Origin of the sequence: Streptomyces sp. NPDC014995 (genome assembly GCF_043080745.1) — a bacterium.
Lineage (GTDB): Bacteria > Actinomycetota > Actinomycetes > Streptomycetales > Streptomycetaceae > Streptomyces.
In genome coordinates this window covers 780,626-838,296 of sequence record NZ_JBIBVX010000001.1, presented here as the reverse complement: position 1 = coordinate 838,296, position 57,671 = coordinate 780,626, and the positions used below count along the sequence as shown (strand labels likewise).

Annotated in this window: 42 protein-coding genes (2 of these 42 running past the window's edge); 15 read left to right on the top strand and 27 right to left on the bottom strand. The window is 71.6% G+C overall.

The features are described from left to right. The 9 genes from ACF1A1_RS03740 to ACF1A1_RS03700 form a co-directional block, all read right to left on the bottom strand. On the bottom strand, positions 1-1,052 hold the 5' portion of the coding sequence (locus ACF1A1_RS03740) for a glycoside hydrolase family 5 protein (RefSeq protein WP_391645065.1). Its footprint begins 4 nt before the window's first position; the window shows 1,052 of its 1,056 coding nt (coding positions 1-1,052); its start codon is at positions 1,050-1,052; its stop codon lies off the left edge, out of view. A 209-nt stretch (positions 1,053-1,261) separates the two neighbouring features. Then, positions 1,262-2,302, bottom strand: coding sequence for a rod shape-determining protein (locus ACF1A1_RS03735; RefSeq protein ID WP_391645063.1), 1,041 nt, complete (start codon positions 2,300-2,302; stop codon positions 1,262-1,264). Between the two features lie 271 nt (positions 2,303-2,573). Continuing rightward, positions 2,574-7,034, bottom strand: coding sequence for an SAV_2336 N-terminal domain-related protein (locus ACF1A1_RS03730; RefSeq protein ID WP_391645061.1), 4,461 nt, complete (start codon positions 7,032-7,034; stop codon positions 2,574-2,576). After that, complete coding sequence (locus ACF1A1_RS03725; RefSeq protein ID WP_391645059.1) at positions 7,024-8,100, bottom strand: AAA family ATPase; 1,077 nt, start codon at positions 8,098-8,100, stop codon at positions 7,024-7,026. Before ACF1A1_RS03725 ends, ACF1A1_RS03730 begins: the two co-directional genes overlap by 11 nt. A 117-nt stretch (positions 8,101-8,217) precedes the next feature. Beyond that, complete coding sequence (locus tag ACF1A1_RS03720; protein WP_391645057.1) at positions 8,218-9,915, bottom strand: trypsin-like peptidase domain-containing protein; 1,698 nt, start codon at positions 9,913-9,915, stop codon at positions 8,218-8,220. After that, the gene (locus ACF1A1_RS03715; RefSeq protein ID WP_391645055.1) at positions 9,912-10,289 is read right to left on the bottom strand and encodes a CU044_2847 family protein; all 378 of its coding nucleotides are present in this window, start codon (positions 10,287-10,289) and stop codon (positions 9,912-9,914) included. Before ACF1A1_RS03715 ends, ACF1A1_RS03720 begins: the two co-directional genes overlap by 4 nt. A 165-nt stretch (positions 10,290-10,454) precedes the next feature. After that, positions 10,455-11,789: a carboxyl transferase domain-containing protein gene (locus ACF1A1_RS03710; RefSeq protein ID WP_391645053.1), complete on the bottom strand. Its 1,335-nt coding sequence runs from the start codon at positions 11,787-11,789 to the stop codon at positions 10,455-10,457. After that, a complete protein-coding gene (locus ACF1A1_RS03705; protein WP_391645051.1) occupies positions 11,786-13,234 on the bottom strand; it encodes an acyl-CoA synthetase in 1,449 nt (482 codons plus the stop codon). The genes ACF1A1_RS03710 and ACF1A1_RS03705 overlap by 4 nt, the downstream gene beginning before the upstream one ends. A 207-nt stretch (positions 13,235-13,441) precedes the next feature. Continuing rightward, entirely contained in the window at positions 13,442-14,503 is a 1,062-nt protein-coding gene (locus ACF1A1_RS03700) for a MerR family transcriptional regulator (protein WP_391645049.1), read from the bottom strand. 152 nt (positions 14,504-14,655) lie between these two features. Here ACF1A1_RS03700 and ACF1A1_RS03695 point away from each other — a divergent pair, with 152 nt between their 5' ends. After that, entirely contained in the window at positions 14,656-15,525 is an 870-nt protein-coding gene (locus ACF1A1_RS03695) for a RimK family alpha-L-glutamate ligase (protein ID WP_391645047.1), read from the top strand. 486 nt (positions 15,526-16,011) lie between these two features. Here the strand turns inward: ACF1A1_RS03695 and ACF1A1_RS03690 are convergent, their stop codons facing one another. Then, positions 16,012-16,623: a hypothetical protein gene (locus ACF1A1_RS03690; protein WP_391645045.1), complete on the bottom strand. Its 612-nt coding sequence runs from the start codon at positions 16,621-16,623 to the stop codon at positions 16,012-16,014. A 181-nt stretch (positions 16,624-16,804) separates the two neighbouring features. Between ACF1A1_RS03690 and ACF1A1_RS03685 the strand changes: the two genes are divergently transcribed. Both ACF1A1_RS03685 and ACF1A1_RS03680 read left to right on the top strand, forming a co-directional pair. Then, positions 16,805-17,578, top strand: coding sequence for an IclR family transcriptional regulator (locus ACF1A1_RS03685; protein WP_391645044.1), 774 nt, complete (start codon positions 16,805-16,807; stop codon positions 17,576-17,578). Next, a complete protein-coding gene (locus ACF1A1_RS03680) occupies positions 17,575-18,432 on the top strand; it encodes an SMP-30/gluconolactonase/LRE family protein (protein WP_391645042.1) in 858 nt (285 codons plus the stop codon). The genes ACF1A1_RS03685 and ACF1A1_RS03680 overlap by 4 nt, the downstream gene beginning before the upstream one ends. Positions 18,433-18,707: 275 nt before the next feature. Here the strand turns inward: ACF1A1_RS03680 and ACF1A1_RS03675 are convergent, their stop codons facing one another. The 3 genes from ACF1A1_RS03675 to ACF1A1_RS03665 form a co-directional block, all read right to left on the bottom strand. Further along, complete coding sequence (locus ACF1A1_RS03675) at positions 18,708-20,150, bottom strand: NAD(P)/FAD-dependent oxidoreductase (protein WP_391645040.1); 1,443 nt, start codon at positions 20,148-20,150, stop codon at positions 18,708-18,710. Next, positions 20,143-21,396 carry an MAB_1171c family putative transporter gene (locus ACF1A1_RS03670; RefSeq protein WP_391645332.1) on the bottom strand — a complete coding sequence of 418 codons (1,254 nt, stop codon included), beginning with the start codon at positions 21,394-21,396 and terminating at the stop codon, positions 20,143-20,145. Before ACF1A1_RS03670 ends, ACF1A1_RS03675 begins: the two co-directional genes overlap by 8 nt. 113 nt (positions 21,397-21,509) lie before the next feature. Then, positions 21,510-22,118, bottom strand: a complete 609-nt coding sequence (locus ACF1A1_RS03665; RefSeq protein ID WP_391645038.1) for a toxin-antitoxin system, toxin component family protein — start codon at positions 22,116-22,118, stop codon at positions 21,510-21,512. A 229-nt stretch (positions 22,119-22,347) separates the two neighbouring features. Here ACF1A1_RS03665 and ACF1A1_RS03660 point away from each other — a divergent pair, with 229 nt between their 5' ends. The 5 genes from ACF1A1_RS03660 (at position 22,348) to ACF1A1_RS03640 (ending at position 28,101) form a co-directional block, all read left to right on the top strand. Then, positions 22,348-23,706, top strand: a complete 1,359-nt coding sequence (locus ACF1A1_RS03660; protein ID WP_391645036.1) for an extracellular solute-binding protein — start codon at positions 22,348-22,350, stop codon at positions 23,704-23,706. Beyond that, the gene (locus ACF1A1_RS03655) at positions 23,706-24,644 is read left to right on the top strand and encodes a carbohydrate ABC transporter permease (RefSeq protein WP_391645330.1); all 939 of its coding nucleotides are present in this window, start codon (positions 23,706-23,708) and stop codon (positions 24,642-24,644) included. The genes ACF1A1_RS03660 and ACF1A1_RS03655 overlap by 1 nt, the downstream gene beginning before the upstream one ends. Beyond that, positions 24,641-25,501 carry a carbohydrate ABC transporter permease gene (locus ACF1A1_RS03650; RefSeq protein ID WP_391645034.1) on the top strand — a complete coding sequence of 287 codons (861 nt, stop codon included), beginning with the start codon at positions 24,641-24,643 and terminating at the stop codon, positions 25,499-25,501. The genes ACF1A1_RS03655 and ACF1A1_RS03650 overlap by 4 nt, the downstream gene beginning before the upstream one ends. A gap of 22 nt (positions 25,502-25,523) precedes the next feature. Then, positions 25,524-26,492: an arabinan endo-1,5-alpha-L-arabinosidase gene (locus tag ACF1A1_RS03645; RefSeq protein WP_391645032.1), complete on the top strand. Its 969-nt coding sequence runs from the start codon at positions 25,524-25,526 to the stop codon at positions 26,490-26,492. A 91-nt stretch (positions 26,493-26,583) separates the two neighbouring features. After that, positions 26,584-28,101 (top strand): alpha-N-arabinofuranosidase, encoded by a 1,518-nt coding sequence (locus tag ACF1A1_RS03640; protein WP_391645030.1) that lies wholly within the window; start codon positions 26,584-26,586, stop codon positions 28,099-28,101. A gap of 74 nt (positions 28,102-28,175) precedes the next feature. Here the strand turns inward: ACF1A1_RS03640 and ACF1A1_RS03635 are convergent, their stop codons facing one another. Beyond that, positions 28,176-28,853, bottom strand: coding sequence for a macro domain-containing protein (locus ACF1A1_RS03635; protein WP_391645028.1), 678 nt, complete (start codon positions 28,851-28,853; stop codon positions 28,176-28,178). Between the two features lie 112 nt (positions 28,854-28,965). Between ACF1A1_RS03635 and ACF1A1_RS03630 the strand changes: the two genes are divergently transcribed. Together ACF1A1_RS03630 and ACF1A1_RS03625 are read left to right on the top strand one after the other, a co-directional pair. Then, complete coding sequence (locus ACF1A1_RS03630) at positions 28,966-30,582, top strand: ADP-ribosyltransferase domain-containing protein (protein ID WP_391645027.1); 1,617 nt, start codon at positions 28,966-28,968, stop codon at positions 30,580-30,582. 180 nt (positions 30,583-30,762) lie between these two features. Beyond that, positions 30,763-31,413 carry a DUF4360 domain-containing protein gene (locus tag ACF1A1_RS03625; protein WP_391645025.1) on the top strand — a complete coding sequence of 217 codons (651 nt, stop codon included), beginning with the start codon at positions 30,763-30,765 and terminating at the stop codon, positions 31,411-31,413. A gap of 45 nt (positions 31,414-31,458) precedes the next feature. Here ACF1A1_RS03625 and ACF1A1_RS03620 read toward each other — a convergent pair whose 3' ends face one another. Both ACF1A1_RS03620 and ACF1A1_RS03615 read right to left on the bottom strand, forming a co-directional pair. Continuing rightward, entirely contained in the window at positions 31,459-31,701 is a 243-nt protein-coding gene (locus ACF1A1_RS03620) for a DUF397 domain-containing protein (RefSeq protein ID WP_391645023.1), read from the bottom strand. After that, on the bottom strand, positions 31,698-32,546 hold the full coding sequence (locus ACF1A1_RS03615; RefSeq protein WP_391645021.1) for a Scr1 family TA system antitoxin-like transcriptional regulator: 849 nt from the start codon (positions 32,544-32,546) through the stop codon (positions 31,698-31,700). The genes ACF1A1_RS03620 and ACF1A1_RS03615 overlap by 4 nt, the downstream gene beginning before the upstream one ends. Positions 32,547-32,673: 127 nt before the next feature. Between ACF1A1_RS03615 and ACF1A1_RS03610 the strand changes: the two genes are divergently transcribed. Next, positions 32,674-33,153 carry an ATP-binding protein gene (locus ACF1A1_RS03610; protein ID WP_391645019.1) on the top strand — a complete coding sequence of 160 codons (480 nt, stop codon included), beginning with the start codon at positions 32,674-32,676 and terminating at the stop codon, positions 33,151-33,153. Positions 33,154-33,286: 133 nt separating this feature from the next. Here ACF1A1_RS03610 and ACF1A1_RS03605 read toward each other — a convergent pair whose 3' ends face one another. From ACF1A1_RS03605 to ACF1A1_RS03595, 3 genes are all read right to left on the bottom strand, one after another. After that, the gene (locus tag ACF1A1_RS03605) at positions 33,287-34,051 is read right to left on the bottom strand and encodes an intradiol ring-cleavage dioxygenase (protein WP_391645018.1); all 765 of its coding nucleotides are present in this window, start codon (positions 34,049-34,051) and stop codon (positions 33,287-33,289) included. A gap of 243 nt (positions 34,052-34,294) precedes the next feature. Then, positions 34,295-34,531, bottom strand: coding sequence for a hypothetical protein (locus ACF1A1_RS03600; RefSeq protein ID WP_391645016.1), 237 nt, complete (start codon positions 34,529-34,531; stop codon positions 34,295-34,297). A 135-nt stretch (positions 34,532-34,666) separates the two neighbouring features. Further along, positions 34,667-37,840 carry an FG-GAP repeat domain-containing protein gene (locus ACF1A1_RS03595; RefSeq protein ID WP_391645014.1) on the bottom strand — a complete coding sequence of 1,058 codons (3,174 nt, stop codon included), beginning with the start codon at positions 37,838-37,840 and terminating at the stop codon, positions 34,667-34,669. 390 nt (positions 37,841-38,230) lie between these two features. Between ACF1A1_RS03595 and ACF1A1_RS03590 the strand changes: the two genes are divergently transcribed. The 4 genes from ACF1A1_RS03590 to ACF1A1_RS03575 all read left to right on the top strand — a co-directional run bounded on the left by ACF1A1_RS03590 (position 38,231) and on the right by ACF1A1_RS03575 (position 48,326). Next, positions 38,231-45,097, top strand: coding sequence for a polymorphic toxin-type HINT domain-containing protein (locus ACF1A1_RS03590; protein ID WP_391645012.1), 6,867 nt, complete (start codon positions 38,231-38,233; stop codon positions 45,095-45,097). 20 nt (positions 45,098-45,117) lie between these two features. Beyond that, the gene (locus ACF1A1_RS03585) at positions 45,118-45,522 is read left to right on the top strand and encodes a hypothetical protein (protein ID WP_391645010.1); all 405 of its coding nucleotides are present in this window, start codon (positions 45,118-45,120) and stop codon (positions 45,520-45,522) included. A 387-nt stretch (positions 45,523-45,909) separates the two neighbouring features. Next, entirely contained in the window at positions 45,910-46,908 is a 999-nt protein-coding gene (locus ACF1A1_RS03580) for an arabinan endo-1,5-alpha-L-arabinosidase (RefSeq protein ID WP_391645008.1), read from the top strand. Further along, complete coding sequence (locus ACF1A1_RS03575) at positions 46,890-48,326, top strand: family 43 glycosylhydrolase (protein ID WP_391645006.1); 1,437 nt, start codon at positions 46,890-46,892, stop codon at positions 48,324-48,326. The genes ACF1A1_RS03580 and ACF1A1_RS03575 overlap by 19 nt, the downstream gene beginning before the upstream one ends. A 13-nt stretch (positions 48,327-48,339) precedes the next feature. Here ACF1A1_RS03575 and ACF1A1_RS03570 read toward each other — a convergent pair whose 3' ends face one another. The 8 genes from ACF1A1_RS03570 to ACF1A1_RS03535 all read right to left on the bottom strand — a co-directional run. Continuing rightward, positions 48,340-50,052 (bottom strand): pyridoxal phosphate-dependent aminotransferase, encoded by a 1,713-nt coding sequence (locus ACF1A1_RS03570; protein WP_391645004.1) that lies wholly within the window; start codon positions 50,050-50,052, stop codon positions 48,340-48,342. A 163-nt stretch (positions 50,053-50,215) separates the two neighbouring features. Further along, a complete protein-coding gene (locus ACF1A1_RS03565; RefSeq protein WP_391645002.1) occupies positions 50,216-51,292 on the bottom strand; it encodes an aldose epimerase family protein in 1,077 nt (358 codons plus the stop codon). Between the two features lie 68 nt (positions 51,293-51,360). Beyond that, entirely contained in the window at positions 51,361-52,605 is a 1,245-nt protein-coding gene (gene mmsB / locus ACF1A1_RS03560) for a multiple monosaccharide ABC transporter permease (protein ID WP_391645001.1), read from the bottom strand. Continuing rightward, positions 52,602-54,152: a multiple monosaccharide ABC transporter ATP-binding protein gene (gene mmsA / locus ACF1A1_RS03555; RefSeq protein WP_391645328.1), complete on the bottom strand. Its 1,551-nt coding sequence runs from the start codon at positions 54,150-54,152 to the stop codon at positions 52,602-52,604. Before mmsA ends, mmsB begins: the two co-directional genes overlap by 4 nt. Before the next feature lie 32 nt (positions 54,153-54,184). Beyond that, positions 54,185-55,291, bottom strand: coding sequence for a multiple monosaccharide ABC transporter substrate-binding protein (gene chvE / locus ACF1A1_RS03550; RefSeq protein WP_391644999.1), 1,107 nt, complete (start codon positions 55,289-55,291; stop codon positions 54,185-54,187). A 145-nt stretch (positions 55,292-55,436) separates the two neighbouring features. Then, positions 55,437-56,408, bottom strand: a complete 972-nt coding sequence (locus ACF1A1_RS03545) for a hypothetical protein (RefSeq protein WP_391644997.1) — start codon at positions 56,406-56,408, stop codon at positions 55,437-55,439. A gap of 110 nt (positions 56,409-56,518) precedes the next feature. Further along, complete coding sequence (locus ACF1A1_RS03540) at positions 56,519-57,523, bottom strand: zinc-binding dehydrogenase (protein ID WP_391644995.1); 1,005 nt, start codon at positions 57,521-57,523, stop codon at positions 56,519-56,521. Continuing rightward, positions 57,520-57,671: the end of a mandelate racemase/muconate lactonizing enzyme family protein gene (locus ACF1A1_RS03535; RefSeq protein ID WP_391644993.1), read on the bottom strand. Its footprint extends 1,009 nt past the window's final position; 152 of the gene's 1,161 nt are visible here — the last part of the coding sequence; its start codon lies beyond the right edge, outside the window — the gene reads right to left on this strand; its stop codon occupies positions 57,520-57,522. Before ACF1A1_RS03535 ends, ACF1A1_RS03540 begins: the two co-directional genes overlap by 4 nt.

Here is a 57,671-nt window from a genome sequence, read left to right as displayed (position 1 = left end):
GGGCGGACGGCCGTGCCGCGTCCCCATGCCCAGGCGAGGCGGTCGGCGCCGGACCGGTTGGTGGTCGTCAGCCAGGGGCGGGCCGGGTCGCCGACCAGCTTCTGGAGCGAGTAGGTGTCGTCGGTGCGCAGGCCCGGCCAGTACACCGAGCCCATCTTCAGCTCGCGGAAGGTGTCGGTGACGGCCTGCATGAAGTTGATGTAGTTGTTGTCGGGCGTCGGCCTGTTGTAGTCGAGACCGGTGGTCATCGGGGCGCCGAACTCGTCCGCGACGGTCCGGTGCGCGCAGTCGCCGATGCGCACCTTGAGGTCGGCCACCCACTGGTCGTAGGTGGCGTACTCCTTCCAGAACCCGTAGTGGTGCAGGGAGAGGTAGGTGCCCTTCAGGCGCGGGTCGGCGCAGACGGTGGTGACGTGGTCGTTGTAGCCGGCGCCGCTGACGAAGACCCGGTTGCGGGGGACCGACGGGTAGGTGGCCAGCCACTTCGCCGCCATGTCGGCCCACTCGGTGTCCGTGTAGCCGTGCGGCTCGTTCATCGGCTCGAAGTAGACGTTCCGGTCGTTCTCGTAGGCCTTGACGACGGTGTCCCACATGGGCCAGTACGTCGCCTCGTCGTCGATGAAGCCGTCCTTGCGCGGGCCCGTGCCCTCCCAGTAGGAGACGATGACCTTGAAACCCTTGGCCGACGCCGCGTCGATGACCGCGCGGTACGACTTCCCGTACGAGCCGTTCACCGTGTACGGGTTGATGGGCAGGCGCACCGTGTTGGCGCCGAGGTTCGCGCGGAACGCCGATATCACCCGGCTCGCCTTGGTGTAGGTCTGGGCGTAGGTGTCGGAGAGCGACAGGCCCGACAGGACGACCGGGTCGTCGGCGAAGTTGTCCCGGGGGTCGGCCCAGTTGACGCCCTTGAACTGCGTGGTGTCCATGGTCGGCGCGGCCTGGGCGGGGCTGCCGGCGAGGGTGGTGCCCGCCCCGGCGATCAGGAGCGCCACGGCGGCGGCTCGGAGACGGGGGGTGCGGCGGCGGGTTCCGGCGGGGGTTCTGCGCATGGGCCTGGCCTTTCGGGGATCCTCATGTTTACGCGAACATCACCGACCGCTCGGCCTCATGTTTACGTAAACATCGCGGCGCCGGAATCGTGGCACCCGCCACAGTGATCGTCAAGGTTTCCCACACGTGACGTCCGTAGCCCCCGAGCCGGCGACCGCCGCCGCACGCGGCCCGGGCGGCCTCGGCCGCGGGGCGGAGGCAAGGGTCCTCAGTCGGTGGAGATCGGCTCCAGGGTCAGCGGCTCGAGCCTGCCCTCCAGCATCGCGCCCAGGCCCTGCGCCGCGCAGATGTCGGGCCGTTCGGCGATGTGCACCGGCATGCCGGTGGCCTTCCGCAGCATCTGGTCGAACCCGGGGAGCAGCGCGGAGCCGCCGACCATCATGATCCCGCGGTCGGCGAGATCGGCCACCAGGTCGGGCGGGCAGTCCCGCAGCACCCGGCCGATGCCGTCGAGCACCGCGGTCAGCGGCGTCTCGATCGCCTCCCGTACGGCCGCGGTGTCGACCTGGACGGAACGGGCGAGGCCGGTGGCGACGTCCCGGCCGTGGATCTCCGTGGAGGCCGGGCCCTGCGCGGTCAGGCCGTTGCCGGAGAGGGCGAGCTGGAGCGGACGTACGGACTGGCTCGGCAGCATCAGCTCGTGCTCGTGACGCAGGTGCTGGACGATCGCCTGGTCCACGGCCTCGCCGCCGACGGCGACGCGCTCGGCGGTCACGATCGACCCGAGGGAGAGGACGGCGACCTGGGTCGCGGCCGCCCCGCACATCATGATCATGGTGGCCTCGGGCTGTTCGACGGGCAGTCCGCAGCCGACGGCGGCCGCGATGAGCGTGTCGACGAGTTCCACCCGACGGGCGCCCAGCCCGACCAGCGTCTCGATCGCCGCGCGCTGCGCCAGCGGATCCGCGTCGTGCGGGGTGCAGGCCGCGCCGCGCAGGAACGGCTTGCGGCGCAGCTGGCGGCGGATCTTGTCGCCGAGCAGGTGCCGCAGCATGCGCTGGGCCATCTCGATGTCGACCACCGTGCCGCCGGAGACCGGGCGGGTGACGCGGATGTAGTGGGGGGTGCGGCCGGTCATCTTCTCGGCGAGTTCGCCGACCGCGATCAGCGCGCCGGTCCGGGTGTTCACGGCGGCGGCGGACGGCTGGTCGACGACGAGCCCGGCCCCCTTCACGTACACCCGTGTGCGCGCCGCACCCAGGTCGACGGCGAAGTGGCAGCGGCGCAACTGCTCCAGACTGGCGGTCATGGGGGTCCTCCCGAGAGCGCAGAGCGTGGCGACCGCCGGGCCGGCGGGCCTTCGTGCGTGGGGCCGCCGGGCGGTGGCCTCCTTCGCATCGTGCGGGGCCGGGAGGGCGGGCGCCCGTTGGAGGGGTCCGGGCGGGGAGCCGCCGAATGGGGGTTTCGTGCCGTAAGTGCCATCCAACTGACGGGCAAATCCGCCCGGAGATGCTAGAGGGAGGGCGCCGGCGGGGAGGGTCGCCGGAGGTGCCGGAGGGGAGGCGCCGACGGGTGTGGAGTCACAGGGCCCGAGCCGCCTCCAGCACGGGGGCCAGTGAGCGCACGGTCACCTCGCACCCCGCCTCCCGCAGCTCCTGCTCGACGGTCGGATTGCGGGCGAGGCCGATGAACCGCAGACCGATCCGCTGGGCGGCGGTCAGCTCCGCCACCGAGGAGCCGATCAGCACACCCGTGGCGGCCGAGGCGGCGAGGTCGCGCAGGGCCCGCAGCAGACAGTCCGGGTGCGGGGTGAGGAGCGTCAGGTCCTCGCCCCGGCCGTACGTCCCGGCCAGCGGCAGCCGGTACGGCTCCAGATACCGGTGGACGGCCTCCTCGCACACGTCCGCCACCACGGCCACCCGCCGTCCCGCCGCGTGCAGCGCGCGCACCAGGGCGACGGAGTTGTGGGTGGTCGGCGCGTCCGGCACGGCCCGCAGCTCCAGGGTGTTCAGCCGGCCCCGCAGGAACGGCCCGAGCGGGTCGCGGGCGAAGACGCGCAGGACGTCCAGCGGATGCACCACCGACTCCCGGGCCGCGGCGACCGCCAGCGGGCGGCCGGTCAGCGCGTCCTGCGGATCCCGGTGCTCGGCGGCGAGCGCCAGCAGGTCCCGGGCCGCCGCGCGCGCGGTCGTCGCCGTGAACAGGCGGGTGAGGGGCCCGTCGAAGCCGAGCAGGACGGTCTCGGCCTCGCCGAGCAGACCGGCGGGGGTCGGCGGCCGCCTTCCGGGGGAACCGTCGGTGGTGGCCGGCGCCCCCTCCGGCGTCAGCCGCACCTCGCAGGTCACCGCCAGCCCCGGCACCGGCCACCTGCCCACCTGCGTGTTGACCGCGCGCTGCGCACCGGCCGCCCGGCGCAGGGAGTGCCGGCGGGTGATGCGGGGCGCGGTCTCCAGCAGGTGGGCGAGGAGCCGGTCGGACACGCGGGCGGTGTCGGAGCGTACGAAGGCCACCGGGTCGGCGACCCGCCAGGACAGCTCGGCGACGGCCGTGAAGTCGCCCTTGCCGGAACTCGGCAGGGACAGCTGGTGGACGGCGTGGTGCGGGGCGAGGTCGACCTCGTAGTACGTCGTCAGCCGGGGCGGGCGTCCGCCGTGCGGCTGGGCGGGGTCGAGGAGGGTGAGCGGGCCGTCGGCCCGCGTGTGCACGACGGCGGTGCGGCCCGGTGCCGGGATGCCCAGCTCTCCCAGGTCCCGGGTGATGAACGGCCCCCGCACGAGGTCCCGCTCCTCGTCCTCGGCGCGGGGCCCGGCCAGCGGGCAGTACCAGGCGACCGGCGGGGCGTCCGGGGCGCCGCCGTACAGCGGGCGGAAGCGGTACGGGCCGGAGGCGGCGGAGCTGTCGGCGAAGGCCTCGTAGAGGGCGGGCGGGACGAGGACCAGGACGGGCGCGGTTCCCTCGGGGGGCTCGGGGGGCTCGGTGGCCTGCGGCCCGTCGCCGTGCTGGAACGTCACCCGCAGACGCGGCGGGTCGGCCAGGTCGGAGAGCGGCCCGGGGAGCCAGTGCAGGGCGGCGGCGAGGACGGGGAGGAGGTAGGCGCCGGGGGCGATGTCGACGCGGTAGCCGTCGGGGCGCACCCGCACCTCGTACTGCTGTGGGGTGAGGTCGCCCCGGTCGAGGACCTGGTGCACCGCGTACTCGAGGCTGATGCGGGCTTCGGGACGGCTGCCCAGGTCGGTGTCGGTGTGGAAGAGGAGGGTGGGACGGGAGGTGCCGTTCCGGTCGGGCCCGAGTGCCGCGAGCTCGCTCTCCAGGGTGCGGTGGAGGTCGCGCAGGCGGGCGCGGGTCGCCTCGGCGGCGGGGCCGGGGACGCCTTCGAGGGGTTCGCCCCGGAAGAGGGCGAGGGTGTTGTCGAGCAGGACGCGCCGCCGCTGCGGATCCCGGTCGGGGGAGTGGTGGGTGAGGACGTCCTCGCAGGCGAGGGCGTCGACGTAGGCGCCGGGCGCGTACAGGGCGTAGCCGTCCGAGGTGGTGGCCAGGGTGCCGGGGCCCAGGTGGCGGCGCAGCTCCGTGGCCAGGGCGCCGATGCGGCGGCGCGCCGGGCGCGGGCCGGGCGGCCGGTCCCACAGCCCTGCGGCCAGCTCGTCGTGGGTCATGCGCTGTCCTGGGCGCAGGACCAGCATGCACAACAGGGCCTGGGCCTCGGGGGAGGGGAGGGCCCCGGGCTCGGTGGCACGGCCGATCCGCAGCGGGCCGAGCATGCGCAGGTGCAGCGGGGCGGTGTCCCGGGCCGCCGCGAGTTCGGCCGGCGCGGAGGACGGCACCGTGCCCTGCGCGATCCGGGCGAGCAGGGACCGGAACCGGGGCGGGACCGCCGGCACCTGGGGGGCCAGTTCGCGGAGCAGCCGGTCGAAGGCCGCGGTGTCCGACGCCGCGCTGCGCCCCCGGGCCTCCTCCCCCAGGGCGAACCGGGAGATCAGGACCGTACCGTCCGGCCGCAGCAACAGGCCTTTCCCTCCCTCCTGCCCGCGCACCAGGCCCCGGCGGTGCAGGACACCGAGACCGGCCGTGACGTCGCACACGAGCCGGGCGAACACCGGGAAGGACACGCCCGGTCCGCTGCCTTCGAGCAGCTCCGTCAGCGTCACCCCCTCCACGAACTCCGCGACCAGATAAGGCGTGTCGCCCTCCACGCCGAAGTCCCGGATCCGCACCACATGCGGATCGTCGACCTCGGCCAGGGTCCGCGCCTCCCGCAGGAACCGCTCCCGCGGAGCCGGCTGCTCCGGGTACCGGTGGACGACGACCGGCTCGCCGGTCCGGGTGTCCACGGCCCGCCACATCCGCTGCCCGGGCCCACGCCTTCCCAGCAGCCGGTAACGGCCGCCGATCAGCCCCGCCCCGGCCTCGTCCGCCGGTCGCGGTACGGCCTCCCCGCCGCCGCCCAGCCGCCGGACCGTCTCCTCGCTGACCGTCGCGAACGGCCGGCCGTCGCCCGGGCCGTTCCCGTCGGCCGTCCGGGCGCGGAACTCGCCGGCCGCGAGGCCCGCGCGTTCGTCGATCAGTCCGCCCACGCGGTCGAGGAGTTCACGGGTGCGGCCCCGCGCCGTCCGGGGCAGGGTGCGCAGGAGGAGGTCCCGGACACCGGGGCGGAAGTCGTACGAGCCGGGTGGGCCGGGGACGGCGGTGAGCATGCCGCTGAGGATCACCTCGGCCAGGTGCTGGGGGCGGGGGTCGCGGTCCACGGCGCGTTGGACGAGGCGCATCACCGGGACGGAGGGCAGGGCCAGCGCCAGGTGGCCGGCGAGGCGGAAGGCCTCCGGGGAGGCGGTGGCGCGGAAGCGCAGGACCAGGTCCCGGGCGGAGAGGGACGCGGGGTCGGGGGCCGCGTCGGCCGGTGGGGGCGGGGTCGGCCGCGGCGGGAGCCAGGCCGCCGCGCCCGGGGTGCGTGCGCCGCCCGGGGCGGCCAGCAGGGTCGCCCAGTGGGCGAGCCAGGGGGCGCCCGGCTCCAGGACGGGCAGGGGGACGGCGGCGGGCGGGCGGGCGGCGTCCGGGTCGTACGGGGTGAAGGTGAGGGCGGTGGGCGGGGCCGCCGCGGACGGGGACGACAGCACGCCCGGTTCGGCGGGCAGGGCCGTGGTCGGCCACAGGTGCTCCGGGAGCGGCTGGACGACGGCCAGCGGCATCCGGGCCGCCCAGTGGCGCAGGGTGCGGTACCAGCGGTCGCCCGCCGGGCCGGGCCGCCACTGCGGGCCCATGCAGTCGCTGACGACCAGGGTGACGGTCCGGCCGTCCGCCGGGTCGGGGACGTGCCGGGCGCGGCCGTCGGGCCCCGCCGGGTGCAGGGTGACCGTGCGGAAGATGCCCGACTGGGCGAGGACGGTGTGCAGTTCGCGGACGAGGGGCCGCCAGACCGGCATGGTGGGGCCGGTGTCGTGCACGAGGTTGAGGCGCAGCCAGCGCTCGCGTGCCGGGCGCAGGACGGGCAGCCAGACGTCCGGGCGGGCGCCGGACCGGGCGATGCGGTCCGCCGTGGCCCGCTCGTCCAGGAGCCGGGCGTGCGCCGACGGCACCGTCCGCTTCAGCGGGCGCAGGGCGCGCTGGAGGGCGAGCGGGCGGGGCAGCATCGGGGGCGCGGGGGCCAGCAGGGGCGTGCCGCCGCCCGGCTGCCCCGGCCCGCCGGGGGACGGGGCCGACGACGGTGGTGCCGGTGCGGGGAGGTGGAGAGGGACGCGGTCGGCGGCCGGTGGGGCCGGCCCGGTCGCCGGCGTCAGGGCGGCGGGGTCGTCGCCGTGCCGCGTGCCGGCGCTGGGGGCCGCGGGGGGATCCGGCGCCCGGTCCCGGCCGTCCGGGCGGGCGGGCGTCGTCGTGCCGTCCGTCTCCCGGTGCTCCCCCGCCGCCTGCCGCTCCTCCAACTGGCGCGCCAGCCACAGCACTTCCGCCAGCTCCAGCGGGGTGGGCGGGGTCCGGCCGGCGGCGGTCAGGAGCGCGGCCAGCCTGCTGACGGCCGTACCGCCGCCCTTCGGGGTCCCCTCAGAAGCCATCGCCGTCCGCCGTGGCGCTCAGGTACGGCATCAGCTCGTCGGCGAGGGCGTCGCGGGACTCCGCGTCCAGGCCGGCGACGCCGGTGAGGTAGAGGGCGTTGAGGAGCTGGTCGGTGGCGAGTTCGCCGTCGGCGGCGCGGGTGAGGAAGCGGTCGATCAGGTGGTCCGCCTCGGCGGGCGGGGTGTCGAGGTGGGCGCGGACGATCTCGGTGAGCTGCTCGCGGTCGGGGCGGCGCAGCTTGAGGCGGACGCAGCGGCGCAGGAAGGCGGGCGGGAACTCGCGCTCGCCGTTGCTGGTCAGCACGACGAAGGGGAAGGCGCGGCAGCGGACCCGGCCGCGGGCGACGGCCACCGGGGTGTCCGTGCCGTCGGCGAGGACCTCGGCGGTGGCGCCGTCGGCCGAGTGGCGGGCGGCGCGCATCAGTTCGGGGATCTCGTACTGGCCCTCCTCCAGGACGTTCAGCAGGTCGTTGGGCAGGTCGAGGTCGCTCTTGTCGATCTCGTCGACCAGCAGGACGCGGGGACGCTCGTAGGGCAGCAGGGCCGTGCCGAGGGGGCCGAGCCGCAGATGGTCCTCGACGCCGCCGCCCCCGGGGACGTCGCCCCCGGGGAGCCCTTGCCCGCGAACGCCCTGTGCGGGGACGCCGTCCCCGGTCCGCCACGCCGTCTGCCGGACCGCGTACAGCCGGGACAGCGGGTCGTACTGGTAGAGGCCGTCGGCCAGGGTGGAGCGGCTGGTGATGTTCCAGCGCAGGACCGGGCCCAGCCGCAGTTCGCGCGCCACCGCGTACGCCAGCGAGGACTTGCCGGTGCCGGGCGGGCCGGTGACCAGCAGGGGGCGGCGCAGGACGAGCGCGGCGTTGACGAGCTGGACGCTCTCCGGGCTCGCCACGTAGCTGCGGGCGCGGTGCACGCGGTCGGGGGAGACGGCCGTCTCGTCGTCGCCGTCCCGGGGCGGGCGCAGGACGGGCTCGCCGTCGAACGCCCGCCAGGGCGGCGGGTCGGGCAGCCGGTCGATGCCGTCGTGCGGCTGGCTGTTCCCGGTGTAGACGGACCAGTGCGGCATGGGGGTCTCTCCGTGCGACGAACTCGGGTGCGGGCGGGCGGACTGGGGGCGGGGGCGGACCGAGGGAGCGCGGGGGCGGACCGAGGGAGCGCGGCGCGGGCCAAGGGGGCGGCCGGGTCAGGCCACCGGTGACCGGGCGTGCGCGGGGGTGCCGCCGTGCGGGTCGGTGAAGACGCGCGGGTCGTCCCACAGCAGCTGGATGTCCCGCGCCCAGTGGCCGTCCTCGGCGTCGGCCTCCTCGCGCAGGGCCAGGACCCGGCGGGGCAGTTCGGCGGGCGGTACGCCGGACACGACCGCGTCCAGCTCGTCCAGGAACGTCTTGCCCGCGCACCCGTCGCCGCCCGCGCAGGGCTCCTCCGGGCCGTTGTCACAGCCGCCGCGGGACCACACGACCACCGGGGCGGGCGCGGTGAGCGAGGTGTCGAAGTGGGCGCGGGTGTGGGCCGCGGCCGGGGCGGTGGCGAAGCCGGCGAGACAGGCGTCGGGCTTGCGCAGCCGCACCCGCAGCCGGGCGGGTTCCTCGGCGCCGCCGCACTCGACGCGGTGCACGCGTGCGCCCGGCAGCGAGTCGAGCCGGTTCCACACGCGGGTCAGCTGATGCCGGGTGCCGGCCCTGCGGCGCGCCTGGTCGGTGACGACGAGCGGGTACACACAGCCGAGCGGGGTGTCGTCGTCGGGTGCGCTGGCCCAGCGGTCGACGGGCAGGTCGATCCAGTCGCGGGGCAGCGCGAACGCGATCAACTCGTCCGATCCGGGCGTCAGATGACGGAAGGCTGCCTCGATACGGTCCTGGACGTACGCGGACAGCCGGGCCCGCGGCACGGTGTCGGAGCCGACCGGGTGCCGCCGTCCCCCGCTGTACGCGGACACCTCGACGAGGACCTGTCCGTCGCCCGCGCCGCTGTGCTGGAGGTCGACGAGGATGGGCGACCAGTCGGGCGCGGCGGACGTCTCGACGGGCGTGTGGAAGAGGGCCTCGACGTGTGCGGTGAAGCGGGCGACGGTGCCGGCCGCGTCCTCCCCGTCGATCTCGCACAGCACGAACAGGGCGGCCGAGCGCAGCGAGTCGAAGCCCTCCTCCGGCGGCTCCGGGTCGAACGGGCCGGCGGCGGCCCGGTAGAGCCGTACGGGGTCGCAGTCCAGGCCGGCGCGTACGGCCCGTTCGACCAGGTCGCGCAGCCGGGCCCGGTCGGCGGTGCGGTGGTCGGAGGTGGGGACGAGACCCGTGAGGTCGGGCCAGTAACGGGCCATGACCTCGGTGGGCATCATCCGCCCGTTGCGCACCCCCTGCGCTCCGGCCGCCGCCGTGACCATGCCGACGACCTCGCCGGTGTCGACGAGGGTGACCGCGGCACCGCTGAACCCGGGGGCGAGCGGCTGCCCGTCGGGCGCCCACGCCTCCAGCTGGATCCACTCCCGGCGCAGCAACTGCGGTGCGGTGATGCGGTATTCGGCGAGCGTGCCCTCGTCGAAGCCGACCGGGAAGCCGTACACGACGAGCTTGCGCGGCTGCCGGCCGTGCGCCGCGCCGACGGGCGCGAGCGCGGCCGGCTCGACCGGGACCTCGTGCGCCAGTTCCAGTACGGCGAGGTCGCCGAGGTCGGTGGTGCCGCCGGCCCAGCCGCCGTCGGCGACGATCCTCGCCGGGACGGGGGCGGAGCCGGGGCGCTCGGTGAAGGTCACCGTCAGCGCGTCAGCCGGACCCTCGTGCACCACGTGCGCGCAGGTCAGAACCTTGCGCGGGGTCACCAGGAAGCCCGCTCCGACGACCTGGCCGGCGCATTCGATCCGGGCGTGCCACTCGGCGCTCCTCATGAGGCGGCGGACGGCTCCGACGGGGCCGCCGACGGCTCCGGCTGGGCGGGGGAGGAGGGGGCGGGGGACCAGGTCAGTCTCACCACGAGGTGGCCCTCCGCCGAGCCCTTGGCGATGACCGCGCCCGTCTCGGCCGCCAGTTTCACGCCGAACTCGATCTCCACGCCGTCGGGCCGCAGCGCGCCGTCCCGGAACACCCGCAGCGCGGACTCCGCGGCCGCGCGCACGCCCTCCAGGGCGCCCTCGAACGTGCGGGCCGCCTGGACCGTACCGTCGCCCCGGGCCACCAGCCGCGACCCGGGCCGCTGCTCCTCGACGGCCTCGACGGCGACCACGGCTCCGTCGTCCGTCTTGAACTCCACCAGTCCTGCCACGGCGCCCCCGTCGTGCGTACTCGTAGTGTCGTGCGTGTGCGTACGCGGCGATGACCGTCGTACCGTCGCACTGCGGATCTGTGCACCGCCATTGTTACGGACGGTACTTGAGCTTGTCCTGTTTCCGACCCCGGCGACGGCCGACGGCGGCGGAAACCGGCCACCTCACGGGCCGTCCGTCCGGATCAGCCCCAGGTCCGCCAGGTCCTGAGGGCGGATGCGGAGCTGGTTCGCCGTCGACTCGGCGTCCTCCGGGGGCCGTTTGAGGATCGCGGCGGCCGACTCCGGTGCGATGACCGAGAAATAGCTGTCCGGGGTCGCCCAGGTGCGCCCCGGTGCGGCCAGCGCGAGCGCCCCGCCGGACCCGCCCTCGCCGATCACCAGCGTGGTGACCGGCGTACGCGCGGTGGCGACCGCGCCGAACAGCTCGGCGATCGCCGCGCCCACGCCCTGCCGTTCCGCCTCGGCGTCGTTGGCCGCGCCCGGCGTGTCCACCAGGGTCAGCACCGGGATGCCGAGCCGCTCCGCGAGCCGGATCAGCCGGGTGGCCGTGCGGTACCCGGCGGGCCGGGTCGCGGCTCCCGTCTGGGCGGCGTACGCGACCGTACGGCCCGCGTGCTCGCCGAAGCCGCAGAGCATGCCGTCCGGATCGGTGCCGCCGCAGCGGTCGCCGCCGATCGCGACGCGGTGGGTGAAGTAGGCGTCCAGGTAGCGGGCGGCGCGCGGGCGGTGCGGTGAGCGGGCCCGCCGGACGGCGTCCCATCCGGAGGCCGGCAGGTCTGTCGCCCCGAGGGGCCGCGGCACCGGCGCCGGCTCGTCCGACGGGGCGGTCAGCAGCCGCAGCCACCGCCCCAGCGTCTCCCGCAGCCGCTCCGGCGCCACGACCGCGTCCGCCGACCCCGCCGCGACCTGCGCCTCCGCCGTGTAGGCCGCCGGGTCGGCGTTCACCGGGCGTATCCGCGACCCCGCGAAGCCGACCTGGACGCCCGGCAGCGCGAGGACCACGTCGGCGCCCGCGCCCAGGGTGGCCCAGCCGCCGCCGGTCGTGGGGTCCCGCAACACGGCGATCTGCGGCAGCCCCGCCTCCCGGGTGAGCGCCGACTGCCGGGCCACGCGCTGGAGCTGGGTGAGGGCGAGCATGCCCTCCTGCATCCGGCTGCCGCCGGTGGCGACCAACGGGACGACCGGGAGCCGGTGTTCACGGGCGTACGTGTACGCGGCCTCCAGACGGTCGCCGGTGCGCTCGCCGAGCGAGCCGCCCAGGAAACCGAACTCGAACGCGATCAGCACGGCCCGGGTGCCCTCGACGCTCGCGGTGCCGCAGACCACGGACTCCGACTCGCCGGTGCGTCCGGCGGCACGGGCGCGGGAGTCGTCGTAGCCCGGCCAGCCGAGGGGGCCGTCGGGCGCCGTCTCCCGGTCGGCGTGGGGGAGTTCGGTGAACGCGTCGGAGACGAGGGCGATGGTCTCCCGCGCGCCGAGACGCAGGTCGCCGCTCACGAGGTCAGCGCCCGCTTCATGATCTTCCCCATGTCGTTGCGGGGCAGCGTGTCGAGGTACCGCACGACCCGGGGCCGCTTGTGCGGAGCGAGCCGCCGCGCCACATGGTCCGCCAACTCGCCCTCCGCGGGCGGAGCCTGGGGATCGACCGGCACCACCCACGCCACGATCCGCTCCCCGAGGTCCGCGTCCGGCTCCCCGGTGACGGCGGCCTCGCGCACCCCCGGATGCTCCAGCAGCGCGTTCTCGATCTCCCCGGCGCCGATCTTGTACCCGCCGCTCTTGATCAGGTCGGTGGCCTTGCGCCCCACGATCCGGACGTAACCGTCCGGCTCGCGCACCGCCATGTCCCCGGTCCGGAACCAGCCGTCGGCGGTGAAGGCGGCCGCGGTCGCGTCGGGCCGGTTGAGGTACTCGGTGAACAGGTTCGGCCCGCGCACCTGGATCTCGCCCACGGTCTCCCCGTCGTACGAGGTGATCGGCGAGCCGTCCTCCTCCACCAGCCGCAGCTCCACGCCCGGCAGGGGCACGCCCACCGTCCCCGCCCGGGGTTCCCCGTCCGCCCGCACGCTGGTGTTCATCAGCGTCTCGGTCATGCCGTACCGCTCGATCACCCGCTGCCCGGTCGCGGCCGTGATCCGCTCGTGGTCGTGGACGGGCAGCGCGGCGGAGCCGGAGACGAGCAGCCGCGCCCCGCCGAGCGCCTTGGCCAGCCCCGGGTCGTCGGGGAGGGCCTGGGCGATCCGGTGGTACATCGTCGGGACGCCGAAGAGCATGGTCGCGCCGCCGTCCAGCTCGCGCGCCACGCCGTCGGTGCCGAACCGGCCCAGATGCCGTACGGATCCGCCGCGCCGCAGCGGGCCCAGGACACCCAGCACCAGCCCGTGCACATGGAACAGCGGCAGCCCGTGCACCAGGACGTCGTCCCCGGTCCACTGCCAGGCGTCGGCGAGCGCGTCCAGGGTCGCGGCGATCGCCCGCCGGGGGATGACCGCGCCCTTGGGCGGGCCGGTGGTGCCGGAGGTGTAGACGACGAGGGCCGGAGTCTCGGCCGAGGCGTTGCCGGCCGGAGCGGGGGCGGTGCCGCGCGCGTCGACGTCGACGTCGACGCGTTCCAGGGCCGCCACCGGCGGGGGAAGGTCGGTGCCCGGTGCGGCCAGCACCAGCGCTGGCGCGCTGTCGGCCAGGATGTGCCCGAGTTCCTTCTCCCCGGACTTCGGGTTGAGCGGTACGGCGGCGACACCCGCCTCGAGCGCCGCCACGACGGCCACGGCGGTCTCCAGCTCCGGTGTCGCCCAGACGGCGACCCGGGCGTGGCCCGCGACGCGGCCCGCGAGCGGGCCGGCCGCGGCGGCGAGTTCCGCGTAGGTCAGGGACCGGTCGCCGAAACGGAGGGCGGTGCGCCCCGCCGGACCATCGGTCAGGGCCGGGAAGAGAGAGGACACGCGTCGTAACTCCTTGCCTGAGTGCCTGAGGGCCTGGGTGCCTGGGTGCTGAGTGTGTCTGAAGGGGGCCTGATGGCCGACTGGTGCTGTCTGCTGCGGCCTACCCGAACCCGGGCCCGACCATGACCGGTAGCGGCCGCGCGGGGGAAGAGGGCCGGGGTACGTTCCGGCCGGGCAGGGCGCCGTCACGGCCGGGCAGGTCCCCGTTCAGGCCGCTGCCTCCCGCACGTCGGCCACCACACAGCTGACATTGTCCGGGCCGCCCGCGGCGTTCGCTTCGGCGACCAGGGCACGGACCGTCGCGTCCGGGGCGGGGACCGTGGTGAGCAGCCGGCGCAGCCGGTCCTCCGGGACGACCGTCGACAGTCCGTCCGAGCACAGCAGGTAGCGGTCACCGGGGCGGGCGTCGTGCAGCCGCAGGTCCGGTACGGCCGGGGCGCCGCCGGTCAGGGCCTTCAGCAGCAGGGAGCGCTGCGGGTGGGACACCGCCTCCTCGGCGGTGAGCCGGCCCTCGTCGATCATCGACTGGACCACGGTGTGGTCGTCGGTGATCCGGAAGAGGCCACCGTCGCGCAGCAGGTACGCGCGGGAGTCCCCGATGTGGACCAGCGCGAGCCGGGACCCCGTCCACAGCAGCGCCGTGAGGGTCGTCCCCACGTCGTCCCCGCCGTCCGCCACGTCACGGACCGCCTCGGTCGCGCCCCGGACCGCGTCCTCCAGAAGGTTGAGGACGTTGCCGGCCGGGAGTTCCTCCGTGTCCAGGAACCTCAGCGCTTCCACGGCGGCGCCGCTCGCGGGCGCGCCCGCCGGGCCGAAGCCGTCCGCGACCGCGAGCAGCCGGGTGCCCGCGTACACCGTGTCCTGGTTCTGCGGGCGGACCCGGCCGCGGTCCGAGTGGGCGGAGTAGCGCAGTTCGAGCATGGTGGTGTCCTTCCTCGGTGCTGCCGTCAGCTGGTGGACGAGGAACGCGGCGAGGTCCCGCCGTGCGGCCGTCTCCGCCTCGACCCGCGCCCAGTACGCGCGGATCTCCGCGGCGGCCTCCGCCGGAGGAAGGGCGGCCACCTCCCGGATGCGGGCCAGCGGCATCCCCAGCCGCCGCAGCCACGCCACGAGCCGGGCCCGCTCGACCTGCTCGGCCGCGTAGTAGCGGTAGCCGGTGTCGGGGTCCACCCGTGCGGGGCGCAGCAGGCCCAGGCCGTCGTACAGGCGCAGGGCCTTCGGCGACAGCCGGGAGGCCCGTGCGAAGGCTCCGATGGTCAGCATGTCCACGGACGTCCGCCCCCTCTTCGCGCCGCGCGCTCTCCGCGTTCCGCCACCGATGCTGGGGCTTCACCGAAGGTGAAGGTCAACCCGGTGCCGAGGGTGTCACGGACCCGGCTAGCCTGCGGGAGTCGTACAGCCGTCCGAGGAGGTCATCCGTCGTGCCCCGCATCGCCCTCGTCACCTATGACCCCCGCCCGGAGCCCAGCGCGGACCGTGATCTCCCGGTCCTGCTGCGGGCCCTGGGGGACGCCGGCGCCGAGGCGGAGGCCGTGTACTGGGACGACGCCGGCGCCGACTGGTCCTCCTACGACCTCGCCGTCATCCGTTCCACGTGGGACTACAGCTGGCGGGCCGCCGAGTTCACCGAGTGGCTCGAGCGCTGCGCCGCGCTGACCCGGCTCGCCAACCCGGTCGAGGTGGTGCGCTGGAACACCGACAAGCGGTACCTCGGACAACTCGCCGAGACGGGGGTGCCCACCGTCCCGACCCGGTACCTCGCCCCCGGCGAGCCCGTCGGGCTTCCCTCCGACCACGAGTACGTCATCAAGCCGACCTCCGGCGCCGGAGCCCGCTTCGCCGCCCGCTACACGCCCGACGAGCACGACACCGCCGTACGCCACCTGGAGCGCATGCACGCGGAGGGCTTCACGGCCATGGTCCAGCCGTACCTCGAGGGCATCGACGTCGAGGGCGAACGGGCGCTCCAGTTCTTCGCCGGACGTCTGCTGCACGCCAGCCGCAAGGGCGCCGTCCTCGCCCCCGGTACGCCCTACGACGCCGACAAGGTGGCCCATCCCGACCTCGAGGTCTGGCAGCCGACCTCCGCCGAACTGGCCGTCGCCGAACGCGCGCTGGCCGCCGTACCGGGCACGCCCGACCTGCTCTACGCCCGCGTCGACCTGGTCGACGGCGAGGACGGCGAGCCCCGCCTGATGGAGCTGGAACTGGTCGAGCCCAACCTGTTCCTGTGGCTGCACCCGGGGTCGGTGCCGCGGGTGACGGAGGCCATCCTGGCGGCCGCGGGCTGACCGCCGTCGGCCGCGGCGCGTCCGGCGTCGGCCCCGACGCGGCTCGTTACGGGTGCGCTACGGCCGACGGCCACTCCCGACCCGGCTGCCGTTCGGCTCTTGCTTGCCGCTTGCCGCTTGCCGCTTGCCGCTTGCCGCCTGACGCCTGACGCCTGCCGCCTGACGCCTGCCGCCTGCCGTCTGACGCCTGCCCTCCGGCGCCTGACGCCCGCCCCTGACGCCCGACGCCTGGCGCCTGCCCTCCGGCGCCTGACGCCCGCCCCTGACGCCCGGCGCCCGACGCGGCGCGCGGCCCGGCGGCGGTGGCTGTCGTCCGACCGGCGGTGGCTGTCGTCCGACCGGCGTCGGCCGTCGCTCGGCCGGCCGCCGGCTGCGGCCCGACGTCGGGTGGTGTTCGGCGACCTGACCGGCTGCTGCCGGTGTTCGGCGGCCCTGACCGGCCGCCCGTGCTCGGCGCGCCCCCGACCGGCCGCCGCCCCCGCTCCTCTACCCCCGCACCGCCGTCCGCTGCAACAACCCCCACGTGAACTCGGCGACCACCTCCCGTGGCACGCCCCGCGCGTCCGGTGCCGTGAAGGTCAGGCCCCAGCGGGTGGGGGCCGTGCCCTCCAGGGGGCGGGCGGGGGCGAAGGCGCGGGCGGCCTCGTCGACCGTGCAGGACCAGGGGGCCAGGTCGTCGAGGGTGCGCAGGAGCGGTGGCTCGGCTCCCGGGGCGCGGACCAGCCACTCGTTCCAGACGGCGCCGTTCGGGGCGAGGAGGACCTCGAAGCGCAGGTCGGGCCAGAGGGGGAGCGGCCAGAGCCAGGCTTCGCAGTCGAGGTCGCCGATCCGGCGGGACAGCACGGTCCGCGGGGCGCCGAGCACCGAGCGGTACCGGGAGGCGGCGGCGCGGGCGCGCGGGGAGCGGACCATCGCCTGCCACCGTTTGTTCGCCTCGCGCATGTCCGCCAGGGAGGCGCCCAGCTCGCGGCGGGCGTCCTCCACCAGGCCGGGGTTGTGGTCGGCCATGCGGCGCAGCAGCACCAGCTGGAAGTGGAAGGGCGTGAACGGGCCGGCGGGTCGGCCGGCGGGGCGCTTCTCTGGCGGCATGCGGTCCATCGTCGCCCACGCCCGAGGTGTCGCCGGCCGGGAGCCGGACGGCGGCACCCGGGTGTCGGCAGGTCGGCACGTGACGACCATTGCCCGGCGCAACCGATATGACTAGCCTGTGTTCGTCATGCCGATCGCCTGTTGAAATTTCGAACACAGGCTCTGAGACGACTAAGGGAGGGGGCCGGTCGTGGGACGACTCGTACCTGCCGTGACCCGGGCTCTCGACATTCTCGAGCTCTTCCTCGACGGGGACGGCACGCTCTCCGCCCCCGACATCGTGCGCAGGCTCCAGCTGCCGCGCACCACCGTGCACGAGCTGGTGACCACGCTCGCCGCCCGGTCCTACATCGTCCCGGTGCCCGGCCAGTCCGGACGCTACCGCCTGGGCGTACGTCCGTACCAGCTCGGCAGCCGGTACGCCGAGCAGCTCGACCTCGCCGCCGAGGGGCAGCAGGTGGCCCGTACCGTCGCCGAGACCTGTGACGAGACGGTCCACGTGGCCATCCTCGAGGGCACGGACGTCATCTACATCGCCAAGGTCGACTCCACGCACGCCGTACGCATGGTGTCCGCGGCCGGCCGTCGCCTCCCCGCGCACTGCACCTCCGTCGGCAAGATGCTGCTGGCCTCCCTCCCCGATTCCGAGCTGTCCGCCCGCATCCCGGACGACGCGGACCTGGTCAGGATGACCCCGAACAGCATCACCGAGCCGGACGCCCTGCGCGAGGCCCTCGCGGAGATCCGGGAGCGGGGCATCGCGGTGGAGAGCCGCGAGTCCAACCCGGACGTCAGCTGCGTCGCGGCCCCGGTCCGCGACCGCACCGGCAAGGTCGTCGCCGCCCTGTCCATCTCGGTCCCCATGATCCGCTGGAGCGACGAGCGCCGCGCCGAACTGGAGCAGCTCGCCGCCAAGGGCGCCGCCGAGCTCTCCGAACTCCTGGGTTACCGGAGCGTGGCATGACGACGTACACACGGACGTACGAGGTCGCGGTCCGCGCCGAGGCGACCCTCGGCGAGGGCCCGACCTGGGACGCGGCGACGGGCACCCTGCTCTGGCTCGACATCCTGGGCTCCCGTCTGCACACCTACGACCCCGTCACCGGACGCCGCACGGTCCGGGTCACCGACCAGCACGTGGGGGCGGCCAAGCCCCGCGCGGGCGGCGGCCTGGTCCTGAACCTCCGGGACGGGGTGGGCCTGCTCGACCCGGACGACGGCTTCCGCTGGCTCCACCACGAGCCGGTCCCCGGCCGCCGCGCCAACGACGCCGCCGTGGCCCCCGACGGCTCCCTCTGGGCCGGCACCATGCGTTACGACGAGGCCCCCGGCGGCGGCACCCTGTCCCGTCTCACCGGCGACGGCTCGGTCGAGGTGGTCCTCGACGACGTGGCGGTGAGCAACGGCACGGGCTGGAGCCCGGACGGCCGCCTCATGTACTACATCGACTCCCCGACCCGCCGCGTCGACGTCTTCGACCACGCCGAGGGCCGGGTGTCCGGCCGCCGCCCGTTCGTGGGGATCGAGGAGGGCGCGGGTTTCCCGGACGGCCTGACCGTCGACGCGGACGGCTGTGTGTGGGTGGCCCTCTGGGACGGCGGAGCGGTACGGCGTTACACGCCGGCGGGTGAGCTGGACCGGGTGATCGAACTGCCGACCCCGCGGGTCACGGCATGCGCGTTCGGCGGAGCCGACCTGACCGACCTGTACATCACGACGGCCCGGGTGGGCCTGGACGCCCCCCATCCGGTGGCGGGATCCCTGCTGGTGGTACCGGGAGCGGGCAAGGGCGTCGCCCAGCCGGCGTTCGCAGGCTGACGGGCGAGCCTGGACCACCATCGCCCACCCCCGCCGGGCCGCGGGCCTGCGTGCCGCCCGGGGCGGCAGGGGTGGGCGAGGGGGCCCGCGAGAGCGGAGCCGAGAGTCGGGCAGGCACCCACGAGCGTCGGGCCGCGCGACCCGCCCGCCCGCACCGGCCGACCCAGCCACCGCACCCCGGCCGGCAGCAGCGGGCCCACTTCCCGCCCCGGCACCGAACGACCCCGCTGCTGCACCTCCCCACCCCAGCTACCGCAACCCCGCCCGCTCTCCAGCTACCGCAACCCCGCCCGCTTCACCTCGTCCGCCGTCAACGGCGGAGCCGACAGCGCCGGCCTCAAGGGACCCACCGCCGCCGCCACCAGCACCGACGGTGACAGCAGGACCTCCGCCCCCCGCTCCAGTGACGTCACATCGGTCACCCGCCGGGCGATCCGCCCGTTCCCGGTGGCCGTGTGCATCAGCCGGTCCACGTACGCGGCCACCAGCCGGTCCCGCAGCGTCGGCCCGTTCTCGGCCGCGCCCGGATAGAACACGTCCTGCCCGATCGCCAGGTCCCACGCCGCACCGACCGGCCGCGCCACCGCCCGCTGGACACGGCGGGACAGTCCCGGCGTGCCCCAGCCCTGCCGTCGTACGACCTCCCGGAGGAGCACCGCGCTCTGCGCCGCGACCGACATGCCGTGCCCGTACACGGGGTTGAACGCGGCCAGCGCGTCGCCGAGGACGGCGAAGTTCTCGGGCCAGGCCGCCATCCGCTCGTAGAAGTGGCGGCGGTTGACGGTCGTACGGGTGAAGGACACGTCCGTCAGCGGTTCCGCACGCTCGATCAGTTCGCCGATCAGCGGGTGCCGCAGCCCCCGGGCGAACCGGAGGAAGTCGTCGGCCCCGGTGGGCGGTTCGCCGCCGCGCGTGCCGCACAGGGTGACGATCCACCGGCCGTCCTCGACGGGCAGCAGGAAGCCCGACCGTCCCGGCCGGCCCCTGCCCGGCGGGTCGGGCTGCACGTTGACCACCGGGAAGCCGTCCCGGGCCGGCTCGGGAGCGAGGAAGAGCCGACTGGCGTACGCGAGGCCGGAGTCGACCTCGCGCCGTTCCACCTCGGGCAGCCCGAGCGCCGTGAGCCACCGGGAGGCGCCGGAGCCGCGGCCGGTCGCGTCGACGACCAGCCCGGCCGCCAGCACCCGCTCCCGACCGCCGTCACCACCGACGCCGCCGTCACCACCGTCTCCGCCGCCGACCTGCCGTATCCGTACGCCCGTGACGGCCCCCGCCGTCCCCTCCAGCCCCAGCACCTCGGTGCCGCCGAGCAGTTCGACCCGTCCGTCCGCGAGGACCTCCGCGCGGATCGTCGCGTCCAGCAGGTCCCGACCCGCCAGGATCACGTGGTGGGACTCGGCCCAGCGCCGGAACCAGCCCTGGGAGGCCATCACGACCATGTCCGTCGTGACCGGTGCCCGGCGCGCCCCCGCGTCGCGCAGCGCCCCGGTGACGCCCGGCAGCAGTTCCTCCACGGCCCGCACCCCGCCCGACCACAGCATGTGGGCGTGGCGTGCCTGCGGCAGACCCCTGCGGGGCTCGGGCCCCTCCGGCAGGACGTCCCGCTCCACGACGACGACCCGGTCGGCGAACTCGGCGAGGGCACGCGCCGCGAGCATGCCGGTATGGGATCCCCCCAGGACGACGGCGGTTCTGGCGGGGTTGGGCGGTTCAGTCATGCGTGGACACGCTCTCTGCCGGCGCGGCCGCGCGGACGCGGACCGCGGTGATCTCGTCGGGACGGCGAAGGACCTCGGACACGGCCTGGATCTCTCGCAGCAGGTAGGTGGTGTCCGGCTCGGACGGCCCGTCGGGCCCGTCCGGGCCGCCGGACGCGGAAGCCGCGGCGCCGCCGGCGGACGAGGTCCGCTCCCCGGCGGCGACGGCGTCCAGGATGGTCACGGCGGCGGCGAGGGCCTGCGCCCGCCCGCGGTCGTGTCCGAGCGCGAGGGCGGCGTCGTATGCCCGTGCCCGCAGGTCCTCGTCGAGGTGGCGGGAGAGCTGGAGGAGCGCGTCGCGGATGAACGTCTCACGCAGGATCAGGCGCAGTTCCGGCGTGGCGCGCAGGGCGAAGGGCTCGCGGCCGGCGGTGACGGTCCGCATCAGCCGGGCGAGGGGCTTCAGGCTCCGGTGCCGGCGGCGGACCAGCCAGCGCTCCTGGAGGTACTGGCCGGCGTGCGGCACGATGAAGCCGATCGCGACCAGCGTGGCGGCGACGCAGGCGGCCGACGGCGCCACGTTGGTGTTCAGCCAGTCCAGGTCGTGCCCGGTCCAGCGGGCGCCGACGGCCGTCAGCTTGGCCGCGCTGAAGAGCAGGTTCGTCGCGTAGCCGACGCCCAGGAACCGCAGGCCCCAGCGCAGCCAGGCGTCGAGGCCGTCGGTGCGGATCCAGTTCCAGATCAGCCGGGCCGTGATCGAGCAGGCCACCGTGTGCGCGACCAGGTAGAGCAGGATCTCCTCGCGCATGAACGGCGTGTTGGCGTAGTACGTGTCCAGGTCCCGGATCTGTTCCACGGGCACGTCGGCCAGGGCGAACAGCACCCACAGCGCGACGACCACGGCGGCGTAGACGGAGACCACCCACCGGGTCGCGCGCCGGGTCTGCGGCGAGCGCTCGGTGCCGCCGTTGCGCCAGGCGATGATCAGCAGCAGCCAGGACGCGGAGAGCGCGGTGAGCAGGGAGTACACCCAGGGAGCCGCGATGTTCGGTACGCCGGTGACCCGGTTGGTCCAGGCGATGGTCTTCGGCGCCGCGAAGACGAACACCGCGCAGGCGAACACCAGCAGGCCGCCGACGGCGCGCAGCAGCGGGTCCCGCCACAGCTTGAGGATGCTGGGCAGTTTGATCGCCAGGGCGGCGGTCAGGACCACGGTCGGCAGCCAGAAGGACACGTACATCCCGCTGAGGAGGTCGCCCGCCGCCATGGAACTCCCGGCCGACGCCAATCCGTTGCTCCCCGCCGTCAGCAGGCCGTCCGTCGATAACCCGCCCGTCAACAACCCGTTCCTCGACAACACTTCCGTCACGAGCCCGTTGGTCACCGCGCCGTACCCCTGCGTCCGCGGTAGCCGAGGGTCCGCTGGACCGGGTCGGGGGGCGCGCTGCGGGCCCGTCCGGACAGGTACGGCCGGAAGGCGGCGGCGAGCCGGTGCCCGAAGGCGTCGGCCTCGGCCTCGTCGTCCTCGCGGGAGCCGTCGCGGGCGGCGACGGTCAGGGCGATGTCGTCCCAGCCGGGCCGCTTCGCCAGCGCGTGCGCGGCGGCCGCGCCGACGCCGTGGTGGTGGTGCCGGTGACCGGCGTGCAGGTGCCACAGCTCATGCCCGAGGATGACCAGTTGCTGTACGTCCTCGGCGCGCTCCTCGATGATGACCAGGTCGAAGTCCTGGAACTCCACCCACAGTCCGGTCACGTCGAACTCGTCGGGGAACCGCTCGAAGCGCAGTTCGACGGGCCGCCCGCCGCGCAGTGCGGCCATCTCCTCGCACAACGCCCGGGCCACCTCCCGCACATCGGCCGGGGGGCGGGGCCGCGCCCGCAGCGCGGCGGAGAGGTCGCCGGCCAACTCGCGCATGGCCGGGCGGGTTCTCGCGCGCCGCAGCGCCGAGGCGATCCGGGCCGCCTTACCGCGCGCGCCCGCGATGTCCATCCGGTCCCCCTTCTCGCCGCCCTGCGGCGGCCTGTTCGAGCCTACGCGGCCGGATGTGTCCGCGTCACGTGAAGTCGTTCACCGGTACACGATCACCGGGTGCGGCGGACGCGAGTAGAAAGCGCTGTCATAAGTCGTGTCAGAACCATTGACGCGCGGGCGCATCGAATTTACGGTCCCGTTCGAAGTTACGGGCGCTATTCGATAGGTCGAACGACAGGGGCAAGGGATGGGACAACCCGGCCTGAACCGCAGGCAACTCCTCGCTGCCGCAGGCGGATTGACGGTCGCCGGAAGCTTCGGCTTCGCCGCGCTGGGCACCGGCGCCGACGCACTCGCCGCCGGCTCTCAGACCCGCGTGCGGTACTGGAACCTCTTCAGCGGCGGCGACGGCGCCAACATGATCGCGATGCTGGACGCCTTCCGTCAGGACAATCCCGGCATCGACGTGAAGGACTCGACCCTCCAGTGGGGCAACCCCTTCTACACCAAGCTGGCCATGGCGGCGGCGGGCAACCGCGCACCCGACCTCGGTGTCATGCACCTGGGCCGGGTCACCGGCTTCTCGCCCGGCCGCCTCCTGGACCCCTGGGACGTCGAACTGCTCGGCAAGTACGGCGTGCGGGAGGAGGACTTCAACCCGCAGCTGTGGAAGCGGGCCGTCCTCGACGGCAAGCTCTACGCCCTGCCCCTCGACATCCACGTCCAGCTCTGCTTCTACCGCAGGGACGTGCTGAAGAAGGCGGGCCTGCTCGGCGCCGACGGGCGGATGGTGCCCGTCACCTCCGCCGACGAGTGGTTCGACGTGCTGAAGGAGGCGAAGAAGGCCACGCAGAAGGGGCTCCAGACCATCGGCCTGTGGCTCAACGACCAGAACTTCCAGTGGTGGTTCTTCGTCGCCTTCTACACCCAGCTCGGCGGCACCTGGTTCGACGACGCCAACACCGAGGTCACCTTCGACACCGACAAGGCCACCCAGGTCCTGGAGTTCCTGCGCCGCCACATCACCGACGGGTACGCCAACCCGGGCTTCGGGGGCGCCGCGGGCGCCGAACAGTTCATCAACGGCTCCCCCTTCGTCTGGGAGGGCAACTGGTCGGTGCCGGTCTTCGACGGCGCGAAGCTCGACTACGGCGCGACCCCGCTGCCGCCCGTCTTCGGCAAGCAGGCCACCCACGCCGAGTCGCACTCCTTCGTCCTGCCGCACCAGTCCGACCGCGGCGGCGCCACCAACGAGGCCGCCCACCGGCTCGCCGCCTACGTCGTCCGGCACGCCCGGCAGTGGGCGGCCGGCGGCCACATCCCCGCCTACACGCCCACCCTGTCCACGGCCGCGTACAAGGAGCTGCAGCCGCAGAGCGAGTACGTGTCCGCCATGGACCACCAGGCCACCGAGCCGAAGGTGTGGTTCGCGGGCTCCACCGGCATCCTCGCCCAGGGCGTCGGCCCGATCGTCGCCGCCTCGACGATGGGCTCCGTCAAGCCGGAGACCGCCGCCCGCCGGATGAAGGGCGCGCTCACCCAGCTGCTCGCCATGAAGAACCCCATGGACGGCAGGACAGCCGCGGAAGGAGGTGCGGCCGCGTGATGGCGACCAGTGCCCAGACCCTCGCCGCACCCGCACGCGCGAGGACCGCCGCCGACAGCGCCACCCTCCGCCGCAAGCAGGGCTTCCAGCACGGCGGCTGGTTCGTCGCCCCGTTCCTCGTCCTGTTCGCGCTCTTCGTGATCTGGCCGCTGCTGCGCGGCATCTACCTCAGCTTCACGGACGCCAACATCACGGGCGACGGCGAGAGCTTCGTCGGCCTCGACAACTACCGCGAAGCCCTCAAGGACCCGCTGATGTGGGACGCGCTCGGCCACAGCGCCTACTTCACGCTCCTGGTCGTGCCCTGCATCACCGTCCTCGCCTTCCTCCTCGCGATGCTCGCCCACCACATCGAGCGCGGCAAGTGGCTGTGGCGGCTGTGCTTCTTCGCCCCGTTCCTGCTGCCCTCCACCGTCGCGGGCAACCTGTGGCAGTGGCTGTTCAACCCCGGCACGGGCATGATCAACCACGTCTTCGGCATCGAGACGCCGTGGCTGGTCGACAAGTCGTACGCCATGCTCGCCATCGTCATCACGACCCTGTGGTGGACCGTCGGCTTCAGCTTCCTGCTCTACCTCGCGGCGCTCCAGGGCATCCCCGGCCACCTCTACGAAGCCGCCAAGCTGGACGGCGCCAACGCCTGGCACCGCATGGTCCACATCACCCTGCCGATGCTGCGCAACATCACCGGTCTCGTCATCGCCCTCCAGATCCTCGCCTCGCTCCAGGTCTTCGACCAGGCCGTGGTGATGATGGACTTCACGCCGGGACCCGAGGAATCGACCCGGACCTTCGTGCAGTACACCCTCGAAGCGGGCTTCACCAGCTACCGCGTGGGCTACGCCTCCGCCATCTCCGTCATCTTCTTCGTGATCATCGCGGCCGTCGCCCTCGCCCGGATGTGGCTGCTGCGCAACCGTGAGGAGGGCGCCCGATGACCACCGCCGCACAGATCCGCGTCAAGCCCCGCAAGGTGTGGACGCCCAGCCAGATCGTCCTCACCCTCCTCGGCGCGGCGGTCTCCGTCGTCTTCCTCGCGCCGTTCGCCTGGGGCCTGTTCACCTCGCTCAAGTCGGAGACCGAGGCCGTGGCGGTGCCGCCGCACTGGCTGCCGGAGGACTGGACGGGCCAGGCGTGGACGGCACTCTTCGAGACCGGCAACATCACCAACTGGTTCGTCAACTCCCTGGTCGTCTCGGTGTGCGTGACGTCCGTGGTGCTGCTCGTGAGCGCGCTCGCCGGATACGGCTTCGCGCGCACCGAGTTCCGTGGCAAGAGCGCTCTGATGGGCCTGGTCATGGCGGGCCTGATGATCTCTCCGGCGGTCCTCGGCGTCCCCCTCTTCACCACCGTGCAGCAGATGGGGATGGTCGACACCTACTGGGGCATGATCCTGCCGCAGTGCGCGCCCGCCGCGATGGTCTACATCCTCTACAAGTTCTTCCAGGGCATCCCGCGCGAACTGGAGGAGGCGGCCTTCATCGACGGCGCGGGCCGCTGGCGGGTCTTCTTCACCATCGTGCTCCCGCTGTCCCGCCCCTCCCTCGCGGCGGTCGGCATCTTCACCTTCATCGCCTCGTGGAACAACTTCCTCTGGCCGTACATGGTGACCAACAACCCCGACCTGATGACGATGCCGAACGGCATCGCGACCGTCATGAACTCCTACGGCATCCAGTGGGCCCAGCTCATGGCCGGCGGCCTCATGGCGGGCCTGCCGCTGATCGTCGTCTTCGTCTTCTTCCAGCGCCAGATCGTGGCGGGTGTCGCGCACACCGGCCTCGCCGGCCAGTGACTCCCCTTAAGGAGCTACGCACGTGAAGCGTCTCGGACTCGCGGCGACCGTCGCCGCGGCCCTCCTCGCCCTGCTGCCGACCACGGCCGCGGCGGACGTGACGTACCCCGACCCGCAGCCCCTCACCGGCCGGCAGATCATCCACGACCCGACGGTCATCCGCCTGAAGTCGGGCGGCTATGTCGCCTACTCGACGGGCGGTGTGATCGGCGCCCGCCTCTCCACCGACCGCGTCCACTGGGACGACGCCGGCAACGCCTTCGCCGAGCCCCCGGGCTGGTGGTACGAGTACAACGCCACCGGCGATCCCTGGGCGCCCGACATCTCCTACCGCGCGGGCCGCTACTGGCTCTACTACGCCGTCTCCTCCTGGGGCTCCAACCACTCCGCGATCGGCGTCGCCACCTCCCGGACCGGCCTGCCCGGCACCTGGACCGACCACGGCAAGGTCTTCACGTCCGAGCGCACGGACTCCTGGAACGCCATCGACCCCGCGATCGTCCGGGCCGACGGCAGGCTGTGGATGTCGTTCGGCTCCTACTGGACGGGCATCCGCATGGTCGAGCTGAACCCGAGGACCGGCAAGGCGGTGGAAGGCGCCACGGTCCACCACCTGGCCACCCGCCCGGACGCCCCGTACGCGGTCGAGGGCCCGTACATCGTCAAGCACGGCCGCCACTACTACCTCTTCGCGTCGTACGACACCTGCTGCGCGGGCGTGAACTCGACGTACCGGATCAGGGTGGGCAGGTCGGCCTCGGTGACCGGCCCGTACGTCGACAGCACGGGCAAGCCCCTGCTGGAGGGCGGCGGAGACCTGCTGCTGGAGGGCCACGGGAGGTATGTGGGGACGGGTGGCCAGTCGGTCTTCCGCGACCGGGGCGAGGACTGGCTGGCGTACCACTACTACGACGCGCAGGACGAGGGCACGCCCAAGCTGGGCCTGAACGCCCTGCACTGGAAGAAGAACGGCTGGCCGGCCGTCGGTTAGCGGCGCGGGGAACCGCGCGCCCGGCCACGGATCACCCGCCCCCGGATCACCCGCACCCGGCAACGCATCAGAACCACCCCGAAGGGACCCCATGTCCAAGAAGGCCCGCTTCACCCTCGACCCCGCCTTCACCGTCGGCACAGTCAACCCCCGCCTCTTCGGCTCCTTCGTCGAACACCTCGGCCGCTGTGTGTACACCGGCATCCACGAACCGGACCACCCCACCGCGGACGCCGAGGGCCTGCGCACGGACGTCCTCGACCTCGTCCGGGAACTCGGCGTCACCGCCATCCGCTACCCCGGCGGCAACTTCGTCTCCGGCTACAAGTGGGAGGACTCGGTCGGCCCTGTCGAGGACCGCCCCCGCCGCCTCGACCTGGCCTGGCGCTCCACGGAGACCAACCGTTTCGGCCTCTCCGAGTACATCGCCTTCCTGAAGAAGATCGGCCCGCAGGCCGAACCGATGATGGCCGTCAACCTCGGCACCCGCGGCGTGGCCGAGGCCCTGGAACTCCAGGAGTACGCCAACCACCCCTCCGGCACCGCGCTCTCCGAGCAGCGGATCGCCCACGGCGACAAGGAGCCCTTCGGCATCCGGCTGTGGTGCCTGGGCAACGAGATGGACGGCCCCTGGCAGACCGGCCACAAGACGGCCGGGGAGTACGGCCGTGTGGCCGCCGAGACGGCCCGCGCGATGCGCCAGATCGACCCGGCCGTCGAACTGGTCGCCTGCGGCAGCTCGGGCCAGTCGATGCCGACGTTCGCCGAGTGGGAGGCGACCGTCCTCCAGGAGACCTACGACCTGGTCGACTACATCTCCCTGCACGCCTACTACGAGCCGCACGACGGCGACGTGGACTCCTTCCTCGCCTCCGCCGTGGACATGGAGTCCTTCATCGAGAACGTCGTCGCCACCTGCGACCACGTGGGCGCGCGCCTGAAGTCGAAGAAGAAGATCAACCTGTCCTTCGACGAGTGGAACGTCTGGTACCTGTCGAAGTGGGAGGAGCACGCCCGCACCAGCGACCCGGCCGACTGGCCGGAGGCCCCGCGTCTGCTGGAGGACAACTACAGCGTCCTCGACGCGGTCGTCTTCGGCTCCCTCCTCATCGCCCTGCTCCGGCACGCCGACCGCGTCACGGTCGCCTGCCTCGCCCAGTTGGTCAACGTCATCGCGCCGATCATGACCGAGCCGGGCGGTCCCGCCTGGCGGCAGACGACGTTCTTCCCGTTCGCCCAGGCGTCCCGCCACGGCCGGGGCGAGGTCCTCGACGTCCGGGTCGACTCACCGACGTACGAGACGAGGAAGTACGGCGAGGCGGACCTGCTGCACGCCACCGCCGTGCGCGCCGAGGACGGCACGGTCACCGTGTTCGCCGTCAACCGCGGCCGCACCGAGCCGCTGCCGCTGGAGGTGGCGCTGAACGGCCTTGGGGTGACACGGCTCGTCGAGCACAGCGTCCTCGCCGACGCCGACCCGGACGCCCGCAACACCCTCGCCGACCCGGAGCGGGTCACCCCGCACGCGGCCGAGGGCACGGCGGTGACGGACGGGACGCTGACGGCGACGCTGGAGCCGCTGTCCTGGAACGTGATCCGGCTGGCCTGAGCCACCCGGCCTCCGGTGCGCCGTCGTCCGGCGGCGCACCGGGGAGCCGGCCGGTCAGCGGCAGGAGCCGGCCGTCAGCGGCGGGAGCCGGCGCGCTTCGGCGGGGCGATGCGTACGCGGGTCCCGGCGGGCGCCTTCTCTATGTCGTCGAGCTGCGCGACGATCGTGGCGCGCAGGTCGTCGTAGTCCTCGAAGCAGTGGTCGTTGAACAGCGTGTAGCCCGTCCACATCAGGTTGGCGCAGACCCGTGCCGGTACCCGGCCGGTCCGGGCGCCCATGCCGACCAGCGCCACCGACGCGATGCTGCCCGGCGCCCTGTTGTTCTGCTGGTGGATCGCCTGGAACGCGGCGGCGCACGCCAGGGCCACGTTCAGCGTCTCGCTCACGTTCTGTGAGGAGGTCTCCATGGTCGGCGTCGAGATCAGGAACCTGGGGCTGACCGCCCCGGACGGAACGCACACCGCGCTTCCCACCGGCAGCCTTCCCTCGAACCGGTCGCGGATCGCCCGCTGCACGCGCAGCTGGATCCCCGCCCCGAGGTGCCGCTTGACGACGGCGTCCACCCCGCCGTCCATCCGGCCCCGCGAGTTGGTCGGGCTGACCCAGGCGTCGACGTCCTCGTCGAGGATCGAGCCCTTGCGGATCTCGATCCCGGGGGTGTCGGCGAACGCCGCCCGCCACGCCTCCACCACCTTGGTGTTGATGTCGGTCAACACCACTCGCAGCGGCGGCTGTACGCGGTTCACGGTCATCTTCCCACTCCCGTCGACAAGGGGTCCTGCCACTGATCACGACGCTACCGGGGGCCACTGACAACGCAGTTGGGAGACCGGGTTGTCGTACCCCGCTGCTAGCGTCCCGGCCATGATCGACGCCAACACCCCCGCCCCGCCCGACCCGAACGACCCGCTGGCTCTCGCCGAGCTGTTCAAGGGCGGTGGCGAACCGTGGCTTCCGCTGCTGAAGCCGGTCATCGAGGCACAGCCGGACGCGGCCGCGTTCATCGGCCCGGGCCGCGGCCAGGACGTCGTCCCCGTGCGCGAACTGACCTTCCAGGCGCTCAAGCCGAACCCTCCGCACAAGTGGAAGGTCGTCGTCTTCGGGCAGAACCCGTATCCGCGGCCGGAGAGCGCCACCGGCATCGCCATGTTCGACAACACCTTCCACGACTGGAAGGACAGCCAGTTCGGCCGGGTCGTCAGCATCCGCTGCATCATCAAGGCGGCGGCGATGTGGAAGTACGGCATCCCCAAGAAGACGCCGATAGCCGACATCCGCGCGCTGTTGAAGAAGCAGGACACCGTGCAGCCGCCGGAGTGGTTCCAGGCGATGCTCACGCAGGGTGTCCTGCTGCTGAACGCGGCACTCACCGCGAGCAGTGACGAGGCGAGGGGAAGCGACCGGCACGCCGGGTTCTGGCGTCCGGTCGCCGAGCGGATCGTCGAGGAGATCCTCAAGGCGAAGCAGCACGCCGACGAGGAGGACCGGGGCGTCGTCTTCGCCTGGTGGGGGGCTCACGCGCGCAGTCTGAAACAGGTCGTTCTCCGGCTCCAGAAGAAGTATCCCGACGTCGAGGTCCGGCACATCGACCACCCCAATCCCGCGGCGCAGGGCGACATCTTCTGCGACGGCGACCATTTCGCGATGGTGAACGACGCCCTGGCGTCGCTGGGCGCCGACGGGATCGACTGGCTGCCGAGCAAGGGGTGGGACAAGCTCGCGGCGGAGGCCGGCGGGACGGACGGCGGTGTCGCCGAGCGCATGGGCGCGTTCATCGCGTCCACCATGGAGCTGCACCAGCTGTACCTGGAGCGGCTCTCCAGCGTCAAGGACGAGGGGCTCGTCCTCCCGGCGATCACCGGCGTGTTCGACACCCCGCTCATGGACTTCCGGGAAGCCGTCTCCCCGGTCGCCGAGCTGCTGTCCGGTCTCGACCGGCACGTCCAGCGCTCCCACGACTTCGGCAAGCGGCGGGCGGACGAGGCGGCCGGCGAGCTGTCCGCCGACGCGATCGCCGCCCTCTACCTCTACACCTGCGAGTCCGCGTTCTACCGGGAGATCAACTCCATTCTGCGTGCCCCGGACCGGTCGAGGGTCGTCCCGTACCTCCCGTATCTGCGGCTGCTGTTCGCGGCGGTGTCGAAGCTGCCCGTCCGCACGGAGCCGCTGTGGCGCGGTGTGTCGCTGGACCTGCGCGCGCAGTACCCCGTCGGACGGACCGTGACCTGGTGGGGTGTGTCCTCGTGCACGTCCGAGCTGGGCGTGGCCCGGGCGTTCCTCGGCAGCCGTGGCAAGCGGACCCTCTTCGAGGTGACCCCCGCCCGGGCCGTGGGCATCCGCGACTTCTCCGCGTTCACGGGCGAGGAGGAGTACATCCTCCTGCCGGGCACGCAGCTCGAGGTGGTCGATGTGAAGGCCGAGCGCGGCGGCCTGTGCACGGTGAAGCTGGCCGAGTCGGCGGAGCAGCCCCTCGTGTCCTGAGCGGGGATGTGAACGGGCCGGGGTGAATGGCCGGACTTCGGCCTGGGCGCGTCCCACGCAGCTCCCTACGATGCGATCGCCCCGGTCCTTCACAGCAACTTCATTCATTCTTCACAGAGTTGGTGTGCGGAGCCCAGGGCGCCTCCACCCCCCACCGATTCCACCGAAGGGGAGAGACCCATGACAGCTGGGCTGCTCCTGGGTGGTGCCGCCGCCGCTCTCGTCACGGCCGCACTGCCCGCGCACAACCCGTCCCCCGGGTTCGTCGACCCGCCCCCGGACAAGATCGTCATCAAGGTCGCCACGGTCAACGGCTCCGGCTGCCCCCAGGGCACCGCGGCCGTCGCCGTCTCCGAGGACAACACCGCGTTCACGGTGACCTACAGCGACTACCTCGCCCAGGCCGGCGGCAACTCCGACCCCACGGCGTTCCGCAAGAACTGCCAGCTCAGCCTGATCGTCCACGTCCCGCAGGGCTTCACGTACGCCATCGCCAGCGCGGACTACCGGGGATTCGCCTCGCTCCAGCCGGGCGCGAGCGCGGTTCAGCGCGCCTCGTACTACTTCCAGGGCTCGTCCAGCACGGTGTTCAAGAACCACAACTTCACCGGCGCCTACAACGACAACTGGCAGGCCACCGACACCACGGACTGGGCCCAGCTCGTCTACGCGCCCTGCGGTGTCCAGCGCAACTTCAACATCAACACGGAGCTGCGCGTGAACGCCGGCACGGCGTCGCCGGGCAAGGTCAGCTTCATGACGATGGACTCGACGGACGGCGACATCAGCACCGTGTACCACATGGCCTGGAAGGAGTGCCCGGGCAAGTGAGAGAAGGGGCCGCCCGCCCGGCGGACGGCCCCCCTTTCCCTACGATCACTCGGCCGCGTGGGCGACGAACTGCGCCCAGGCGGTGGGGGAGAGGGCGAGCTGGGGGCCGTCCTGGTCCTTGGAGTCCCGGACGTGGATTCGGCCGGGGCGGGTGGCGACCTCGACGCAGTCACCGGAGCCGCTGCTGCTGTAGCTGGATTTGTGCCAGACCAGGGCGACTTCAACGCAGTCTCCGTCGCCGCTACTGCTGTAACTGCTCTTGAGCCAGGCCAGTTCGGACGCGCTCATAGATCTCCTCGCATCTGCCGCAACAGGCTCGCGGAGTCTTCAGGGGTGAGAGCCTGTGAACGCATCCTGGCATACCGCATCTGGAGCACGCTGATTGCTTTCGCGTCGGAGATGAGCTGGCCGCTTTCCGGGGCCTCCATGTAGGCGAACCACTTGTGCTTCGGTGTCTCCAACAACTGCATGGGTCCGTGCAGTCCAGCGTGTGCCCTTCTTACCAGCGGCATGATCTGGATCTCGACGTTCCGCAACTCGCCGACGTCCAAGAGGTGATCGATGGCCGCACGGGTGACCTGCGTTCCGCCGGTTCGGCGCAACAACACATGCTCCTCGATGATGAAGCTGAAGGCGGTGTTCGGCCGTTCCCGCAGCAGCTTCTGTCGTTCCGCGCGCGCAGCCCAGTTGGCCTCGATCTGCTCGTCGTTCAGCGGCGGCAGTTCGTCGATGAACAACTGCCGCGCGTACGCCTCCGTCTGCAACAGCCCCGGAATCATCCTGCACTCGTAGGTGTACAGGGTGATCGCCGCCTTCTCCAGGTTCGCCCACCGTCGGAACCAAGCCGCCAGCCCCGGCTGCCGCTCCAGGTACTCCGCCCCCCGCCGTAACGCCCCCGTGTTCCCCAACGCCCTCTCCGCCGCCTCGACGAAGTCCACGTCCGGCATGCGCCGACCCAGCTCCACCGACGCCACCGTGTGTTTGGAGAAGCCCACCAGGTCCCCGAACTCCTCCCTGCTCAGCCCCTGGAACTCGCGCAGCGCCTGCACCACCGCGCCGAACGTCCGCAGACTGTCCGACGACTCCGGTTCACCGCTGCCGCTGCCCGTACCCACGTGTCCGTCGACCACCATCGGTCACCTCCCGCGCACATGGTCACGGGCGGTCACCAGTACTGTCCAGTGCGTGACCGCGTACGCTGCGCGAGCGTACGCGGCTCCCACCTGGAGAAGTGGCCCTCCGACCCGTCACATTGGCCGCATGACAGCACGACCCTCCCCCCAACCGCTGGTTACCGTACGTGTGTTCACCCAGCGGCTGAGTTCGACTCCCCGCGGCGCCCGCCTCGCCCGGCACCTCGCCCTGAACCAGCTCCACGCCTGGGGCATCCCGCACGGCACGGACGTCTCCGACGCCGTCGCGGTGATCGTCGCCGAGCTGGCGGCGAACGCGGTGACCCACGGCCGGGTCGCCGGCCGGGACTTCGAGCTGCGGCTCTCCCTCGTGCCGGGGAGCGTCCGGGTCGAGGTGGGTGACACCCGTACGGGCCCGCGTCCGCCGGGACCGGGTGCCGTACGGAACGCGAGCCCGCTGGACGAGACCGGCCGTGGTCTGTTCCTGGTCGACGCGCTGGCCGCCCGCTGGGAGGTGGTCGACCGGGAACCGCCGCCGGGCAAGACCGTACGGGCCGAGGTGGACGTACCCGGATGGCTCGGGATCGCGAGACGGGTGGGTGCCTGACCGCTGACCTCCGCGCGACGCCGCCCTCCCCGTCGCCCCCGAGTGGGCGTCCGGGCCGTCCTCCGGCGAGTCGGCCGGGCGCCACCGCGGCTGGGTCGACCGGCCGCGGTGACGCGCCGTCACGCACCGGGGATCAGCCCTGCTCCACTCCCAGGGTCAACGATCCCGCGTACCCCGCCGACGGCGAGCTGCCCAGAGCCGTCAGGGTCAACAGCCCCGAGGCCGCGCCTCCGTCGTCGTAGATCGAGTCCTGGGCCAGGGTGGTGCGGGTGACCGTGTTGGTCGAGTAGGGGGAGACGCGCGCGACGGCGGTCGTGATCGTCTCGCTGAAGAAGAGCTGGCCGGTGTGGATCTCCTGGCCGCCGGTGAAGGAGCCGTCCGAGGTCAGGGTGACGTTCGTGTGGACCTTGACGTGGATGTGGACGCAGCGGCCCCGGTACCAGCCGGGGTAGATCGTCGTGATCGCCGCGACGCCGCCGGAGTTCGTCAGGACCCCGCCTCGCAGGAAGGTGCCGTTGTCCGGCTCGTCGTGGCCGTTGTTGCCGACGAAGCCGGAGTACTCGCCGAGGGCGTCGGCGTGCCAGAGCTCGACCAGGGCGTTGGGGAGGGGAGCGCAGGTGTCGTCGTCGACGACGGTGAGGGTCAGCTTCAGCGGGAAGCCCGCCTTGCCCTCGCTGATGTCGGAGCGGACGTACTGCCCGTCCAGGTAGTAGGGGCCTTCGGTCATCTCCTTCGTGAGGGTGCAGACCGCCGCGGCGGCCACGGGGGCGGCGGCCGGGGCGGTGGTGGCGGGGGAGCCGGTCGCGGCGGCGGCACCCACGGCCAGGGTGGCGGCGGTGGCGCCGGTGGCGACCAGAACGGTACGGCGCCCGATGCGCGCCTCTGAGTTTTCTGTCATGAACACGGCACCGTAGGAGCGGTTCCTGTTGACGGGCTGTCAGTTGGGCAAAGTGACGTCCCGTCAAGTCCAGTGCAGGACGGGTTGGGCTCACGTGCGGGCCGGGTACGCCGCCGGGTACGCCGAAGGCGCTCGGCCGGTGACTCGGCCGAGCGCCCTCGTCGTGCTTGTTCCGTGGTCATCTCCGGTGCGGAATTCAACGATTCTTTCGTCCGGGTCGACCGGCCGAAAGGCGGGCTCCCGTCACCAGGGCGGACACGGCACCCCGCTCGCCTTCCTCGGGTCCAGGAACTCCTCCCGGAAAACGTCCAGGGAAGCCCTGAGCAGAGGGATGTCGATCTCCGGGCGGAGGTGGCTCAGCCGTGCCGAGTCGTCGTCCATGCGGAATTCCAGCAGGAGGTCACCCCGCTTTCCGTCGGTCATCTCGACGACTTCCATCGACTCGTAGTCGTTGTGGTCGCTCAGGATGATCAGGGCCATGAACTCACGGCCTTGTACGGAGAACGATCTCATAGCCGTCTCGCCCTTCAGTCGGGTGCGCCGAGTGGCGCCGGGGTCGGGTTGGCGCCCTGACCCCGGCGCCGGCCGGTGGAACCGGTCCCGTCGGGAAGCGGCTCAGGAGATCAGTTTGATCGTCTGCCAGCCGGGCCCGCCGACGACCACCGGCGTGCCCACCACACCGGTCTTGCGGCCGGGGACGAACTCCAGGCCCGCCGAGGTGTTCGGCGTCGTGGTCCACAGGTCGGAGACGCCGTCGCCGTCGGTGTCACCGGAGGCGGTGAACAGCGGACGGGCCGTCGTGGTCCAACCGGTCGCGTAGACCGTGCGGTTGGCCGGAATGCCCAGCGAGGCCGGGTCGGTGCCGCCGTCGGGGACGCCGTCGCCGTCCGCGTCACCGCGGCTGCGGCCGTGGTACAGGTACAGCTCGCCGTTCTCGGTGTTGCGGGCGATCAGGTCGGTGAAGCCGTCGCCGTCCACGTCACCGGGCGAGGCGAGCTGCATCTTGCCCCAGCCGCCGTTGCCGATGAGGTAACCCGAGTCGATCGTGCCGTACGCGTAGCCCGGCAGGAACCACAGCTGGTCGCCGATGACCGCCACGAAGTCCGGGTTGGACGACTCGCTGTCCGGGGTGACGTCACCGATCGAGACGATCTGCTTGATCGTCGCCGGGTCGATCGCCACCTCCGTCTCCGCGTCCGGGAAGAAGTACACCTCCTGCTTGGTGTCCTCGGTGAACTCGCCCTGGCCGTTGTTCGGGTACAGCCACAGCTTGCCGTCCGGGCGGCGGGCCACCAGGTCCTCGTAGAAGTCCTCGGTCCAGTCGCCGCGGTGGGTCAGCAGTGAGCCGCTCCAGCCGCCACCGGAGGACAGCGGGATCATCGTCGCGACCTTGCCGGCGCCGGTACCGCCGTACAGACGCAGGTTGTTGGAGCCGTCGATCGCGAAGAAGTCCGGCATGCCGTCGCCGTTCACGTCACCGGGCTTGTCGGTCACCCCCGGGCTCTTGACGTAGAAGCGGTACGGGTACACCGGGCCGGGGTTGCCGCCCGAGTCCACGATGCGCACGTACAGCGTGTGCGGTCCCGGAGTGAGCGGGGTGATCTCCGCCGTGGCCGAGCCGCCCTTGGTCGTGGGCTTGGCCGAGCTGCTCGGCGGGGTGCGGTCCAGGCCGTACAGGTACTCGGTCGCGCCCGTCTCGCCGTTGGCGCCGAACTGGAACACGCTCTTGGTGCGGGCCAGCGCACCCTCGACCGGCTCCATGTCGGCCGTCGTCTCGGGGTACAGGCCGTCCTTGGAGGCGACGGTCGGCATCACGGTCGGCGCCTTCGGGTCGAAGCCGAAGCGGCAGCCCGGCGCGCCCTGCGTCGGCGTCCAGTCGGAGGCGAGGCCGTTGGCGATGTCCTCGGCCTGCGCCTTCCAGGAGAACTGCCCGTTGCTGGCGCCGATGTGCTTCGCCAGCAGTTCCTTGCCCACGGTGACCTTGGCCCGCGTGCCCTTGGAGTCGCTCGCCTTGACGGTGACCTTCACGCGTGTGTCGAAGAAGACCCCGGGCGAGACGTCGTGCTTACCGGTCGCCCACAGATGGAACTGGACGTTGACGTCACCGCCGTCCGGGTCCCACACCTGCGCGGTCAGCGTCACGTCCGTGTTGCCGAGCGTCACGTACGACGAACCGTTCCCGCACTCGGTGGTGCCGACCTTCGTGCTGGGGATGGTGTCCAGCGACCAGGGCGCCTTCGGCGGGCGGTTGAACTCGACGATCAGCTTCGCGTCCGGCTTGAACTTCTTCCAGCTGTACTCGTCCTTGTCGTCCTCGGCGCTCTGCGGGGCCCGCAGACCGAAGGTGATGTTCGACCACTTGCTCGCCGCCGCCTTGACCGCCGCGTCCTTGGCCGTGAAGTCGACGGCCGCGTTCGCGCAGCCGAAGTCCTCGTTGCCGTGGGCGTAGTTGCGGCTGTCCTGGCGGGTCGACCAGGACGGCTGCTTGTTCCACGTGGTCGACGAGCTGATGGAACCGGTCAGCCACAGCTCCACCGGCTTGGGCGTGCAGGACCACGAGTGCGTCTCGGTGATCTGGAACTGCGCGTCGATCACCTTCACGCCCGCGAGGAACTTCGAGCCCACGCGGAAGAAGGAGCGGGCCGTGCCGCCCGTGGAGTTCTCGTAGCCGACGCGCGCCTCGCTGGTCGTACCGCCGTCCCAGCCGGTGCCGTTCCAGTAACTGCTCGTCGGATGCGGCTTGTAGGCGATCGTCCAGGCCTCGCGGGTACCGGTCATCCGCGGGTCGATGTAGACCGGGAACTCGGTGTCCGGCGAGTCGAGGAGCTTCTGATCCGGCGTCAGCAGGATCTTGTCATCGGTGACTTCGACACCCACCTCGCTGCTCCTGGTGCCGGGAGTGAGCGGGGAGGGCTCGGTGTCGGCGGCGGCCGTGGTCCTGCTCGCGGCCCGAACCGTGCTGACGGCGGCCGTCGGCGTCTTCGCGGAGGCGGTCGACGTCTTGGTGACGGTCCGCGGTGCCGCCCCGGTCTCCTCCTCCGACGTCCCCGACGAGTCCCACATCCGGGCCGTGGAGGACGCGAACACCGTCTGGCCCGCCGCGTTCACGGCGCGGAGCGTGCCGTTCTCGGTGTCCTTCTGCACCTCCAGACCCTTGGTGCGCAGTCCGAACCCGACCTCGGCCAGCTCCGGGCGGTCGGCCGCCTCGGGCGTCTTCACGATGAGTGCCTGGCTGAAACCGTCCACACTGGCCTTCACGGCCAGGTCCACCCCGGGGAAGACCTCCCGGTAGGTCGCGGTGGGGCCTTCGAGGACCGGCTCGGGCAGGGCCTTGGGCCAGGTCAGGGCCAGTTCGCCGCCCTGGTCGGCGAGGGTGACCAGACGGGTGTCACCACCGGCGGAGAACGTGATGTTGCCGGGCGCCGCCTTGGGTGAGACCCGGCCGGCCACCTCGGTGAGCGTGGTGTCCACCGGGGTCCAGGTGCCCTCGCGCTTCACGCGGACGGGCATGGTGTGCTGCGTGGTGCGCAGATTGCCGTTGGGCAGGGCGTGCGTCTCACTGGTCTCGGTGCGGGCGGACGCCACCTCCACCGGCTTGCCGCTCTTGGCGGCCTCCCGGAGTGCCCGCTCCTCGGCGTTCGCGGCCACCGTGGTCGAGTCGGTGTCGGCCGCGACGGCCGTGAGCGGTGAAAGCGGTGTCAGCCCGAGCGTCCCGCCGGCGAGCACCGCGACGAGCACGGCCCGCGCCGAGCGCCTGGTCGGGCGCTGTCTTCGGGATGTATCTGGCATGGGCGAATCCCCCCGGAGTCGTTGCCGTGCCGAGCCCCTCACAGGGCTCGCTGCGAGCCCCTTCACACGGGCCGCGAGGCCGAACAGTACATGCCAAGAGAGGGATTTCTTTACTAACGCATAGTCAAAGTGGGGATTGTCGCATTGCCTTGGCTTTGCTTGTCAGGCTGATCGACAACGCTTACTGTCTGACCGTTCAACACTCGATCACACAGAGTGATCGCAGAGAGTGAGTAAGGGGGAGGTCCTTCAGTGGACCAATTAATCAGACAGCTACGCTTTTTCGGCCACTGGCACAGATCCGTTTCCCTCTTCATCGGGCTCGTTATGTTCGTCGGGCTGATACCCGACGACGCGAGCGCCGCCGATGGAAGCACCCGGATCTCAGACGTGAAACACGACCCGTCCGTTCCGGGACGGGACTTCGACAAGAAGCGCCCGAAGACCCGCGACGACGCCGAGGGCACTTTCAAGCCCGCGGCCGGAAAGATCGCTACGGGCACGTTCACGATGCTGGTGACCGACAGCCGCGACAAGCTGCCCAAGCGGGCGCCGTTGACCACCGGCGCCACCCCGGCTTCCCCGGGCATCCAGGGACAGACCGCCGTGCAGACCGGCATGGTGAAGGCCCGTCAGACCACCACCGCGGCCGCCGCCGCCAAGAAGAGCCTGCGCACCCGGGGTCTCACCCCGAAGCGGACCGCCGCGGCCGCCGGCTCCGCCGTCCAGGTCCAGGTGAAGGACGCGGCCGCCGCCCGCAAGGCCGGCGTGCAGGGCGTCCTGTTCACCGCGGCGCCCGCCGACAACGGCCTGGCGCCCGCCGCCTCCGGCTCCGTCGAACTGGAGTTGGACTACGCGTCGATCAAGGACACCTACGGCGGTGACTGGGGCTCCCGGCTCCGGCTCTACAAGCTTCCGGCCTGTGCGCTGACCACGCCCGAGCTGGAGCGCTGCCGTACCCGTACCACCCTGCCGGGCGCCAACGACCCGGCCGCGAAGACGGTCACCGGCACCGCGGACCTGGCGGCCGCGCCCACCGTGTTCGCCGCGGCCGCCGCCGCCTCCGGCCCGGGCGGCAGCCACGAGGCGACCTCGCTGTCGCCCTCCGGCTCCTGGATGGCCGGCTCGTCCTCCGGCGGCTTCTCGTGGACCTACCCGGTCGAGGCGCCCGAGGTGCCCGGCGGTCCGCAGCCCGAGGTCGAACTGTCCTACTCCTCGCAGGCCGTGGACGGCCGCACGGCGTCCACCAACGCGCAGTCCTCCTGGATCGCCGAGGGCTGGGACTACGAGCCGGGCTTCATCGAGCGGAAGTACCGCTCCTGCTCGGACGACAAGGCCCCGATCAAGAACGACAAGGGCGAGGAGCTCAAGGCCAACAACACCGCCGACAGCGGTGACCTGTGCTGGGGCTCCGACCACGTCGTGATGTCGCTGGGCGGCAACACCACCGAACTCGTCAAGAAGGACGGCACGGACGAGTGGCGTCCCGCCGACGACGACGGCTCCCGCCTGGAGCACAAGTCCGGTGCCGCCAACGGCACCAAGGACGGCGAGTACTGGGTCCTGACCACCACGGACGGCACCAAGTACCACTTCGGTCTGAACAAGCTGCCCGAGGCCCCGGACGGCACGGTCACCAACTCGGCGCTGACGGTACCGGTGTTCGGCAACCACCCGACCGAGCCGTGCCACGCCACCGCGTTCATGGACTCCGACTGCGCCCAGGCCTACCGCTGGAACCTGGACTACGTGGTCGACCCGCTGGGTGACGCCATGACCCTGTGGTGGACCAAGCGGACCAACTACTACGGCCAGAACATGAAGGCCGACCAGCAGATCGCCTACACGCGCGCCGCCGAGCTCGACCACATCGACTACGGCCTGCGCTCGGACAAGCTGTTCGGCACCCTGCCGGCCGGCCGGGTCTCCTTCACCCTGGCCGAACGCTGCATCCCCAGCTCGACGTTCGACTGCGCCGAGTCCAAGCGGACCGCGGCCAACGCCAAGAACTGGCCGGACACCCCGCTGGACCAGGAGTGCCTGTCCGGTGCCAAGTGCACCGACAAGTACTCCCCGACGTTCTGGTCGACCAAGCGTCTGACGAAGATCAGCACCAGCGTGCTGGCCGGCAGCGCCCTGAAGCCGGTCGACTCCTGGACGCTGGCGCAGTCCTACCCGCCCACCGGTGACGGCACCTCGCCGGCCCTGTGGCTGGATTCCATCACCCGCACCGGCCACGGCGCGGGCGGCACCGCGGACATGCCGAAGGTCACCTTCTCCGGCCTCCAGATGGACAACCGGGTCGACAAGGTGGAGGGCCTGCCGCCCTTCTCCCGTCTGCGCGTCCACGCCATCGACACCGAGACCGGCGGCCGCATCGGCATCACCTACTCGCCGAAGGACTGCCAGGCCCTGGAGCCGAAGCGGATGCCGGCGTCCCCCGAGACCAACACCATGCGCTGCTTCCCGCAGTACTGGACGCCCAAGGGCGCCCTCGCACCGGTGAAGGACTGGTTCCACAAGTACGTCGTCACCGAGGTCCGCGAGGAGGACCTGGTCACCGACAGCCCGGCCAAGGTCACCTCGTACGAGTTCCTCGGCGGCGCCGCATGGGCCTACGACGACAGCGAGTTCACCGAGAACAAGCACCGCACCTGGTCGCAGTTCCGCGGCTACGAGCGCGTCCGCACCCGCCAGGGCGCCGGCGCCGACGTCAAGCAGCTCACCGAGCACCGCTACTTCCGCGGCCTGCACGGCGACAAGCTGCCCTCCGGCACCCGGTCCTCGACCGTCACCACCAGTGACGGCACGGACCACCAGGACCTGCCCCAGTACCAGGGTCAGCTCCTGGAGCAGATCGCCTACGAGTCCGACGGCGGAGCCATCGACTCGGCGGTCGTCACCACCCCGTGGGCGGTGAAGACGGCCACGCGCACGCGTGCCGGAACCACCCCGCTCGAGGCGTGGATGACCCGCCCGGAGACCGCCCGCACCCGCGAGCGCGTCAAGGGCGACACCTGGCGCACCTCCACCGAGACCACCAAGTACGACAGCTACGGCCTGCCGTACCAGGTCGAGGAGAAGACGCCCGGCGGCAAGCTCCGCTGCTCCACGGTCAGTTACGCCCGCAACACCACGGCGTACCTGATCGAGTCCGAGTCCCGCGAGAAGACGACGCTCGGCGCCTGCGGCACCACCGGCGGCGAGGTCGTCGAGGACACCCGCACGCTCTACGACAACCTGGCCTTCGGCGCGGCCCCCACGAAGGGTCTGCCCACCGAGGTCCAGGAGATGAACGCCAAGGGCGACGGCTACATCACGATCGACCGCACCGAGTACGACATCCACGGCCGCGAGACCGCGACCTATGACGCGGACAACCGCAAGACGTGGATGGAGTACGTGCCGGCCACCGTCGCGCGGCCGACCAAGCAGGTCTCGCACGACCCGCTCGGCCACACGGAGACCACGGACTTCGACCCCGTCCGCGGCATGCCGCTGAAGGAGACCGACGCCAACGGCAAGTCGGCGACCATGGAGTACGACCCGCTGGGCCGTCTCCTGAAGGTCTGGGAGATCGACCGCGACCCGTCCCAGACCCCGACGGCCACGTACGACTACACCGTCCGCCGCGACGGCCCGACGATCGTCACCAGCCGCACGCTGAAGGACAACGGCCAGTACGCCGTGTCGTACGAGATCCTCGACGGCCTGCTGCGCGAGCGGCAGACACAGGACGAGGCGGTCGGCGCGGGCCGGATCGTCAACGACACCTTCCACGACAGCGCCGGCCGCCAGTGGAAGTCGAACGACGGCTACTACAACGCCGCCGAGCCCGAGCCGAAGCTCCTCCAGGTCGGTGACCAGGACGTCCCGTCCCAGAACCGCATCACCTTCGACGGCATGGGCCAGCCCACCGCCGAGGTCACGTACTACCGCGGCACGGAGAAGCTCCGCACGACGACCGTCCACGACGGGGACGTCTCCACGACGATCCCGCCCAAGGGCGACACCGTCACGGCCGTCTTCGAGGACGCCGAGGGACGCACGTCGCGGCTGCGCGAGTACAGCAACGCGGAACGTACGAAGTGGCGGGACACCGTCTACGAGTACGACGACCTCGACAACCTGTGGAAGGTGACCGCTCCCGGCGGCGCCACCACGGTCTTCGAGTACGACAAGCGGGGCCGCCAGACGGCCATCACGGAGCCCGACGGCGGTCGTACCGAGATCCGGTACGACAACTCGGACAACGTCATCGCGACTGTCGACGCCTTTGAGCGGGCCCTGTACACCACGTACGACGCGGCCGGCCGGCCGACCTCCCTGCGTGAGGGCAGCGAGACCGGGCCCAAGCGCGTGGAGTGGACGTACGACACCCTCGGCAAGGGGTTGCCCACCGCCGAGATCCGCTACGAGAACGGCCTTGAGTACCGGGAGGAGGTCACCGCGTACGACGACGCCTACCGGGTGAAGTCCACGAAGACGGTGATCCCCGCCGAGGAGACGGGCCTGGCGGGCACGTACGAGTACGAGTACTCGTACACCCCGACCGGTCACCTCGCCTGGGTGCAGGTGCCGGGCGTGGGCGGACTGGTGACCGAACGGGTCGTCTTCCGCTACAACTCGGACGACCTGCCGATCGCCGTCAGCGGTGCGTCCACGTACCTCGCGGACGTCGAGTACTCGGCGTTCGGTGAGATCCTGCGCACGGACGCGGGTCCGGCCGACAAGAAGGTGTACGGCTCGTACGTCTACGACGAGTTCACGCGCCGCCTCCAGACGGCCACCTTCGACCGCTCGGTCAGCCCGGGCCGCATCAGCGAGACGCGGTACGGGTACGACGAGGCCGGCAACGTCACCAAGATCACCGACGTGCCCGGCAGCGCGGCGCCCGACGCGGGCAGGACCGACACGCAGTGCTTCGTCTACGACCAGCTCAGGCAGATGACTTCGGCCTGGACGGCGAAGACGGACGCCTGCACGGCGGCTCCGTCCAAGGACACCGTCGGCGGTCCGGACGCCTACTGGCAGTCGTTCGAGTACGACGAGGCGGGCAACCGCAAGAAGCTCGTCGAGCACGACCCGACGGGCGACACCACCAAGGACGTCACCCGCACCTACCTGTACGGAAAGGAGGGAGTGGGCGGCCCCAACGCGCTGGCCGAGATCAAGTCGGTCGGCCCGCAGGGCGAACGCCTCAACACCTTCTCCTACGACAAGGCCGGCAACACCACGGGACGCCAGCACGGCGGCACCAACCAGACGCTCGAATACGACGTCGAGGGCCAGCTGCGCAAGGTGACCCAGCCGGTGGAGGGCGGCGGCACCAAGACGACGTCGTACCTCTACGGCGCGGACGGCGGACGCCTGATCCGCACCGGAGCGGACGGCAGCCGCACGCTCTACCTCGCCGACGCCGAGCTGACCGTCAACGCGGCCAACACCACCGCGAAGGCGGAAAGGTTCTACCAGCACCCCGACGGCTCGACGACGGTCCGCGCGACCGGCGGCGTCCGTCAGCTGGTGCTGGCCGACCACCACGGCACCTCCCACACGGTCGTCAACATGGTGGACCCGGCGATGGGCGTCACACGCCGCAAGGCGATGCCGTTCGGCGAGGCTCGGGGGCAGCAGCCCACGACCTGGCCCGGACAGAGCGGCTTCGTCGGGGGAACGGTCGACCAGGACACGGGTCTGACCCGACTGGGCGTCCGTGACTACGACCCGGTGACGGGCCGGTTCATCACGGTCGACCCCATGGTCGACTACGGCAACCCGGCCACGATGAACCCGTACGCCTACAGCAACAACGCGCCGGCCACCTTCTCCGACCCGTCCGGGGCGTTCTTCCCGATCCTGATCGGCATCGCGGCCCGTATCGCCATCCAGGCGGCGATCCGCGCGGCAGCCCGCCGTGCGGCGATCATCGCGGCCCGCAAGGCGGCCCAGGCGGCGGCCCGACGGGCGGCGGCCCTGGCCCGCAAGCGGGCGATCGAGGCCGCGAAGCGCGCGGCGGCCAAGGCCCGCCGTGAGGCGGCCCGCAAGGCCGCGGCGGCCAAACGAGCGGCGGCCAAGCGGGCAGCGGCCCGTGCGGCGGCCAAGCGTGCGGCGGCCAGGAGGGCGGCAGCCCAGGCGAGGGCCCGTGCGGCCCGAGCGGCGGCCCGCAAGGCGGCAGCACGCCGGGCTGCGGCCCGCAAGGCGGCGGCCCGTCCGAAGCCGCGGGCCAAGCCCCGTTCCCAGCCGAAGCCCCGCCCGAAGCCGTCGCAGGTGAAGCGGGCGGCGAAGAAGGTCGCGAAGGAAGTACGGAACGAGGCCAAGGAGTCGGCCAAGGACGAGGTCAAGAACCAGGCCTGCGAGGCCAACAGCTTCGTACCCGGCACCAGGGTCCTGATGGCCGACGGCTCCACGAAGCCGATCGAGAAGGTCAAGGTCGGTGACAAGGTCATCGCCACCGACGCGAGGACGGGGAAGACCTCCGTCCAGACGGCTACGGCGACGATCATCGGCAAGGGCAGCAAGGACCTGGTGCGGATCACGCTCACGGTCCACGATGGCTCTTCCGACAGCCGGGCCGAGACCACCACGACGGTCACGGCGACCGCCGGCCACCCCTTCTGGGTGCCGTCCCTGCGGGAGTGGGTCGACGCCGGTGAGCTGAAGCCGGGCCAGTGGCTCCAGACGTCCTCGGGCAGCTGGATCCAGATCGGCGCGGTCGAGGCGTGGACGGCGAAGAAGGCGACGGTCCACAACCTGACCGTCACCGACGTCCACACGTACTACGTGCTGGTGGGCGCCGCCCCGGTCCTCGCCCACAACTGTGACAGCGTCGTGCTGGGAGTCGACAGGCACTCCGATCCCCTCGCGGAGAAACTCCGCGCCGAAGGCGACTCGGCGGCTCACACCTTCAACGGGCCGGCCTACGGCGGCCGGGACTCCGCCGGAGTCCCGGCGTGGATGCACGGAGTGATGAACAGCGTGAGGGACGAGAACGTGACCCTCTCCATCACGCTCGACGGGATGCCGGGGGCGAACGACGACCCCCGCCACATCGCCAACGCGTTCCACACGGCGGTGCTCCGGGGACGGAAGTTCGGAATCGGCCCGGGCCAGGAACTCCCCGGCCCGACCAACGGCACCGCGTGGGAGATGAGCGTGGTGGAACGGGCGGTCAGAATGGGCAACCGCTCATGGAGCTCGATCAGGTGGTACTCGGGAGGCCGACGGATCGAGGGGGTGGTGAACCCGTTCGCGTGACATCGGCGGAAGGACAGGACATGGAATTCAGCCAGCCGGACCGGCTCTTCTCGGTCTGGGAGTACTCGGTCACACATCGGACCCTGCTTCTGCGCAGCGACACGTATCTCAGCCTGGAGGCCGGGCCACGTATCGAGGTGTCCGCCGGCCATGTCGAGATCATGTTCCTCCGGTCGACGATGAGGGGACTCACCATCCGGAAGGTCTCCTCCGCCGACGAGGTGGAAGCACTGGCCGAGAGGTACGGCATCACCGAGCACCTGGACTTCATGTTCCTGCTGGAGTCCGCGAACGGACAGGGGCTCATCGTGTCCGGGATCCCTTCCTGGGCCGTGGCCGACTGCCCCGTCGACGCACCGTCCCTGTTCTCCAGGGTCGGTGAGGTCGACCGCTACCCCGGTGCCGTCATGGGCCGGATCGAATAGCGCATGAGAAGGGAAAGCGCGTGGGGTGCCGTGTCCGCCCTGGTGACAGGACGTGACGCGGGGCTCCGCCGGCCCACCGCGGGCTGAGTGAAACGACAGCTCCCCCGGAGACACCTCCGGGGGAGCTGTGCGTTGTGAGGAAGTTCGCCGACTGGGTGGCGAAGAGGGATTCCGGTCTCCGCGGCCTGGGTGACCGGGCCGCCGCGCGTCGGTGGCTGGACGGCACCTGACCGGTCGACCCACAAGGGGCCCCGGCGTTTCCGAAGTTTTTCGCGTGACCGTGCGCGGACCATTGACGCGGTAGGGGTTCGACTCTACGGTCCCGTCCGACGACGCGACCGCTGTTCGATATGGCGAACAGCGAACCCCCACTGAAGGAGCGTCCGCATGAGCCGCACCCCCCGCGCCCCCCGCACCTCCCGCACCTCCCGCAGGGCCACGCTTCTGGCCGTCCCGGCCGCGGTGTTACTCGCCCTGACCCCCACCACCGCCTCCGCCTACCCCAACCCCGGGGCCGTCACCGGATCCACCGTCGTCCACGACCCGACGATGATCCGCACCTCCGCCGGCCGTTACCTGCTGTACGCCACCGGAGGCGGCCTCTCCCACCGCACCTCCACCGACCGGATCGCCTTCAGCGCCGGCGGCGACGCCTTCTCGGCGCGGCCGGGCTGGTGGTCGTCGTACGGCAACACCGAGGCGTGGGCGCCGGACATCTCGTACCAGGGCGGCAAGTACCTGATGTACTACTCGGTCTCGACCTTCGGGTCCAACAAGTCGGCCATCGGACTGGCCGGTTCCAGCACCGGCCTGCCCGGCTCCTGGACCGACTACGGGGTCGTCTACTCCTCCACCACGTCCAGCGACTACAACGCCATCGACCCCAACCTCTTCGTCGACGACGACGGCAGGTGGTGGCTGTCGTTCGGCAGCTGGTGGACCGGCCTGAAGATGATCCAGATCAACCCCTCCACCGGGAAGCAGCTGTCGACCAACACCACCCGGTACTCCCTCGCCTCCCGCCCCACCGGGACCAAGGCCGTCGAGGCGCCGTACATCGTCAAGCGCAACGGCTACTACTACCTCTTCGCCTCCTACGACACCTGCTGCGCCGGCACCAGCTCCACCTACAAGGTGAAGGTCGGCCGCGCCACCAGCGTCACCGGGCCGTACTACGACAAGAACGGCGTCGCGCTCATGAACAACGGCGGGACACCGGTGCTGGAGTCGCACGGGCGGTACATCGGCCCCGGCGGCCAATCGATCATGAAGGACGCCGACGGCGACCTGATCGTCTACCACTACTACGACGGCAACGACAACGGCACGCCGAAACTCGGCATCAACCTCTTGAACTGGAGCAGCGGATGGCCCGTCGCCTACTGACCCTGCTGGTCGCGCTACTGATGGCCCTGTCCCTCGGACAGTCATCGGCCAGCGCCGCCTCCTTCTCCAACCCGGTCAAGGCGCAGAAGGGCGCCGACCCGTGGATCTCGTACCACAACGGCAACTACTACCTGGTGACGACGAGCTGGACGAACGTCATCACGATCCGCAAGTCCGCCACCCTCGCCGGCCTGGCCACCGCGCCGAACGTGCAGGTGTGGCAGGGCGACGCGGCAAGCCGCTGCTGCAACATCTGGGCACCCGAGCTGCACTTCCTCAACGGCCGCTGGTACCTGTACTACGTCGCCGGGCAGAACATCTCCGACTACAACCCGACCCAGCGCACGCACGTCCTGGAGAGCGCCGGATCGGACCCGCTGGGCCCGTACACCTACAAGAACCAGCTCAACTCGGCCTGGATGCTCGACCCGACGGTCGCGACGATCAACGGCCAGCTCTACCTCTTCGGCAGCGCGACCGGCGGCGGCACCCAGAACCTCGTCGCGGCCCGCATGTCCAACCCGTACACCCTCGCCACCGGCTTCTCCACCGTCTCCACGCCCACCAACTCCTGGGAGACGTCGGGCGGCCCGGTGAACGAAGGCCCCGAGATCCTCCAGCGCAACGGGAGAACCTTCCTCATCTACTCGGCGAGCGGCTGCTGGACCCCCGACTACAAACTCGGCCAGCTCACCCTGACGGGCAGCGACCCGCTCTCCGCGTCCTCCTGGACGAAGAAGTCCACGCCGGTCTTCCAGCGCAGTGACGCGAACGGCGTCTACGGCCCCGGCCACAACGGCTTCTTCACCTCACCCGACGGCACCGAGAACTGGATCGTCTACCACGCCAACGACGCGGCGTCGGAGGGCTGCGACAACGGGCGTACGGCGAGGGCGCAGAAGTTCACCTGGAACTCCGACGGCACCCCCAACCTCGGCACCCCGGTCCGCCTCGGCGCGAGCCAGACCGGCCCGTCGGGAGAGCCCTCCGCCGCCTCGACGACGTACACCCTCACCAACCGCAACAGCGGCAAGTGCCTCGACGTCGCCGGGAGTTCGACGGCCGACGGGGCCAACGTCCAGCAGTACGCCTGCAACGGCGGCGCCAACCAGCGCTGGCGCATCGAGGACCAGGGCGACGACACCAGCCGTCTGGTGAACGTCGCCACCGGCAAGGTCCTCGACACCGCCGACTGCTCCACCGCCGACGGCGCCGACCTGCGCCAGTGGACCTGGCTGAACAACGACTGCCAGCGGTTCCGCTTCCTGGCCACCGACAGCGACTACGTCCGCATCGTCAACCAGGCCACCGGCAAGGTCGCCGACGTCGCCAACTGCTCCACGGCCGACTCCGCCGACGTACGCCAGTGGACGTGGCTGAACAACGCCTGCCAGCAGTGGAGGCTGAACCCGGTCTGAGACGGGGTGTGACTCAGCCCGTCTGTCCCATCCCCGCCGCGTTCGGCCAGCTCTGGGCGTTCGGCCAGCCGGTCGTCGCGGCGGGGGAGAGGCCGTTGGTGCCGCGTACCTGGGCGGCGGTGAGACCCCCTCTGGCCGGGACGCCGGGCGGGGTCTGGGCCGCCGCCGGGGCCATCGGGGCGGCGGCCGGAGTCATGGCGGCCGGGCTCATGGCGGCCGGAGACATGGCGGCCGGGCTCATGCCGGCCGGGCCCATGGCGGCGGGAGCCATCGCGGGCGAGGGGGCGGGTGCGGGGGCCATCGCGGCCGCCGCCGCGGGGACCGGAGCCGGGGCCGGGGCCGGGGCGGGCGGCGACGGGGGGAACACCTGGGCCGCCGGCGGCAGCGGCATCCCGGCGCCGTTGGACGCGGTCATCTGCGCCGCCGCCGGCATCTGCATGCCGGCGGCGGCGGCCGGAGCCGCGACGAGCCCCGGCATCCCGGCGCCGACGGCCTGAGCGGCAAGGCCCTGCATGCCGGCGCCGTTGGTGGCTCCGATCAACCGATCCACCGCCGCCGTGCCCGAGCTGTAGCTGGTCCCGGTGCCCAGCTCGGGCACGGCGGCTCCCCTCCTGGTCCCGTAGAGCACCTGTTCCAGGCCGGACACCAGGCGACGCACGTCCACCTGGGGGCGCACCACGAGCCGCAGGAAGCGGCTGGAGGAGCCGATCTTGTTGCCGCACTCGCGGACCAGGATCCGGTGCTCGGTGAGCAGGCGGTCCCGGACCACGGTGCCCTCGGCGCCCACGGGAAGGCGCACGAAGAGGAAGTTCCCCTGTGAGGGATAAACAGTCAGGCCGGGCAGCGCGGAAAGCTGGCTCGCCATGTCGAGGCGGTCCCGGCGCACCTGGAGCAGGCTCTGCGCGTACTCGGGACCGTGCTCCTTGAGCATGAACACCACGTACTCGGCGAAGGCGTTGAGGTTCCACTTCGGCAGCATCGAGCGGACCCGGCCGGCCAGCGACGGGTTGGCGACCATGTAGCCGAAGCGGATGCCGTGCAGACCGAAGTTCTTGCCGAGGCTGCGCAGCACGATCACGTTCGGCCGGATCATGGCCTCCTGGACGACGCTCGGTTCGGCCTCGGCGTCGGCGAACTCCAGGAACGACTCGTCGATGACCACCAGGTCCAGGTCGGCCATCGCGTCCATGAACTGCACCAGCGCGTGCTTGTGCAGGAAACCGCCGTCGGGGTTGTTCGGGTTGCAGATGACGGCCACGCGGGTGCCGCGCGTGCGGATGAACTCGGCGTACTGCGCGAGGTCCAGGGCGAATCCGCTGGACTCCTGGAGCGGGAACATGTCGACCCGCTTGCCGGTCTCCATCGGCTGGTCGGTCCAGCGGCCGAAGGTGGGGACGGGGACGGCCAGGGACTCCCGGACCAGCAGGTGGTCGATCCAGGTGATCAGTTCGGTCGAGCCGTTCCCCATCGCCACGGCCTGCGGCGGCAGTTGGAGCAGGTTGCACAGCTCCGCCGTGATCGTGTCGGCGCTGCTCGGGTAGTACGTGATGATGTCCCGCAGCTTCGCCGACATGGTGTCGAGCATGGCCGGGGTCGGGAAGTACGGATTGCAGGGGATACAGAAGTCCACCGGACCGGCCCCGTCGCCGCCCTCACGCGTCAGAGCCGCCATCGACGGACTGTGCGCCGCGGTGCTGCGGAACAACGAGGTGACGTTGTCGGCCATGGAACCTCCGTATGGGGCGGGCCCGGCGGGGACGACCGGGCCCGTCGTCATGTGGGTGGCCCGCGCGGGGGAGCGCGGGCCGTCCCTACATACGGAGGCTGGGGTGGCACTGTTCAACCGCTGAGGATCCGGTGTGAACTTGTGTGCCACCTGTGAAGGAGGGTCAGCGGTCGAACGAGTGGACCGTCGTCGACCGGTACGTCTGCCCCGGTCGCAGCACGGTCGAGGGGAACGACGGCTTGTTCGGCGAGTCCGGGAAGTGCTGCGTCTCCAGGCAGAGCGCGTCGCCCTGGCGGTAGACGTTCCCGCCCGTACCGACGAGCGTGCCGTCGAGGAAGTTCCCGGAGTAGAACTGCAGACCGGGCTCGGTGGTGGAGACGCGCAGGGTGCGGCCCGAGACGGGGTCGCGCAGCGTCGCGACGGGCAGCGGCTTTGCCGTGGCGCCCTTGTCGAGCACCCAGTTGTGGTCCATGCCCTTGGCGTACAGCAGCTGCTCGTGGGCTACCCGGAGGTCCTCGCCGACGGTCTTGGCCCGACGGAAGTCGAAGGGGGTGCCGGCGACCTCCGCAAGTTCACCGGTGGGGATCAGCCCGGAGTCGACGGGCGTGTAGCGGGAGGCGGCGATCCACAGCTCGTGGTCGTGGACCGAGCCGCTGCCCTCGCCGGCGAGGTTCCAGTAGACGTGGCTGGTGAGGTTGACCACCGTGGTCCTGTCGGTGGTGGCCTCGTAGTCGATGCGCCAGTCGCCCCGCTCGGTGAGGGTGTACGTGACCTTCACCTCGAGCGTGCCCGGGTAGCCCATCTCCCCGTCGGCGCTCGTGCGGGAGAGGTACAGGCCGACGTCGGAGCCCTGGGTGAACGGCTCGACGTCCCACATCCGGCTGTCGAAGCCCCGGCCGCCGCCGTGCAGGCTGTTCGCCCCGTCGTTGACGTCGACCCGGTGGGGCGTGCCGTCGAGGGTGAACCGGCCGTCGCCGATGCGGTTGCCGTAGCGGCCGATCAGCGCGCCGAAGTACGGGCTCGAGGCGACGTAGTCCTCGATGGTGTCGAAGCCGAGGGAGACGTTCCGGTGGTGGCCGTGCCGGTCGGGGATCTCCAGGGACTGCACGACGCCGCCGTAGTCGAGGACCTTCAGGCGGGTGCCGCCGTTCTCCAGGGCCCAGCGGTGGACCTCCGTTCCGTCGGCGAGCTTGCCGAAGAGCGTGCCGTTCCCTGCGGCCCGGTCGCGGCGATCTTCCATGTGAGGCCCTCCCTGGGGACCGACGCGGATCGGGCCCCGCCACCAGGTGGCGGGGCCCGATCCGGGGTTCACGAACCGGACTTGCGCTTGTTCCAGACGTCGAATCCGACCGCGGCCAGCAGGGCCATGCCCTTGATGACCTGTTGCCAGTCACTGCCGACGCCGAGGAGGTTCATGCCGTTGTTCAGCACGCCGAGGACGAGACCGCCGATGATCGCGCCGAGGACGGTGCCCACACCGCCGCTCATCGACGCGCCACCGATGAACGCCGAGGCGATCGCCTCGAGTTCGAAGTTCAGTCCCGCCTTCGGACCGGCCGCGTTCAGCCGGGCGGCGACCACCAGGCCCGCCAGGGCCGCGAGCATGCCCATGTTCAGGAAGACGTAGAAGGTGACCTTCTTGTCCTTCACGCCGGACAGCTTCGCCGCCGGCAGGTTGCCGCCGATCGCGTAGATGTGCCGGCCGAACACCGCGTTGCGCATGACGTAGCCGTAGCCGACCACCAGCACGCCCAGGACCAGCAGGATGATCGGGGCGCCCTTGTAGCTGGCGAGCAGCATCGTGACCACGAGGATCGCGGCGACGATGGAGACGATCTTGAGCAGGAAGATGTTGCGGGGCACCACGTCCAGCGCGAACTCCTGCTGGCGCTTGCGGTCCCGGACCTCCTGGAGGACCACGAAGACGATCAGGGCGAGGCCCAGCAGCAGCGTGATGTTGTGGTAGTTCGTGGTCGGGCCGACCTCGGGCAGGAAGCCGTTGCCCATCTTCTGCAGCCCGTCCGGGAAGGGGCCGAGGGTCTGCCCCTCCAGGAGGATCTCCGTCACGCCGCGGAAGGTGAGCATGCCGGCGAGGGTGACGATGAACGACGGTATGCCGAGATACGCGATCAGGAAGCCCTGGATCGATCCGGCGATCCCGCCCACCACCAGGCAGAGCACGACCGCGACCGGCCACGACACGTTGTGCTGGACCGTCAACACGGCCGCGAAGGCGCCGACGAAGGCCGTCAGCGAGCCGACCGACAGGTCGATGTGTCCCGCGATGATCACCAGCATCATGCCGATCGCGAGGATCAGGATGTAGCTGTTCTGGAGCACCAGGTTGGAGACGTTGCGCGGCAGCAGCAGGTCCCCGTCGGTCCACACCGCGAAGAGGGCGACGATCAGGCCGAGAGCGATCAGCATGCCGTACTGGCGCATGTTGCGGCGCAGGCCGTCCAGCATCAGCTGGAGCAGGTTCCCGCCCCCCGCCCCGCCGCTCTTGCCCGGCGGCGCGGCGACCGGGCTCTTGTCGGTCACTTCGGTGCTCATCGCGTTACCTCTTTGTCCTTCGTCATCTGACGCATCAGCACTTCCTGCGTGGCCTCGGCACGCGGGACCTCGCCCGTGAGGCGCCCGGCGGCCATGGTGTAGATGCGGTCGCACATGCCGAGCAGTTCGGGCAGCTCGGAGGAGATGAAGACGACCGCCTTGCCCTGGGCCGCCAACTGGTCGATGACCGTGTAGATCTCGTACTTGGCGCCCACGTCGATGCCGCGCGTGGGCTCGTCCAGGATCAGCACGTCCGGACCCGCGAAGATCCACTTGCTGAGGACGACCTTCTGCTGGTTGCCGCCGGAGAGCTTGCCCACCGGCTCGAAGACGGTCGGCGCCTTGATGTTCATGGACTTGCGGAAGCCCTCGGCGACCTGCCGCTCCTCGTGCTCGTCGACGACACCGCGCTTGGCGACCTTGTTCAGGGCGGTCAGCGAGATGTTCCGGTTGATGGTGTCGATGAGGTTGAGGCCGTAGTGCTTGCGGTCCTCGGTGACGTACGCGATGCCGTGCTGGACGGCCTCCGCGACCGTCTTCGTACGGATCTCCTTGCCGTCCTTGAGGACCGTGCCGTTCGCGTACCGGCCGTAGGTGCGCCCGAAGACGCTCATCGCGAGCTCGGTGCGGCCGGCGCCCATGAGTCCGGCGATGCCGACGATCTCCCCGCGCCGCACGTGGACCGACACGTCGTCGACCACCTTGCGCTGCTGGTCGATCGGGTGGTGCACGGTCCAGTTGCGGATCTCCAGCGCGGGGGCGGCGCCCGCCTCCGGCTCGTGCGGGGTGCGCTCGGGGAAGCGGTGGTCGAGATCGCGGCCGACCATGCCGCTGATGATCCGGTCCTCGGTCGTCTCCGGCGACTTCACGTCCAGCGTCTCGATGGACTGGCCGTCGCGGATGATCGTCACCGAGTCGGCGACCTTGCGGATCTCGTTGAGCTTGTGGGAGATGATGATCGAGGTGATGCCCTGCTTCTTCAACTCCAGGATGAGATCGAGGAGTTTGTCGCTGTCCTCGTCGTTGAGGGCGGCCGTCGGCTCATCCAGGATGAGCAGCTTCACCTTCTTCGACAGCGCCTTCGCGATCTCCACGAGCTGCTGCTTGCCCACGCCGATGTCGGCGACGCGGGTCTCGGGGTGATCGCTGAGACCGACCCGGCGCAGCAGCTCGGAGGCGTGCCGCAGGGTCTCGTTCCAGTTGATCAGCCCGCGCGTGGCGTGCTCGTTGCCGAGGAAGATGTTCTCCGCGAGGGAGAGGTACGGCACCAGCGCCAGCTCCTGGTGGATGATCACGATGCCGTGCTGCTCGCTCGCCCGGATGTCCTTGAAGTGGCAGACCTCCCCCTCGAAGAGGATCTCCCCCTCGTAGCTGCCGTGGGGATGGACGCCGGAGAGCACCTTCATCAAGGTGGACTTTCCGGCGCCGTTCTCGCCGCAGATGGCGTGGACCTCGCCCTGTCGGACGGTCAGTGTGACGTCCGACAGCGCCTTCACACCGGGAAAGGTCTTGACGATCGAGCGCATTTCCAGGACGGGTCCCGCCATGGTCGTGCCTTCCAATCCGTAAGGGTCGACGCTTACTTGAGCTGGTCCGCGGTGTAGTAGCCGCCCTTGACGAGGACCTCTTCGTAGTTGGTCTTGTCGACGCTCACCGGCTGGAGCAGGTAGGCGGGCACGACCTTGGTGCCGTTGTCGTACGACTTGGTGTCGTTGACCTCGGGCTTCTTGTCGTTCAGGACCGCGTCGACCATGTTGGAGGCGACCTTGGCCAGCTCCCGCAGGTCCTTGTAGACGGTCTGGGTCTGCTGTCCGGCGATGATCGACTTCACCGAGGCCAGCTCGGCGTCCTGGCCGGTGATGACCGGCAGCGGCTTGCTCGCGGAGCCGTAGCCGTCGGACTTCAGCGCCGACAGGATGCCGATGGAGATGCCGTCGTAGGGCGAGAGGACCGCGTCGACCCGGGCGCTCTTGTACGACTTGGTGAGGATGTCGTCCATGCGCCGCTGGGCGGTGGCGCCGTCCCAGCGCAGGGTGGTGACCTGGTTCAGGCTGGTCTGGCCGGACTGGACGACCAGCTTCTTGCTGTCGATGTACGGCTTCAGGACGCTCATCGCGCCGTTGAAGAAGTACTTCGTGTTGTTGTCGTCGTTGGAGCCGGCGAACAGCTCGATGTTGAACGGACCCTTGCCGCTCTTCAGGCCGAGCTTGTCGACGATGTAGTTCGCCTGGAGCTGGCCGACCTTCTCGTTGTCGAAGGAGGCGTAGTAGTCGACGTTCGCCGAGCCGAGGATCAGGCGGTCGTAGGAGATGACCGGGATGTTGGCGTCCTTGGCCTGCTGGAGGACGTTGTTGAGCGACTTGTTGTCGATCGCCGCGATGATCAGCGCCTTGACACCCTGGGTGATCAGGTTCTCGATCTGGGAGACCTGCTGGTCCGGGTCGTCCTCGCCGTAGACCAGCTTGGTCTTGTAGCCCTTGGCCTCCAGGTCCGCGACGACGTTCTTGCCGTCGGAGATCCAGCGCTCGGACGACTTCGTCGGCATCGCGATGCCGATGGTGCCGCCCTTGCTGTCGCCCGCCTCCGCCTTGCTCCCGCCCTCGCCGCTCTGGCCGCAGGCGGACAGGGTCAGGGCGAGGGAGGCGGCTCCGGCTACGGCGGCGAGTGCGGCTCTGCGAGTACGCATGGTGATCATCCTTGATGTGGTGAGGGGCGGGCCCCGGTCCGAGAGGCGAAGCCGCTCCTGGGCGGTGCGTGAAGGACCGAGAAAAGGCGCGTGTGGGATTGTGTTCGGCTGCGTCAGCTTTTGTGAAGGGGGATTGTCCGGAACGTTATGCGGAAGTTTCGAACCGCTTCAGCGCACCGGGCAGCCGCGAGCCCAGAGGGGCCATGTCGCCACCGGCTCCGTGCCGTGCCAGCAGGTCCAGGGCCAGCCGGCCGCGCCGCACCCGCTCCTTGGCGGTGGACAGTGTCACGTCCCGCAGATGGTGCCCGTAGGGGTAGATCGCCGGGGCCTTGGACAGGCCGAACTTCAGGTACAGCGGCGCGCCGCGCCGGATCAGCTCCGCGACCTCGTACATCCGGACGTACCCGCCGAGATCGTCGGGGGCTTCGATGTACATGTCCATGGGGGCGCCGGACACCCGGCGGATCTCGGTGAGGTGGTCGAGCGTCAGGTCGCTGGGCACGTTGACCGAGTCGGCGCCCAGCCGCTCGTACACCGCGTAGGCGGCCGGGTTGACGGGCCCGATCAGCGCCGAGACCTTGAGGGTGGTGTCGGCCGGGATGATGCCGGCCTCGCGGGCCCGGTGCAGCGTCCACAGCACGCCCTCGTCGGCCACGAGAAGGCACTTCACGCCCAGCTCCGTGGCGCGCACGGCGTCCTCCACGCAGCCGGCCACCGCGTCGTGACCGCGGGCTCTCAGGCCTCCCCCGCGCGAGTCGGTACGGGTCGAGCCGCCGATGTCCCAGGTGCCGCGGGGCCCGGTGAACAGGCACAGCTCGATGTCGCGTTCGGCGGTGGCCTCGACCATCTCGGTGATCTCGGCGTCGGTCAGCATCCACACGCCGCTGCCCTGGCTGATGCGGTGGATCGGCACATCGAGCCGCGAGGCTTCCTTCAGGACGACGGCCAGCGCTTCGGGACCCTCGCACGAGGGGATCTCGGTGCGCCAGCGGCCGCCACCCGGGAAGGTGTGGCCGGAGGCGTCGGCGGGGTCGAGGGCGGGCGCGCCCAGGCCGAGTGAGGTGAGTGCCTGCTCACCGGGTCGACGGGCGGCCGTGGCGGAAGCGTCGGTCGTCACAAGCTGTCCTTCGTGTTCGATATTTCGGACGGGATTCGGGGATCAGGGCATGGGGGGCTTGGGTGTACGCCGGTACGCGGGCTGTCAGGATCCCCCGTACCGGCGTACGTCTAGGGGCGGAGCAGCACCTTGCCCACCTTCGGATCGCCGGATCCCACCAGCTCGATCGCCTCGGAGAACTCGGCGAGCGGCAGCTCGTGGGTGACCAGCGGGAGCGGATCGAGCAACCCGGCCCCGAACACCCGCACCGTGTGCGACCAGGCATCCGGCGGAGCCCCGAAGACGGTGTGCACCTCCAGCTGCCGTACGACCAGGTCCGTGGGGTCGAGCCCGTCGGCGCCCGGCGCCGGGATGCCCGTCAGCACCAGCCGCCCGCCGCGCCTCAGCAGGGAGGCGGCGGTCTGCGCGGCGGACGCCGACCCGGCGGTCTCGATCACGACGTCGAAGTCGTCGGGCAGCTCCTGGTCGCGCGTGCGGAAGTCGGTGGCCCCGAACTGCCGGGAGAGGGCCTCCCGGTCGCTCCGCGTGCCCACGACCAGCAGCTCGCTCGGCGAGCCCGCCTTCAGGAACTGGACGGCGAACATGCCCAGTGTCCCGGTCCCGACGACCGCGACCCGTTCGCCCGGCAGGGCGTGGGCCTTGATCGCGGCGGCCGCGATGCAGGCGGCCGGTTCCAGCAGGGCCGCCGCCGTCAGGTCGGCGTCCTCGGCCAGGACGTGCAGCAGCCGGGCCGGAAGGGTGAGCGTGGCGGCCATCGCACCCGGCTGGGTGAACCCGGTCTCCTCGTACCCGTCCGTGCACAGGGTCGTCTCGCCGGCGTGGCAGCGGTCGCACACCTGGCAGTTGCGGAAGCCCTCACCGACGACCTTGCGGCCCACGAGGGACCCCGGCACCCCGGCGCCGACCGCCTCGACCGTCCCCGACCACTCGTGGCCGGGGGTGAGGGGGTAGCGGACGTACCCCTCGGGCCGGTTGCCCTGGTACACCTCGCGGTCGCTGCCGCAGATGCCCACGGCGTGCACGCGGACGAGTGCCTCGCCGGGCCCGGGCTCACGAGGCGTGTGCTCGGTGAGCCGGTGCTCGCCGGGCGCCTCGACGACGACGGCGGTACTCACTTCTGGGTGCCCTTCGGCTTGCGCTGCTCCCAGCCCTCGGCCCACAGGTCGAAGCGGGCCTGCTGCTGCGGGAACTCGGCGGCCGCCTCGATGTCGAGCTCGACGCCGAGACCGGGCGCGTCGGACAGGTGGAAGTACCCGTCGACGA

Coding starts and splice junctions, on each gene's coding strand:
- ACF1A1_RS03735 (WP_391645063.1), bottom strand. CDS start 2,302: ATGACCGCCAGTCTGGAGCAGTTGCGCCGCTGCCACTTCGCCGTCGAC.
- ACF1A1_RS03730 (WP_391645061.1), bottom strand. CDS start 7,034: ATGGCTTCTGAGGGGACCCCGAAGGGCGGCGGTACGGCCGTCAGCAGG.
- ACF1A1_RS03725 (WP_391645059.1), bottom strand. CDS start 8,100: ATGCCGCACTGGTCCGTCTACACCGGGAACAGCCAGCCGCACGACGGC.
- ACF1A1_RS03720 (WP_391645057.1), bottom strand. CDS start 9,915: ATGAGGAGCGCCGAGTGGCACGCCCGGATCGAATGCGCCGGCCAGGTC.
- ACF1A1_RS03690 (WP_391645045.1), bottom strand. CDS start 16,623: ATGGACCGCATGCCGCCAGAGAAGCGCCCCGCCGGCCGACCCGCCGGC.
- ACF1A1_RS03680 (WP_391645042.1), top strand. CDS start 17,575: ATGACGACGTACACACGGACGTACGAGGTCGCGGTCCGCGCCGAGGCG.
- ACF1A1_RS03675 (WP_391645040.1), bottom strand. CDS start 20,150: ATGACTGAACCGCCCAACCCCGCCAGAACCGCCGTCGTCCTGGGGGGA.
- ACF1A1_RS03670 (WP_391645332.1), bottom strand. CDS start 21,396: ATGGCGGCGGGCGACCTCCTCAGCGGGATGTACGTGTCCTTCTGGCTG.
- ACF1A1_RS03665 (WP_391645038.1), bottom strand. CDS start 22,118: ATGGACATCGCGGGCGCGCGCGGTAAGGCGGCCCGGATCGCCTCGGCG.
- ACF1A1_RS03660 (WP_391645036.1), top strand. CDS start 22,348: ATGGGACAACCCGGCCTGAACCGCAGGCAACTCCTCGCTGCCGCAGGC.
- ACF1A1_RS03655 (WP_391645330.1), top strand. CDS start 23,706: ATGGCGACCAGTGCCCAGACCCTCGCCGCACCCGCACGCGCGAGGACC.
- ACF1A1_RS03650 (WP_391645034.1), top strand. CDS start 24,641: ATGACCACCGCCGCACAGATCCGCGTCAAGCCCCGCAAGGTGTGGACG.
- ACF1A1_RS03640 (WP_391645030.1), top strand. CDS start 26,584: ATGTCCAAGAAGGCCCGCTTCACCCTCGACCCCGCCTTCACCGTCGGC.
- ACF1A1_RS03635 (WP_391645028.1), bottom strand. CDS start 28,853: ATGACCGTGAACCGCGTACAGCCGCCGCTGCGAGTGGTGTTGACCGAC.
- ACF1A1_RS03630 (WP_391645027.1), top strand. CDS start 28,966: ATGATCGACGCCAACACCCCCGCCCCGCCCGACCCGAACGACCCGCTG.
- ACF1A1_RS03625 (WP_391645025.1), top strand. CDS start 30,763: ATGACAGCTGGGCTGCTCCTGGGTGGTGCCGCCGCCGCTCTCGTCACG.
- ACF1A1_RS03620 (WP_391645023.1), bottom strand. CDS start 31,701: ATGAGCGCGTCCGAACTGGCCTGGCTCAAGAGCAGTTACAGCAGTAGC.
- ACF1A1_RS03615 (WP_391645021.1), bottom strand. CDS start 32,546: ATGGTGGTCGACGGACACGTGGGTACGGGCAGCGGCAGCGGTGAACCG.
- ACF1A1_RS03610 (WP_391645019.1), top strand. CDS start 32,674: ATGACAGCACGACCCTCCCCCCAACCGCTGGTTACCGTACGTGTGTTC.
- ACF1A1_RS03605 (WP_391645018.1), bottom strand. CDS start 34,051: ATGACAGAAAACTCAGAGGCGCGCATCGGGCGCCGTACCGTTCTGGTC.
- ACF1A1_RS03600 (WP_391645016.1), bottom strand. CDS start 34,531: ATGGCCCTGATCATCCTGAGCGACCACAACGACTACGAGTCGATGGAA.
- ACF1A1_RS03595 (WP_391645014.1), bottom strand. CDS start 37,840: ATGCCAGATACATCCCGAAGACAGCGCCCGACCAGGCGCTCGGCGCGG.
- ACF1A1_RS03585 (WP_391645010.1), top strand. CDS start 45,118: ATGGAATTCAGCCAGCCGGACCGGCTCTTCTCGGTCTGGGAGTACTCG.
- ACF1A1_RS03580 (WP_391645008.1), top strand. CDS start 45,910: ATGAGCCGCACCCCCCGCGCCCCCCGCACCTCCCGCACCTCCCGCAGG.
- ACF1A1_RS03575 (WP_391645006.1), top strand. CDS start 46,890: ATGGCCCGTCGCCTACTGACCCTGCTGGTCGCGCTACTGATGGCCCTG.
- ACF1A1_RS03570 (WP_391645004.1), bottom strand. CDS start 50,052: ATGGCCGACAACGTCACCTCGTTGTTCCGCAGCACCGCGGCGCACAGT.
- ACF1A1_RS03565 (WP_391645002.1), bottom strand. CDS start 51,292: ATGGAAGATCGCCGCGACCGGGCCGCAGGGAACGGCACGCTCTTCGGC.
- mmsB (WP_391645001.1), bottom strand. CDS start 52,605: ATGAGCACCGAAGTGACCGACAAGAGCCCGGTCGCCGCGCCGCCGGGC.
- mmsA (WP_391645328.1), bottom strand. CDS start 54,152: ATGGCGGGACCCGTCCTGGAAATGCGCTCGATCGTCAAGACCTTTCCC.
- chvE (WP_391644999.1), bottom strand. CDS start 55,291: ATGCGTACTCGCAGAGCCGCACTCGCCGCCGTAGCCGGAGCCGCCTCC.